Source organism: Armatimonadota bacterium (assembly GCA_016223145.1).
Lineage (GTDB): Bacteria > Armatimonadota > Fimbriimonadia > Fimbriimonadales > Fimbriimonadaceae > Nitrosymbiomonas.
The window spans coordinates 115343-172649 of the sequence record JACRPN010000001.1; the positions used below are offsets into that span (position 1 = coordinate 115343).

At 61.6% G+C, this 57307-nt stretch carries 52 protein-coding genes and 3 tRNA genes (2 of these 55 cut by a window edge); 21 read left to right on the plus strand and 34 right to left on the minus strand.

Features of this window, described 5'->3' with window-relative positions; all coding sequences use genetic code 11:
• Window positions 1-1465: the 5' portion of a urocanate hydratase gene (gene hutU / locus HZC36_00465; GenBank protein ID MBI5705445.1), read on the minus strand. It extends 257 nt beyond the left edge of the window; 1465 of the gene's 1722 nt are visible here — the first part of the coding sequence; its start codon is at window positions 1463-1465; its stop codon lies off the left edge, out of view.
• Window positions 1466-1480: 15 nt separating this feature from the next.
• Window positions 1481-1876 (minus strand): cytochrome P460 family protein, encoded by a 396-nt coding sequence (locus HZC36_00470; GenBank protein MBI5705446.1) that lies wholly within the window; start codon window positions 1874-1876, stop codon window positions 1481-1483.
• A 277-nt stretch (window positions 1877-2153) separates the two neighbouring features.
• On the opposite strand from HZC36_00470, the gene HZC36_00475 reads away from it, so the two are divergent.
• The 3 genes from HZC36_00475 to HZC36_00485 are packed head-to-tail and all read left to right on the plus strand — an operon-like array spanning window position 2154 to window position 4529.
• The gene (locus tag HZC36_00475; protein MBI5705447.1) at window positions 2154-3143 is read left to right on the plus strand and encodes a bifunctional oligoribonuclease/PAP phosphatase NrnA; all 990 of its coding nucleotides are present in this window, start codon (window positions 2154-2156) and stop codon (window positions 3141-3143) included.
• A complete protein-coding gene (truB, locus tag HZC36_00480; protein MBI5705448.1) occupies window positions 3125-3994 on the plus strand; it encodes a tRNA pseudouridine(55) synthase TruB in 870 nt (289 codons plus the stop codon). The genes HZC36_00475 and truB overlap by 19 nt, the downstream gene beginning before the upstream one ends.
• On the plus strand, window positions 3981-4529 hold the full coding sequence (locus tag HZC36_00485) for a DUF2752 domain-containing protein (GenBank protein MBI5705449.1): 549 nt from the start codon (window positions 3981-3983) through the stop codon (window positions 4527-4529). Before truB ends, HZC36_00485 begins: the two co-directional genes overlap by 14 nt.
• A gap of 297 nt (window positions 4530-4826) precedes the next feature.
• On the opposite strand, the gene HZC36_00490 is transcribed toward HZC36_00485, so the two are convergent.
• The 10 genes from HZC36_00490 to HZC36_00535 form a co-directional block, all read right to left on the minus strand.
• Window positions 4827-5936, minus strand: a complete 1110-nt coding sequence (locus HZC36_00490) for a hypothetical protein (GenBank protein ID MBI5705450.1) — start codon at window positions 5934-5936, stop codon at window positions 4827-4829.
• 123 nt (window positions 5937-6059) lie between these two features.
• Entirely contained in the window at window positions 6060-7070 is a 1011-nt protein-coding gene (locus tag HZC36_00495) for a pyridoxal-phosphate dependent enzyme (GenBank protein MBI5705451.1), read from the minus strand.
• A gap of 193 nt (window positions 7071-7263) precedes the next feature.
• Window positions 7264-8379 carry an alcohol dehydrogenase catalytic domain-containing protein gene (locus tag HZC36_00500; GenBank protein MBI5705452.1) on the minus strand — a complete coding sequence of 372 codons (1116 nt, stop codon included), beginning with the start codon at window positions 8377-8379 and terminating at the stop codon, window positions 7264-7266.
• A 610-nt stretch (window positions 8380-8989) separates the two neighbouring features.
• Window positions 8990-9571 carry a transposase gene (locus tag HZC36_00505; GenBank protein MBI5705453.1) on the minus strand — a complete coding sequence of 194 codons (582 nt, stop codon included), beginning with the start codon at window positions 9569-9571 and terminating at the stop codon, window positions 8990-8992.
• A 268-nt stretch (window positions 9572-9839) separates the two neighbouring features.
• Window positions 9840-10388: a DUF1287 domain-containing protein gene (locus HZC36_00510; protein MBI5705454.1), complete on the minus strand. Its 549-nt coding sequence runs from the start codon at window positions 10386-10388 to the stop codon at window positions 9840-9842.
• A 251-nt stretch (window positions 10389-10639) separates the two neighbouring features.
• On the minus strand, window positions 10640-11608 hold the full coding sequence (gene yjfF / locus HZC36_00515; protein MBI5705455.1) for a sugar ABC transporter permease YjfF: 969 nt from the start codon (window positions 11606-11608) through the stop codon (window positions 10640-10642).
• A complete protein-coding gene (locus HZC36_00520) occupies window positions 11608-12582 on the minus strand; it encodes an ABC transporter permease (GenBank protein MBI5705456.1) in 975 nt (324 codons plus the stop codon). The genes yjfF and HZC36_00520 overlap by 1 nt, the downstream gene beginning before the upstream one ends.
• A gap of 23 nt (window positions 12583-12605) precedes the next feature.
• The gene (locus tag HZC36_00525; GenBank protein MBI5705457.1) at window positions 12606-14108 is read right to left on the minus strand and encodes a sugar ABC transporter ATP-binding protein; all 1503 of its coding nucleotides are present in this window, start codon (window positions 14106-14108) and stop codon (window positions 12606-12608) included.
• Window positions 14109-14114: 6 nt separating this feature from the next.
• Entirely contained in the window at window positions 14115-16466 is a 2352-nt protein-coding gene (locus tag HZC36_00530; GenBank protein ID MBI5705458.1) for a glycoside hydrolase family 127 protein, read from the minus strand.
• 195 nt (window positions 16467-16661) lie between these two features.
• Window positions 16662-17663 (minus strand): ABC transporter substrate-binding protein, encoded by a 1002-nt coding sequence (locus tag HZC36_00535; GenBank protein ID MBI5705459.1) that lies wholly within the window; start codon window positions 17661-17663, stop codon window positions 16662-16664.
• A 59-nt stretch (window positions 17664-17722) separates the two neighbouring features.
• Here HZC36_00535 and HZC36_00540 point away from each other — a divergent pair, with 59 nt between their 5' ends.
• Entirely contained in the window at window positions 17723-18751 is a 1029-nt protein-coding gene (locus HZC36_00540; GenBank protein ID MBI5705460.1) for a hypothetical protein, read from the plus strand.
• Window positions 18752-18997: 246 nt separating this feature from the next.
• On the plus strand, window positions 18998-20896 hold the full coding sequence (locus HZC36_00545) for a Xaa-Pro dipeptidyl-peptidase (GenBank protein ID MBI5705461.1): 1899 nt from the start codon (window positions 18998-19000) through the stop codon (window positions 20894-20896).
• 322 nt (window positions 20897-21218) lie between these two features.
• On the opposite strand, the gene HZC36_00550 is transcribed toward HZC36_00545, so the two are convergent.
• Window positions 21219-21294 (minus strand) — tRNA-Arg (locus tag HZC36_00550).
• 55 nt (window positions 21295-21349) lie between these two features.
• Window positions 21350-21907 carry a hydrolase gene (locus tag HZC36_00555; GenBank protein ID MBI5705462.1) on the minus strand — a complete coding sequence of 186 codons (558 nt, stop codon included), beginning with the start codon at window positions 21905-21907 and terminating at the stop codon, window positions 21350-21352.
• 126 nt (window positions 21908-22033) lie between these two features.
• Between HZC36_00555 and HZC36_00560 the strand changes: the two genes are divergently transcribed.
• Both HZC36_00560 and HZC36_00565 read left to right on the plus strand, forming a co-directional pair.
• Window positions 22034-22558 (plus strand): hypothetical protein, encoded by a 525-nt coding sequence (locus HZC36_00560; GenBank protein ID MBI5705463.1) that lies wholly within the window; start codon window positions 22034-22036, stop codon window positions 22556-22558.
• Window positions 22559-22648: 90 nt separating this feature from the next.
• On the plus strand, window positions 22649-23158 hold the full coding sequence (locus HZC36_00565) for a hypothetical protein (protein ID MBI5705464.1): 510 nt from the start codon (window positions 22649-22651) through the stop codon (window positions 23156-23158).
• Between the two features lie 81 nt (window positions 23159-23239).
• On the opposite strand, the gene HZC36_00570 is transcribed toward HZC36_00565, so the two are convergent.
• The 3 genes from HZC36_00570 to HZC36_00580 all read right to left on the minus strand — a co-directional run bounded on the left by HZC36_00570 (window position 23240) and on the right by HZC36_00580 (window position 24959).
• Window positions 23240-23332: transfer RNA gene (locus HZC36_00570), tRNA-Ser, on the minus strand.
• Window positions 23333-23343: 11 nt separating this feature from the next.
• Window positions 23344-24225: a hypothetical protein gene (locus HZC36_00575; GenBank protein ID MBI5705465.1), complete on the minus strand. Its 882-nt coding sequence runs from the start codon at window positions 24223-24225 to the stop codon at window positions 23344-23346.
• Window positions 24222-24959 carry an MTAP family purine nucleoside phosphorylase gene (locus HZC36_00580; protein MBI5705466.1) on the minus strand — a complete coding sequence of 246 codons (738 nt, stop codon included), beginning with the start codon at window positions 24957-24959 and terminating at the stop codon, window positions 24222-24224. Before HZC36_00580 ends, HZC36_00575 begins: the two co-directional genes overlap by 4 nt.
• Before the next feature lie 70 nt (window positions 24960-25029).
• On the opposite strand from HZC36_00580, the gene HZC36_00585 reads away from it, so the two are divergent.
• From HZC36_00585 to HZC36_00605, 5 genes are all read left to right on the plus strand, one after another.
• On the plus strand, window positions 25030-25422 hold the full coding sequence (locus tag HZC36_00585; GenBank protein MBI5705467.1) for a CBS domain-containing protein: 393 nt from the start codon (window positions 25030-25032) through the stop codon (window positions 25420-25422).
• 295 nt (window positions 25423-25717) lie between these two features.
• Complete coding sequence (panB, locus tag HZC36_00590) at window positions 25718-26503, plus strand: 3-methyl-2-oxobutanoate hydroxymethyltransferase (protein ID MBI5705468.1); 786 nt, start codon at window positions 25718-25720, stop codon at window positions 26501-26503.
• Window positions 26504-26568: 65 nt separating this feature from the next.
• The gene (locus HZC36_00595) at window positions 26569-27327 is read left to right on the plus strand and encodes a pantoate--beta-alanine ligase (GenBank protein MBI5705469.1); all 759 of its coding nucleotides are present in this window, start codon (window positions 26569-26571) and stop codon (window positions 27325-27327) included.
• Between the two features lie 86 nt (window positions 27328-27413).
• Window positions 27414-27818, plus strand: a complete 405-nt coding sequence (locus tag HZC36_00600; protein MBI5705470.1) for a hypothetical protein — start codon at window positions 27414-27416, stop codon at window positions 27816-27818.
• A gap of 371 nt (window positions 27819-28189) precedes the next feature.
• A tRNA-Thr gene (locus tag HZC36_00605) sits at window positions 28190-28264 on the plus strand.
• Between the two features lie 310 nt (window positions 28265-28574).
• Here HZC36_00605 and HZC36_00610 read toward each other — a convergent pair.
• The 5 genes from HZC36_00610 to HZC36_00630 form a co-directional block, all read right to left on the minus strand.
• Window positions 28575-29576 carry a hypothetical protein gene (locus HZC36_00610; protein ID MBI5705471.1) on the minus strand — a complete coding sequence of 334 codons (1002 nt, stop codon included), beginning with the start codon at window positions 29574-29576 and terminating at the stop codon, window positions 28575-28577.
• Window positions 29577-29742: 166 nt separating this feature from the next.
• On the minus strand, window positions 29743-31164 hold the full coding sequence (locus HZC36_00615; GenBank protein ID MBI5705472.1) for a hypothetical protein: 1422 nt from the start codon (window positions 31162-31164) through the stop codon (window positions 29743-29745).
• 225 nt (window positions 31165-31389) lie between these two features.
• The gene (locus HZC36_00620; GenBank protein ID MBI5705473.1) at window positions 31390-33321 is read right to left on the minus strand and encodes an SBBP repeat-containing protein; all 1932 of its coding nucleotides are present in this window, start codon (window positions 33319-33321) and stop codon (window positions 31390-31392) included.
• Between the two features lie 191 nt (window positions 33322-33512).
• Window positions 33513-37631, minus strand: a complete 4119-nt coding sequence (locus HZC36_00625) for a tetratricopeptide repeat protein (GenBank protein MBI5705474.1) — start codon at window positions 37629-37631, stop codon at window positions 33513-33515.
• Complete coding sequence (locus HZC36_00630; protein ID MBI5705475.1) at window positions 37628-38218, minus strand: sigma-70 family RNA polymerase sigma factor; 591 nt, start codon at window positions 38216-38218, stop codon at window positions 37628-37630. Before HZC36_00630 ends, HZC36_00625 begins: the two co-directional genes overlap by 4 nt.
• Window positions 38219-38861: 643 nt before the next feature.
• Here HZC36_00630 and HZC36_00635 point away from each other — a divergent pair.
• Both HZC36_00635 and HZC36_00640 read left to right on the plus strand, forming a co-directional pair.
• Window positions 38862-40442: a GAF domain-containing protein gene (locus tag HZC36_00635; protein MBI5705476.1), complete on the plus strand. Its 1581-nt coding sequence runs from the start codon at window positions 38862-38864 to the stop codon at window positions 40440-40442.
• Entirely contained in the window at window positions 40439-41626 is a 1188-nt protein-coding gene (locus HZC36_00640) for a sigma-54-dependent Fis family transcriptional regulator (GenBank protein MBI5705477.1), read from the plus strand. Before HZC36_00635 ends, HZC36_00640 begins: the two co-directional genes overlap by 4 nt.
• 91 nt (window positions 41627-41717) lie before the next feature.
• Here the strand turns inward: HZC36_00640 and HZC36_00645 are convergent, their stop codons facing one another.
• The gene (locus HZC36_00645) at window positions 41718-42383 is read right to left on the minus strand and encodes a ThuA domain-containing protein (GenBank protein MBI5705478.1); all 666 of its coding nucleotides are present in this window, start codon (window positions 42381-42383) and stop codon (window positions 41718-41720) included.
• A 63-nt stretch (window positions 42384-42446) separates the two neighbouring features.
• Window positions 42447-42932: a hypothetical protein gene (locus HZC36_00650; protein ID MBI5705479.1), complete on the minus strand. Its 486-nt coding sequence runs from the start codon at window positions 42930-42932 to the stop codon at window positions 42447-42449.
• Window positions 42933-42988: 56 nt separating this feature from the next.
• Here HZC36_00650 and scpB point away from each other — a divergent pair, with 56 nt between their 5' ends.
• From scpB to HZC36_00670, 4 genes are read left to right on the plus strand one after another with little or no spacing between them, the layout of a single operon-like run.
• Window positions 42989-43582 carry an SMC-Scp complex subunit ScpB gene (scpB, locus tag HZC36_00655; protein MBI5705480.1) on the plus strand — a complete coding sequence of 198 codons (594 nt, stop codon included), beginning with the start codon at window positions 42989-42991 and terminating at the stop codon, window positions 43580-43582.
• Between the two features lie 48 nt (window positions 43583-43630).
• Window positions 43631-44836 carry a D-alanyl-D-alanine carboxypeptidase gene (locus tag HZC36_00660; protein ID MBI5705481.1) on the plus strand — a complete coding sequence of 402 codons (1206 nt, stop codon included), beginning with the start codon at window positions 43631-43633 and terminating at the stop codon, window positions 44834-44836.
• Window positions 44820-45632 carry an rRNA pseudouridine synthase gene (locus HZC36_00665; protein ID MBI5705482.1) on the plus strand — a complete coding sequence of 271 codons (813 nt, stop codon included), beginning with the start codon at window positions 44820-44822 and terminating at the stop codon, window positions 45630-45632. Before HZC36_00660 ends, HZC36_00665 begins: the two co-directional genes overlap by 17 nt.
• Window positions 45633-45638: 6 nt before the next feature.
• A complete protein-coding gene (locus HZC36_00670; GenBank protein ID MBI5705483.1) occupies window positions 45639-46430 on the plus strand; it encodes a triose-phosphate isomerase in 792 nt (263 codons plus the stop codon).
• Window positions 46431-46523: 93 nt separating this feature from the next.
• On the opposite strand, the gene HZC36_00675 is transcribed toward HZC36_00670, so the two are convergent.
• Window positions 46524-48881, minus strand: a complete 2358-nt coding sequence (locus tag HZC36_00675; GenBank protein MBI5705484.1) for a glycoside hydrolase family 95 protein — start codon at window positions 48879-48881, stop codon at window positions 46524-46526.
• 77 nt (window positions 48882-48958) lie between these two features.
• Here HZC36_00675 and HZC36_00680 point away from each other — a divergent pair, with 77 nt between their 5' ends.
• Genes HZC36_00680 through HZC36_00690 form a run of 3 tightly spaced genes read left to right on the plus strand, consistent with a single transcriptional unit; the run spans window position 48959 to window position 51100 of the window.
• The gene (locus HZC36_00680; protein ID MBI5705485.1) at window positions 48959-49534 is read left to right on the plus strand and encodes an acyl-CoA thioesterase; all 576 of its coding nucleotides are present in this window, start codon (window positions 48959-48961) and stop codon (window positions 49532-49534) included.
• 15 nt (window positions 49535-49549) lie between these two features.
• Complete coding sequence (locus HZC36_00685; protein ID MBI5705486.1) at window positions 49550-50287, plus strand: hypothetical protein; 738 nt, start codon at window positions 49550-49552, stop codon at window positions 50285-50287.
• A 6-nt stretch (window positions 50288-50293) separates the two neighbouring features.
• Window positions 50294-51100: a class I SAM-dependent methyltransferase gene (locus HZC36_00690; protein MBI5705487.1), complete on the plus strand. Its 807-nt coding sequence runs from the start codon at window positions 50294-50296 to the stop codon at window positions 51098-51100.
• A 31-nt stretch (window positions 51101-51131) separates the two neighbouring features.
• Here the strand turns inward: HZC36_00690 and atpG are convergent, their stop codons facing one another.
• From atpG to HZC36_00735, 9 genes are all read right to left on the minus strand, one after another.
• Entirely contained in the window at window positions 51132-52055 is a 924-nt protein-coding gene (atpG, locus tag HZC36_00695; GenBank protein MBI5705488.1) for an ATP synthase F1 subunit gamma, read from the minus strand.
• 46 nt (window positions 52056-52101) lie between these two features.
• Window positions 52102-53670, minus strand: coding sequence for a F0F1 ATP synthase subunit alpha (locus HZC36_00700; GenBank protein MBI5705489.1), 1569 nt, complete (start codon window positions 53668-53670; stop codon window positions 52102-52104).
• Between the two features lie 11 nt (window positions 53671-53681).
• On the minus strand, window positions 53682-54182 hold the full coding sequence (locus tag HZC36_00705) for a four helix bundle protein (GenBank protein ID MBI5705490.1): 501 nt from the start codon (window positions 54180-54182) through the stop codon (window positions 53682-53684).
• 55 nt (window positions 54183-54237) lie between these two features.
• A complete protein-coding gene (gene atpH, locus HZC36_00710) occupies window positions 54238-54792 on the minus strand; it encodes an ATP synthase F1 subunit delta (protein MBI5705491.1) in 555 nt (184 codons plus the stop codon).
• 1 nt (window position 54793) lies between these two features.
• Complete coding sequence (atpF, locus tag HZC36_00715; GenBank protein MBI5705492.1) at window positions 54794-55387, minus strand: F0F1 ATP synthase subunit B; 594 nt, start codon at window positions 55385-55387, stop codon at window positions 54794-54796.
• 68 nt (window positions 55388-55455) lie between these two features.
• Entirely contained in the window at window positions 55456-55656 is a 201-nt protein-coding gene (atpE, locus tag HZC36_00720) for an ATP synthase F0 subunit C (GenBank protein ID MBI5705493.1), read from the minus strand.
• A gap of 45 nt (window positions 55657-55701) precedes the next feature.
• Window positions 55702-56484 (minus strand): F0F1 ATP synthase subunit A, encoded by a 783-nt coding sequence (locus tag HZC36_00725; GenBank protein MBI5705494.1) that lies wholly within the window; start codon window positions 56482-56484, stop codon window positions 55702-55704.
• Window positions 56485-56586: 102 nt separating this feature from the next.
• Entirely contained in the window at window positions 56587-56964 is a 378-nt protein-coding gene (locus HZC36_00730) for a hypothetical protein (GenBank protein MBI5705495.1), read from the minus strand.
• Window positions 56965-57059: 95 nt separating this feature from the next.
• Window positions 57060-57307, minus strand: the 3' portion of a protein-coding gene (locus tag HZC36_00735) for a hypothetical protein (protein ID MBI5705496.1). Its footprint extends 199 nt past the window's final position; the window shows 248 of its 447 coding nt (coding positions 200-447); its start codon lies beyond the right edge, outside the window — the gene reads right to left on this strand; it ends in the stop codon at window positions 57060-57062.

Here is a 57307-nt window from a genome sequence, read left to right on the forward strand (position 1 = left end):
AATCGGCCACGGCATCGCTGCCATCCTTCATGCTTTCGGTCTCGCGATAGGGCGATGCTACAGAGCCGCAATCCAGATGGTCGCGCCCAATGACGATCGGCGCGGAGAGCTCGCCCTTGCGCACCATTTCGTTCATCGCCAGCCCGAACTCGGCGCGTTCACCATAGCCCAGCCAGCAGATTCGCGCGGGCAGCCCCTGGAACTGGATCTTGTGCGCAGCCAGGGTGATCCAGCGCTTGAGCACCTCGTCGTGGGGGAAGAGCTCAAGCACCAGACGGTCGGTTTTGCGAATGTCCTCGGGATCGCCGGAGAGGGCCACCCAGCGGAATGGGCCGCGGCCTTCACAGAACATCGGCCGGATGTACTCAGGGACGAACCCGGGGAAATCATAGGCGTTTTCGACGCCGGCTTGGTGGGCGAAGGTGCGGATGTTATTGCCGTAGTCGAAGGTAACGGCGCCCATCTTCTGGAGTTCGAGCATCGCTCGAACGTGGGCCGCCATAGTCTGCAGGCTCTTCTCTACGTAGGCATCGGGGTCACTCTTTCGCAGGGCGACGGCTTCCTCGAGGGCCATGCCGCTCGGCACGTAGCCGTTCAGAGGGTCGTGGGCGCTGGTCTGGTCGGTCAAGAGGTCGGGCACGATACCGCGTCTGGCGAGTTCTGGTAGGACGTCGGCGCAGTTGCCGACAAGGCCTACGGAGATGGCGTCGCCCGAGCGCTTTGCATCTTCGAGAAGTGAAAGACCTTCATCGAGCGACCAGGCGATCTTGTCGCAGTAGCCGTTTTTCAATCGCTTCTCGATTCGAGAAGGATCCACGTCGATACCCAAAAACCTGGCACCGTTCAAGGTTGCGGCGAGGGGTTGGGCGCCGCCCATGCCGCCCATACCGCCGCTCACGATCAGCCGGCCGGCCAACTCGCCAGCTGCGACCTGCGACCCATGACCTGCGACCTCGCCCCTGTCCTCCCGGCCCCGGACCTCGGACCTCGGACCTTCTCCAAAGTGCTTTCGGCCAGCCGCCGCAAACGTCTCAAAGGTCCCCTGCACGATCCCCTGGCTGCCGATATAGATCCATGAGCCGGCGGTCATCTGGCCGTACATCATCAGTCCGTTGCTTTCAAGGTCGCGAAAGTGCTCCCAATTCGACCAGTGGCCCACGAGGTTGGAGTTCGCAATGAGGACACGCGGCGCATAGGGATGCGTTTGGAAGACCCCTACCGGCTTGCCGGATTGAACCAACAGCGTTTCGTCGTTTTCAAGGTTCTCAAGTGCCCGCACGATCGCCGCGAAGCAATCCCAGTTGCGCGCGGCTTTGCCCGTCCCGCCGTAGACGATCAGGTCATCGGGCCGTTCGGCCACCTCGGGGTCTAGGTTGTTCATGAGCATGCGCAGGGCGGCCTCCTGCTGCCAGCCCTTGCAGCGGAGTTGCGTGCCGCGCGGGGCACGAATCGGCGTGGAAGTCATGCTGGGATTGTATCTCTATCCCTTTCGTTTGGAGGAGCCGCCGACAGAGGGGCGAAAGGTGAAGTCTTCTTTGGCGCGGGCTTTGTGGCAGTTCATACAGGGCAAGAGCTTTCCGCGCTGGGTGATCTTGGCCCCGGGAAGGCTCAGCGTCGCGAACTCCCAATCGCCGCAATCGGGGCTATAGCCTCGCTCCCGCTTGATCATGGCGGTGGCGAAGTTGCTGTGCGAGCCATAGACATCCGTTTTCTCCTTAACGATGGCGCTGCCCACCGGGAAGGCCGATCCTTTGAGCATCGCCTCCTTGCCCTCGTCGTTCACCCAAACTGTCACCCACTTGTCCACGTGAGGGCCCGTCTTGGGTTTGGCTATGGCAGCGAACCTGCCCGCGCGAAGCTCACGAGGCGTCGGCATTCGACAGAGGGTCCATGCCTCAGATGTCATGGGATAGGGTTTGTCATTGACCTTTCGCCAGGATTTGAAGGCGGCCAAGTTCGGGGTCTTGTTTGGTTCCTGTCTCCCCTGGGGCCAGATCATTGCGAGTGCAGTCGATGATGCAAGAACGACGGCGATTCCGGCTGTGACGCGCATAGGACAACCCCTTGCATCTCGAAACGTCGGGGCGACGCGCTTCGGTTCCAACGGGGCTTCGAGCTCAATTCGTGTACACTGAGAGGCCCTTTGGCGCATTGTGATTGATCGTTCGAACCTAAATAGTGACCTCGCGGACCAGTTCGCGAAGATGGTTTCCTCTGCAAACGGGGTGCTCATTGGATCGCATCTGAATCCGGATGGCGACACCCTAGGGTCTGCCCTTGCGTTATCTCTCTATCTGGACCGTTTGGGCGTTCGAAACGAGTTGCTCTGCCACCACGCACCGCCTGACAATCTCAGGTTTCTGCCCGGCATCGAAAGGGTCCGCCAGGCCCCAGAGGGCGGCAATTTCGGCTTGGCGGTTCTGGTGGACATGGACTCACCAGAGCGCTTGGGCTCGCTGGAAGAGACGTTTGCTGCCTGTCCCAAGACGGTGGTCATCGACCATCATGTGCCCCACCACAAGCCCGGCGACCTTCGCATCGTCGATGAACGTGTGCCCGCCACCGCCGTCATTCTCTACCGGCTTCTGCACGACCTGAAGGCTGAGATCACGCCCGACATGGCCAAGTGCCTCCTCACGGGCATCGTTACCGATACGGGCAGCTTCCGCTTTCCGAACACCACCCCCGAGTCGCTCGACATAGCCGGCCACCTTGTGGAGCTTGGCGGCGACATCAACCAAATCGCCGAGGAAGTATTCCATCGCAAGCCCCTGTCAACGCTTAGATTGCTAGGCATCCTACTGGCAAAGATGCAGGTGGACTCGCATGGGAAGCTCGCGTGGGCAGCACTGCATCGCGAGGACTTCGAGGCCACGGAGGCCAAAGACGAAGAAACCGAAGGCTTTGTCAATGAATTGCTAGGCATCCGAACTGTCAAGCTTGCCGCGCTGTTTCGCGAGCCGCGCGAGGGCAAGGTTCGCGTGAGCCTTAGGTCGATGGGCGTGGTGGACGTCGCCGAGATCGCCCGCGAATTTGGCGGGGGTGGCCACAAGAACGCAGCTGGAATCAGTTTTGACGCCGATATCGAGGACGTCGTCCAATCCGTCGTTCCTCGGCTAAAACAATGCTTGGCATACTCCTGATCGACAAACCCAAGGGCGTGAGCTCCCACGACGTGGTGAACATGGTGCGCCGCCGCTTCTCTACCAAGCGGGTTGGCCATGCCGGAACGCTAGACCCACTAGGCACGGGCTTGCTGGTGATCGCAGTCGGCCCGGCAACGAGGTTTCTCCAATATCTGAGCCTTGAGCCCAAGGTCTATGAGGCAGAGGCGACCTTCGGGCGGGAATCGAGCACTCAGGACGCGGAGGGCGAATTCGGCGAAGAGAAGCCCGTCCCGGACGATTTGGAGAAGGCGCTCTGCGAGGTGTTGCCCGATTTCACCGGTCTGGTTGAGCAGGTCCCACCGATGTACAGCGCCGTGAAGGTGAAGGGCAAGGCGCTTTATCACTACGCGCGCAAGGGCGAAGAGATCGAGCGCGAGAAGCGTTCGGTACACATCGATGAGATCATTCTCCATGAAGCGGCGTCCCCAAACGCCAAGCTGAAAGTCAGTTGTTCTGGAGGCACCTATGTACGCACTCTGGTTCACGACGTCGGGCAGCGGCTGGGCTGTGGGGGATACCTTTCTGCACTGGTGCGCACGGAGTGTGGGGTATTCCGGCTCGCTGACGCCGTTCCGCCAGACCAGGCTGAGACGTCACGCCTGATTCCCCTGGAACTGGCGCTGCACCCCATGCCCGTGGTGAATCTGAACGAGCATCAAGCGCTGGCCATCCGGCAGGGACAGCGCATCGGGGTGCCCCGCCCGCCGAACTCAAGGTTGTGCGCCCTGAAGCATGGGGACGCCGTGATCGGCGTGGCCTGCGTCGCGGGCAACCAGTTGCAGCCGGAATGCGTTCTACCCTCAGAAGTGGATCATGGCGCTGGCTGAACCGCCCCCAATCCTGCTTGATGAACGGCCAAGGGTGGGCCGCTGGTCCCTGGTGTCGATCAGCCACGGCATCACGCGGCGGCGCATCGCGGGGCAATTGTCCTGGTTTGTCATTTGGCTGGTCCTGAGCCTCGTCTCGCTGGCGCTGCATCCGGACCCCAGCGGGCACGGGACCCACACCCAACTCGGGCTGCCGCCCTGCCCGTCGGTGCTGCTTTGGAACAAGCCATGTCTTGCGTGCGGCCTGACCACGAGTTTCTCGGCGACGGTCCACCTAAACCTGGCGGGGGCGTTCGTCGCGCATCCCTTCGGCCCCGTGCTGTATGGTCTCTTCACGGCGTCGGCGCTGCTGGCCTTCTGGGGCTGGATACGGGTCCGTCGAATCGAGATCACGGCACTTGGGAACTGGGCGCTCGTGGCGTTGGTGTCCCTTTACGTTGCCTATGGGATCGCCCGGTTTGCACTTTCTGGACCGATTTCGGCGGGGTTACCGGCGACGCAGGGCACCGAACGAGCAGGGGCGATACGGCGATAGATACTAGCCAACAGTTGTCTTCGGCTCTTGTAGCGCCCGGGTTTGCCAGAAACCTAAGTTTAATGCTGGATCACATTTGACGCCGAGGTTGGAGCGTGCACTAGATTCTGGATAGGGCTATCGGTGCCAATCACCTAGTGCATGCTGCCAATCCGGAGCCGCTGGCTCTTTGCCCGGAAACTTCGAGGGTAACTGATGACAAGTGCAAGCAACTATTCGTCCTTGGCGGTGCAGTTCCTAAGCACCCACAGGCTCCATGTCAGTTCAGCCATGAAGAGCAGGTATTGAAGAAGCTTATTAATTGCCTTTCCTGCGACTGTGGATTCTTCGACTCTTGAGTAGCCATATCCCACATGTCAATACTGCTGCCACCGAAGGCTCCGGTACAGGAGTCAGCATTACAGCACCAGACAGCCCTAAACTCGCGTTGTTTCCAGAACCTACAATTGTGCCGTTGTTATTGATCGCCAACGCCTCCGAAATATGCCAGCCAGATGATGGGGCGTCAAGTAACTCGTCGATGTTTGCCATTGCCCCATTCTCGAACAGAAAGGCGCCGCCGACGCTCCATCCATCCCAAGACCATCCAACGATCTGTCCCGAGTCGTTAATGTCTTCAGCATACGTAGGCACACCAGGATATTGCAGCCCAATATCGGTCATTAGTCCGTTCTTGTAAATGAAGGGGTGACGCGTGTCGGAGCCGGCAACGCTTGCAGTCCCAACCACATGCCCAAGGTCATTGATGGCAGTCGCCTCAGAACCGGAGCCACCCAGAGTCCCTATGTCAACCATGACTCCCGCCTTCCATATAAATGCGTGTTCACCACCTGAACTCGTAATTGAACTCCCTACCACTTGGCCAACGTTGTTGATGTCATTTGCCCAGCTACTATCGTTGGTCACAAAGCTTCCAAGATCGGTCATCACCCCATTGGCATAGAGGAAAGCGTGGGACGAGGTCCACGGCCAAGTCTGAGCGTAACCAACAATGTGACCTGCCTCATTGATGGCTTCAGCCCAGCTATCCTCTCCACCAAGCGTCCCTAAATCGATGACTGTCCCGTTTTGGTAGACGTAGGCATGACGGATATTTGCGTTCACGTCAGAAACGCCAACGACCTGTCCCGAGGAGTTTACGGCGCGAGCAACTGTGCTCCTGGTGCCAAGTCCACCAATATCGGTTGTTGTTCCGCCAAAGTAGTGGTAGGCATGCCACCTTATCCCCCCCTGCGTGGTCATGCCGGTAATTGCGACATGCCCGTTATCTGAGATGCCCGTTGCCGAGGAAGCGCGAAGTCCAAAATATGTTACACTGTAGCGACTAGAAGCTATTGATATGCCTACAACTGTCGTCAGTGCGAGAGCTACTGAAACGATGCGTTTGAAGCTGGCGTTGAAAAACACTGTCCTCCTCCAACGATTGGCAGGTGTCACCATTGGGACACCATTCGCAGTTCCTATTATGCAGGGCAGTGTCGTACACTGTCCCGGCAAATGTACGTGATTGCTACATGGTGCTCTGTGGCCTTACCGGCCTCCAAACATGGCCATCGCAAAGAGGGTTGGCATGCCGCCCGTGTGCCAGAAGAGCACGCGGCCCTTGAGCTCGCCCTTTCGAGCAAGCGCGACGAGCCCTGCAAACGCTTTGCCGGAATAGACCGGATCCAGAAACACACCTTCTAGCCGCGCCATTTGGCCGATGGCGAAGTTGCCCTCAGGGCTAGGAATGGAATAGCCCGCGCCGGCGAACTCCATGCGCATGTCGATGTCGGAGGGTTGCATGGCCTTGCTCTGGCCGAGGAGCAGGTCCAAGCCTCGGCAGAGATCCCAAACGTCCTCGGCGAGCTCCATATCGGGATCGGTGTCGGCGCAGATGCCGATGACCTTCGTTGGGGTTCCATGGTGGAAATAGGCCAGCCCGGCGTGGGTACTTCCGCTGCTGCTGGGAGTGATGATCACATCGAAGCTGCCGGCTTGTTGTTCGGCCTCGATGGCCGCGAGATAGAAGGCGTAAGCCGAGAGCGGGGAAGACCCGCCGGGGGCGAGCTTCCAGACCTCGAGGCCCCTCTTGCGGTATTCCTCGGCGATCGCTTCGGCGTGGGCATCAAGTTGCTCCCAATCGCCATCGGCATAGATGCGAAGGTCGACTCCCAGCAGCTCGTCGATCAGCATGTTGCCGCCGGAATGGGTCAGGGCCTGCTGCATGGGCCGTCCTGCCGCCCCGAAATAAGGCAGATGCATCGCCGCCGCCGCGCAGCGGATGCCGTGGATCGCGCAGGCCGCGCCAAGCTGCCGAATGAAGTTGGACTGCGCCGCGCCCTGCGCGACGATGACCTCGACCCCCTTGGCGAGCGCATCGCCGATCAAAAACTCCAGCTTCCGGCCCTTGTTGCCCCCAAGAGCAAAGCCGGTCAGGTCGTCGCGCTTGATCCAGAGGTCCAGCCCAAAGTCTTCGGAGAGCTTGGGGAGCCGGTGAAGCGGGGTCGGCTTCTGGATCAGGTCGACTCTGGGGAGGTCAGTTCGAAGCGGATGGGGCATTGGGGGGAGTTTACTGGGAGAAGCGAGAAGCGAGAGGCGAGAGGCGAGAAGCGCGAAGCGCGATGAGCGATGCGCGATGGGAAATGCTTAATAGTGCTTGGCGCGGTTTGCCTTGTCTTGTTGGTGCCAAGTGCTGCGGCACAGGTCGGTCGGCTGCCTGCCTTCCATCGCGTATCGCGAATCGCTTCCTCCCTCACTCCATCACAATCACCGACCGAATCACGTCCCCCGTTTCCATCAGGTGGAAGGCGTCCTCCACGTCGTTCAGCGTGATCCTCTGCGTGACCATGCGGTCCAGTTCGAGCTGCTTCTTCAGGTAGAGGTCCGCCAGAAGCGGGAAATCGAACGAGGGCAGGGTGTCGCCTGCGTGGCAGACCCTCAGGCCCGCCTTGTTCCAATACACGCCGGTCGCCATGTCGCCCAGGTTCAGGTTCACCGCGTCCGCCGCGGCCGGGAAGCCGATGGTGGTCGCCGTGCCGCCGTAGGAGAGCATCTTGATCGCCTGCTCGGTGCAAAGCGGAACGCCCGTGGCCTCGAAGGCGAACTCCACGCCGCCGTCCCAACCGTCGTCGGTAAGCGCTCGGACCTGCGCGACCGCGTCACCCTCTTTGGCGTTCACCAGGTGCGTCGCCCCAAAGTCCCTGGCCCAGCCGAGCTTGACCGGGTTCACGTCCACGCCGATGATCTGCCTCGCGCCGGCCAGCTTCGCGCCCTGGATCACCGAGAGTCCCACACCGCCGCAGCCGATGACGGCCACCCGCGAGCCGCGAAAAACGGGCGTGGTGTTCAGGGTCGCGCCGACCCCGGTGACCACGCCGCAGGCGATCAGGCAGGCGCGGTCGAGGGGCATGTCCTTGGGCATCTTGATGGCGGCCTTGGCGTGCACCACCGTGTGCGTGGCGAAGGTGCCGCAGCGCAGGACCTGGCTGCACTGCGCGCCGTCATTGGCGCGCTTGATGCGGGGTCCCGGGCGCAACGCCATATAGCAGCGCCGGGGGTCGCCGCGCAGGCAGGCGGGGCACTTTTCGCAGGGGGCGCGGTAGGCGATGACCACGGGGTCGCCCTTCTCCAGCGTCGTCACGCCCTCGCCGACCTCTTCGACCCAGCCCGCGCCCTCGTGGCCCAGCACGATGGGGAACTGCATCCCGTTGCCGTTCAGCATCTTCACGGTGAGGTCCGTGTGGCAGACGCCGCTGGCGGCCAAGCGGATCAGGACCTCGTTCGGCCCTGGGGAATCAATGGTGATGTCGCGCACGACGGCGGGAGCGCCGGGAGTCTCGAGCAGAACGGCCTTGCCCTGTGTTGCCATGGGCGTATTATGGGCACAGGCAACGTCCCCAGGCACGCCTTGTTCTTGAAAGCGAGATTCACCTTTCAGGCGCTGTGCGAAGCACGCCCCATAGCGACTCTACTGAGCTGAGCTCATCGGCCCATCCCCTGATCAGCGCCCGATCGCGCCCTGAAAGTTCCATCGAAGGCAACCCGAGAAACTGAATTTTGAGCTCGGCAGGATCATACATTGCAGTGTCGATGAACTCGCCGCGGAGCGCTCTCTCAGAAAGGCCCACCAACCCAGCCTGAAACTCCAGTATCCGACAGCACAAGTACTCAAACGCCTCTGATTCAGGCATCTCCGGGGAAGGCCCCGAGGCCTCGGCAATGGCTGCACGAAGGTCCGCTTCTTGGCTCAAATACTTGTACCCAAATGTAATGATCTTTCCTTGCTGAGTGTAAATGCCGAATCCCTTACCCTTAACAGAGATCTATGGGCCCTGGGTGCCATCCGGCAAGCCACCCTCCGGGTGGGGATACCTTCAACTCCTGGAACGGGGTGCCTTCCCGATAATCGGGATGCTCTTGGAGTAATCTCCCAAACTGCACACAACCCAATCATACTGAATGCTCCTAGCGAAACGGCCTCAAATGGTTTCAACCGGGCACCTGTCCACCTCGAACGGCCACGGAGGGAGGCACTCGTAGAATCGGTAGGAAGACCAGGGCCATTCGTCCGGCCTCTCACAGAGCCCTCTGGCAACTGGGTTGCCATGGATGTAGGCGATGCAGGCATAGGTGGAGTTCGAGCTCCACAGATTCCGGTCGTAGCCCTTGCCCTCCTGCCAGAACCGGGCCCCAACCCTGGCTTTCTCCACGATTCGAAGCTCGTGCAGCATGGAAGTGTCGTTCTGCCGAAGCCAGGAAAGGGCCCGGAAAGCAGACTTCTGCCTGAAGCTCGAACGTATTCTCTCGATCGAATAGGACTCCTGATTCGGCTTGAGCAGTAGATGCAGGTGCTCCGGCATCAACACGTAGGCCCAGACTTGAAGGTCAAACTCACTCCTGACCTCATCCAGCACATCGAGCATAGTCCTTCGGACCTCGTCGTGCTGGATCAATGGAAGTCTCTTGAAGCAGGAAAGAGTGAGCTCGTGGGCATGCCGAGGTTCGTTCCAGTCCACCCTCTGGCCAAGCTCTCTCACCACGGCTGGATGTTGCTTTCTCATCAAGGAGCAACTCCAATAGCACCACCCATGAAGGGTGGAGGCACCCACCTACTTCCCATCAAAGGGTATTCCCACTCGTCACTACTCCAGTTGACAAACGCCACTCCCAAGCGCCTCGTCTAGATGAGCTCCCCATAGCAACCCACCCTTCCTCAATATCGCCATGCCTAAAGTACTGGATTTCCCGAAGTGGAGAAGTATTTGGAGGATTTCGAGGACGCGTGGTCCATCCTTGCCTGCCGAAAACGCGGTGGCAAGCTCAGCCCCATCACTTCGGATACCGAAAGTGCCCGGTGATCTTCCAGGTGGTCAGGCAGTCCTCTTCCTTCGGGGTCCAGAGGTTGTGGATGACGAACGGGATGCCGCTGGGGTTCTTCTTGTCCGTGACGATCCCGCAGTGATCCAGTCCGCTTTCGAGCTTCCAGGTGACCACATCGCCGGGCTTCCACCAGCCGATGCTTGGCGGGGAGGTGTCCTTCGTGAGCGTGAGGCCGTGTCGCTTGAAGAAGACCATCTGGTTCGGCACGCGGCGGTGGTCAATGCTCGCGTCCGCGCCCTGCTGGCCCGGGTACTTCGGATAGGCGCCCGGCGCTTTCAGCTTGTCCGCGTGGATCAGCTTCTGAAGGTCGTAGCCCGCTTTCCTGAGGGCCCGAATCACGACGTCTGTGCACACGCCCTTGTCCTTCGGCACGTCGCCACCGGGGTAGCGGATCTTGACGTAGCCGGGGCTGTAGGTGGTCCCCCAAGTGAGCTGCTCCCTGGCGCCAATGACGATCTGCTGTGCGGCCGTTGGGCGGTTGCTTTGGGCACCGCTCATTGCCACGAAACAGACCGCCGCATAGATCACGGGAGCATTCTATCCGGCGGTCTTGTTCGCCCACGTCGCGACTGGACCAAATCGCGTTCTCAATGCTATTCCAGGCGCCAGCCCGGAGCTTTCTCGCAAAGGCGCAAAGAATCGCAAAGGAACGCAGAGGAACGACTGTGAGGACTCGGAGGAACGTTATTCCGAATGAGCAAATCCTTATTCGCTATTCGTCAATCGTCAATCGCAAATCGTAAATCCCTCTACCCCTCCGCCAGCTTGCCCTTCGACTCCAGTGTGCGCTGGATCAGGATGAACGCCAGCAGCAGTGCGCCGATGAAGATCTTGGTCCACCAAGAGTTGAGCGTGCCCTGAAAGGTGATGGCGGTCTGGATGATCCCGAGGATCAAGACTCCCAGGAACGTGCCGAACACCGAGCCATAACCACCGCTCAGAAGGGTGCCGCCGATGACCACCGCCGCGATGACGTCGAGCTCCATCCCGACGCCCGAAATCGGGTTTCCGCTGCCGAGGGCGATCGAATACAGCAGCCCTCCCAGCGCCGCACAGAGGCCCGATAGGGCATAGACCTTCACAGTGGTGGAGCGCACCGGCAGCCCCATCAAATGCGCCGAGGCCGCGCTGCCGCCCAGGGCATACACAGTCCGCCCAAACCGCGATTGCCGCGCCACCAGGATGCCGGTAACGAGCACGGCGAGAAACACCAAACTCACCAGTGGGAGCTTGCCGTCGCCTGGCATTCGGATCGCGAAATCGGTCCAAGACTTGAACATAGGGTCGCGGATGCTGATGGCGTCGTTGCTCACGATCAGCGCTAGGCCCCGGCAGAGGAACAATCCGGAAAGCGTGACCAGAAACGGCGCCAGCTTGAACTTGGCGACCAGCAACCCCTGCAACACTCCGAGCGCGAGACCGAGCGCCAGTACCACCAGGCAAGCAAAGACCGCCGACTGGTGGGCGCGCTCCATCAGGTGGGCCGCCAGGATGCCCGCGAAGCCCGCCATCGCTCCTACGCTCAGGTCGATCCCGCCGGTCAGGATCACAAACGTCATTCCGACCGCGATCACGCCGAGGTAGGCATTTTCCGAGATCAGGTCCAGCGCGACCCGAACCGAAGCGAACCCAGGGAACTGCCACGCGCAGACCCCATAAAGAAGGAGGCACACGGCGAACGTGGCCAACACCGGGTTGCGCCGAAAGTCGAACCGCATCAGGCCCTCGCCCCCTTGAGCTTGCCCCGCAGTTCTGGAGATTGAAGCAGGCAAACCGCGACCACGACAAGCGCCTTGACGACGTAGGTCAGGTCGGCGGAGACGCCGCGCGTGTTGATGGTGGTCGTCAGGGCCTGCATCAGAAGCGCGCCCAGGATCGATCCGGCAAGGTTGAATCGCCCCCCAGCCAGCGACGTGCCCCCGATAGCCACTGAGAGGATGGCGTCGAGCTCGAGATAGAGGCCGCTTGCGTTGGCGTCGGCGGCCTTGATGTCTGCGGCTGCCACGACCCCCGCGATGCCCGCTCCAAGGGCGCAGGCCACATAAGCAAAGCCGATGATCTGCCGGGTCGAAACGCCTGCGATCCGTGCGGCGGTCTCATTGCTTCCGGTAGCTTCCACCATCAGTCCGAGGGCGGTCCGGCGCACCAAGAGAATGACGAGGCCCACGAATCCAAGCGCGATCCAAACTGGATTGGGAACCAGAAGGCTGGCGCCCGATCCCAGGGCGATCAGGCTGGGATTGTCGAAGTTGATGATCTGTCCGCTGGTCAGGAGTTGTGCTGCGCCTCGCCCCGCTACCATGAGCAGCAGCGTCGCCACAATCGGCTGAATCTTGAATCGGCCCACGAGCAAGGCGTTCCATAGCCCGCACAGCACCGCCGCGGCCAGTCCCGCCAAGACAGCGGCAGGCATGGTCTGGGGCAGATGGAGCGAGGTGATCAGGCTCCCCTCGGGCCGGGCGATGACGCACGCGGCCACCGCGCCTCCGATTGCCATGACCGCCCCAACCGAGAGGTCCACGCCGCCCGTGGCGATGACCAGCGTCATTCCAGCCGCCAAAAGGAGCACCGGCACGGCGCGGTTCAAGATGTCGATCAGGCTGCCGAAGAGCCGCCCATCTTGGATGCCGATCGAGAAGAAATCGGGCGTCAGGAGCAAATTGAATCCGAGCACCAACAGGATGCCGAGCACGGGCCAAATCAGGGGGGAGCGCCTCAGTCCGGGCCCCCCGACGCCAGCGCCTGCATGACCGACGCCTCGTTCACTTCAGCGCCCTCCAATTGGGCGCAGAGCCTGCGCTCACGAAAAACATACACGGGGTTCGAAACGCGCACGACTTCCGGGATCTCCGAGGAAACGAACACGAACGCCATCCCCTGGCCCCTGAGCCGCTCGATTTCCGACATGATCTCAAACTTGGCGCCCACGTCGATGCCGCGGGTGGGCTCATCGAGAAGGAGAAGCTTGGGGTCGGCAATCAGCCAGCGGGCAAGCAGCGCCTTCTGTTGGTTGCCGCCGCTGAGCTCCTGGATGGGCTTCGCCGAATCCGGCGTGGCGATGCGAAGTTGGGCGATCATGCCGTCGACCAGGGCCTGGCGCTGCTTGCGCCCGATGGGCCGGAACCAGCCGCGCTTGGCCTGAACTGCAAGCAAGATGTTCTCTGCGACGCTGAGTTCCGGCAGGATGCCCTGCGCCTTGCGATCCTCGGGGCAGAGCCCAAGGCCCTGCCGGATCGCCGATCGGATCGAGGATCGACGGCCGAGGGAGATATGGCCGGTAGTGGGCCGGTCGATTCCGTAGAGCAGACGAACGGTCTCGGTTCTGCCGGAGCCCAGAAGACCCGCGAAGCCGACGGTCTGTCCGGCCCTCACCTCAAGCGTCACGCCCTGTACGCTCTTATCGCGCCCCAAACCCGACGCTGAAAGGAGGACCTCACCCGAGGTGGAAGTCCGCTTCTCGGAGGCCGAGGTCTCGAATTCGGCGGGGTCGCGACCGGTCATCGCGCCAACAAGCCGCAAGCGGCCGAGCGCCAGCGGGGTCTCCTCGACCACCTTCTTGCCGTTACGAAGCACCGTAATCCGGTCGCAGACCTCATAGACCTGGTCGAGGAAGTGGGTCACAAACACGATCCCCATGCCTTCGTCGCGGAGCGAGCGCATCACCTCGAACAGGCGCTCGACCTCATGCCGATCGAGGCTCGAAGTGGGCTCATCGAGGATCAGAACCTTGGCGTTGACGTCGAGAGCCCTTGCGATCGCGGCTAACTGCTGAATAGCGGTGGAGCAAGAGCCTATCGGTTCCTTCACATCGATTTCAGTCCCCACACGCTTCAGCGCAAATGCTGCGCGCTCGCGGACTTCGCCCCAACGAATCCCTAACGGCCCACGCGGTTCGCGCCCCAGGCAGATGTTCTCCGCGACCGAAAGGTTCGGCGCGAGATTGAGCTCCTGGTACACCGTGCTGATGCCGAGCCGGACCGCGTGAGAGGGCGAGGCCGGGTGGACCTCGTTCCCTTCGAGCAGGATCGCTCCGGAATCGAAGCTCTGCGCGCCGGTGATCCCCTTGATGAGCGTGGATTTGCCGGCTCCGTTCTCACCGAGTAGGGCGTGAATCTCGCCTGCTCGGACCGTGAAGTCCACGCCGTCCAGCGCCAGCAGGCCCGGGAAGCGTTTCGTTACTTCCCGCGCCTGCAAGACGGGCTGGGTCTGGTCCGCCATAGGTTGTTAATCGTCCTGGGTCAGGACCCGCCACTCGTGGACGCCCACCGACCAGCGTGGCTGCAGCTTCATGACTAGGCGGATGGCTTTGGTCTTCACGACAGGGAACGACACCTTGATCCAGCGATCCAGGTCCTTGGAGTAGCCATCCGACGCGATCGGCTTCCAGCTTGCGCCGTCTTGGACCTCGATGTGCCACTCGGCCGGTGGACGGCACTCGCCAAAGCCTGTGTCATCGAACCAGTAAAGCTCCACGCCGTTCACGTTTTCAGCCTCCGAAAACGTGTACTGCACCCACTCGCTCGTGCCCTTATGGGGCCAAAAGTGGCAAAGCTGGCCGGGATGCTTGTTCGACCCTGCAATCTCCTTGCCGTCGTTGATCGCTGACGGATCGGCATTTCCGCTGGTGAAGGAGAGCGTGACCCTGGCATTCCGCTCCGGCCCACCAGGCACTTCGACGGGAGGCGCGCCCCGCAGCCAGACCGCCATCGCGCCGGCCTTGCGGTTGTCCCAGGCGTAGTAGGGGATCGCCTTGATCGGCACCTGCTTGGGCGCCTGGAGGTTCTGATAGAGCTTGCCGCGCCATGACGATTCCGGGGCCATGCGAGCGTTGCCCTGAAGCACGGTCACACCGCCGAGGATCGGCTCTGACTTCGGCGCCAGGGCCGCATCGAGCGGCATGTAGATCTTGTCGAAGTCCACGGGGTTGTCCACGCCTTCTAGGCAGTAAAGGAGTGGCCCGCGCTGAAGGGCGAACATTCCGGAGACGTCCTTGGCATTGGGGTTGGCCGATACCCGCTGAACGCTCATCGGGAAGGTGATGGTGAACTTATCGCCGTTCTTCCACGCCCGCCCCAGTTCGATGTAGCCGTTTCGGACCTTGGGCTGAAGCCGCTTGCCGTTCATTTGCGCCTGCCATCCCGTCGCCCAGGAGGGGACCCGCACGTTCAGACCGGGGGTCCTACCTTTGGCGGTAGGAACCAGGAGGATCGTGCCGCCCCAAGGATAGGTCGTCACCACTTTCGCCGAGATTCGGTTGCCCGGCGAGAGGTCGGTGCTCACCGAACCGTTGGCAAACAGATTCACATAAAGCGCGTCGCTGGACTTGGCATACATATAGCTGCCGATGCTCGCGATGGTGCGCGTGACGTTCGGCGGGCAGCAGGCGCATCCGAACCACTCAGAGCGGTGGTGGCCGCCTCGGCTGGCGAGGGGGTTGGTGTAATAGAAGTGCGTACCCTCCAGCGAGACACCAGCGAGAAACCCATTGTAGAGCGAGCGTTCGACGTAGTCCCAATAGGTGGCGTCGGCTTCGAGCAGACCCATCCGGTGGTTCCACATCGCCATCGCAACCGACGCGCAGGTTTCTTGGTAGGCTGAATGGGTGGGCAGGTCGTAGTCCACGGTAAAGCCTTCATTGCTTCCCGAGGGCCCGATTCCGCCGGTCACAAACATCCTCTTGAAGGCGGTGTTGCGCCAGACCTTGCCGAGCATGGGCTTCAGGGTTTGGTCTCCCGAATAGCGCGCGTAGTCTGCCGCGCCGCTGAGCAGATAGGCCGCACGGACCGCGTGGCCCTTGATCTCTTTGTGGTCGCGCAGGGGCACGTCGTCCTGCCAGTAGGTGCCGTCGAACCGATCCTTCGGGATGTGCTTCTCATCGGCAAAGAACCGGATGCCCCGGTTGTTCAGGAAGAAGGCCGAGAGATCGAAATAACGCTGTTGCCCGGTGACCCTCCAGAGCTTGAAGAGGGCTTGCTCGATCTCAGGGTGGCCCGGATAGCCCATTCGCTTGCCTGGCCCATCGCCAAAGGTCGCGCAGAGGAGATCGGCGAACTTCGTAGCGACGTTCAGGAGGTTCTTCTTGCCGGTGGCGCGGTAATGGGCAGCGGCCGCTTCGAAGAGGTGGCCCGCGCAGTAGAGTTCGTGGTTGTCGGCGAGGTTGGTGAAGCGCTTGTCGAGGCCATTGATGATGTAGTAGGTGTTCAGATAGCCGTCGGGCTGCTGGGCGGCGGCGATGCGAGCAATGATGCTGTCCACCCGCCTGTCGAGCGCAGGATCGTTTTGTTCATCGAGCGCATAGGCAGCCGCTTCAAGGCACTTGTACACGTCGGAATCGTTGAAGACGTAGCCTTCGTATCCGGACTTTGCCCCTTTGGCGGCCAGGTCGAAGTTCCTCATCCGCCCCGTCTTTTCGCATTGCTCGAACGTGTGCGGGATCGAGATCAGGCGGTTTGTCTTCTGCCTGGGAGCCCAAAAGGCGTCCTCGATCTTGACGTCGGTGAAGGGAACTTCGGAGAGTCCGTGGATGGGCGTTTGCACCAGATTCAATGCCAAGCCGAGCGAAAGAAGTGTCACCATACGCAACCTCACGGGTCTGCCCTAAGACCCAGGCTCATTATAACGAAGGGTCGGGCTAGCGGGCGCGGCGGAGAGTGTAGGGGTTGAGGAGATTAGGAGACGAGGAGATTAAGGGATGAAGAGATGAGGGGATGATGAGGTGATCGGGCTCCTATCTCCTTATCTCTTCATCTCCTCATCCCCTCAAGCCCCCCCTCAGTACTTCCGCGTAGGCAGCACCTTGGCAGCGTTCGTCGCGTCGAAAAGGTCGTCCTTGATGATCGTTCGCTTCTCCAGCGGCTTCTTGGCCATAAGGGCGTCGATCGCGTCGAAGAGGAACGGGCCAAGGAGCGGGTTGCACTCCACGCTGCAGTTCAGCTTGCCGTCCACGATGGCTTGAAGCGCATCGCGGATGCCGTCGATCGAGACGACCATGATGTCCTTGCCCGGCTTCTTGCCAGCCTCTTCGATGGCCTGGATCGCGCCGATCGCCATGTCGTCGTTATGGGCGAAGAGCACGTTGATCTTGGCCCCGTCGGGACTTTTGAGCAAGGCCTCCATCACCTGCTTTCCGTTCGCGCGCTTGAAGTCGCCGGTCTGCGAGAACACGATCTTCATGCCCGGGTTCTTGGCGAGCACCTCTTCAAAGCCCTTCTTGCGGTCGTTCGCGGGGGCGCTGCCAGGGGTACCGGTGAGTTCGGCGATGACCGCCTTGCCACCCGTGGCCTTGGCGAGCCATTCAGCCGCGCGTCGGCCCTCTTCGATGAAGTCGCTGCCGAGGAAAGTTACATAAAGGTCGTCAGGCACATCTGGACGGCGATCCGAGACGACGACAGGAATCCCGGCTTCCTTGGCTTCCTTCAGGACAGGCTCCCAACCGGCTTCGACGACCGGCGAGAAGGCGATGACGTCCACTTTCTGAGCGATGAAGCTCTTGATCGCCTTGATCTGATTCTCTTGCTTCTGCTGGGCGTCCACGAACTTAAGGTCGATCCCACGGGCCTTGGCTTCCGACTGGATCGACTCCGTATTGGCGGTGCGCCAAGCGCTCTCCGCTCCGATCTGCGAAAAGCCCACGACCAGCTTCTTCTTCTCGCCTCCGCCTGCATCGGCCCCGCCGCCTGCGGCGCCCGAATCCGTTCCTCCACCCGAGCCACAGCCCACCAGGGCGAGTGCCAAAACCGTCGCGCCGAAAGCGCCTTTCCAAGAGATCTTCATCATGGTTACTCCGTGCCCCGAGTGTAGCACCGGCACCTTGCAGGCGTCACAATGCTCCTGTGGATGCGCTGGAACTGCTAAGGGACCTTGTTTTGCTGCCCGGACCCCCAGGGCAGGAGGAGGCCGTGCGGGCCTATCTTCAGGCACGGCTGTCCGAATTGGGTCTGGCCGGAAATGTGGACGCGAAGGGCAACCTGGAGGTCCGCTTCGGCAAGGGTCGGCCGCGGGTCGTGGTCACAGCCCACATGGACGAGATCGCGATGATCGTGAGGGGCCTAGAGTGGGACGGCAGCCTGCGCGTCGGCCCTTTGGGCGGCATGGACCCGTGGAAGGTGGGCGAAGGACCCGTATCCATCCTGACTTCGTCGGGGCCGGTCAACGGAGTTTTGGCTTTTGGCGGTATCCACACTGCCGACCCTGCCAGCACCGTCGAGCAGGCCGAAGCCGGGCCATTGAAGTGGGAGATGGCGCGCGTGTTGACGGGACTCGGCTCCGCGGACGATGTCGCGGCGATGGGTATTCGTCCGGGGACCCGCGTCGTGCTCGCCGAAGATCGGAGGAAGCTCTGGTCCGTGGGAGACCTCGTCTCTGGGCCGTTCCTAGACGACCGTGCCGATCTAGTCTCCTGGCTTCTGGCTCTCGAAGGGTTGAAAGGGTTCGAAGGAGAGGTTGCGTTTTTGGCGTCCGCAAGCGAGGAGGTTGGGGGCGAGGGTGCGCTTTACTACCTGCATGGGCACCGGCCGGAAGTCTGCATCGCGCTGGAACTCGGCCCGAACGTCTCTGATGCGCCTGTGGAGATCAGCGACCAGCCGACGGTGTGGGCGACCGACTCTTTCGCGACGATGACGGCGTCCGATGGCGACTTGCTGGCCAATCTCGGGCTTGACCTGGAGATGGACCTTCAGTTTCAGGCGCTCTCTCGGGGCGGCAGCGACGCCAGTTGCGCGGCGAGCCACGGCCTTTGCGCGCGCCCTATCACGCTGGGACTCCCGATGGAGAATAGCCACGGGTTCGAGATGATCCACCCGGGAAGCATGGACAACCTTGCCGGGCTGACGGCGGCATTGGTAAAGCGGCTCCTGAACTAGTGTCCTCACGCGACAATTGGCGCCGTATGTCGGACGCCGGCGGAACGCAGACATCCTTGTCTGCACCCCGGTCCGCGAGCATCCTTGCTCGCGACACAGGAGAACTGAATTGACGCCCTAGGTTCATCACCATGGTCGGACTTAAGTTCTGGATGCCTTCCAAGTGCGCCCCTTGCCATGCCACTGAGCTTCAACTCTCTGCACGTTTCCCGTAGTCCCGGTTGCGGCTTCCTCTATAATCCCTTCATGTCGAAGTCGACCCTTTTGTTCGGCCGCATCCACTTTGCCCTCGCAGCGGCCACCGGCGTCCTGCTCGCCACAGCCTTCACTTGGCCGCAGGACCAAGCCGCCAAGCCGGTGTTCGCCGATGGGCAGGCGCAGGTGGTTCCGGCGTTCGCCAAGTCGGAGGATTGGGTTCGTGAGCGCCTCTGGGTTGAGACCGAGTTCGATTCCGACAAAGACGGCAAGAAGGACCGCGTCCATGTGGACGTCACGCGCCAGAAGCAGACCGACACCGAAGGGCTGAAGGTGCCCGTGATCTATGAGTCCTCGCCCTACTTCGCCGGGACAGCCGGAGGCGGTTCGATCCTATGGGACGTCCACCAGGAGCTCGGCGAGGACCCGCCACCAAGGACGGCGCACCCCGACGTTCCGTTCAACCCCAACCGCACTTCCGTCTCCAATGGGCTCACCTCGACATGGGTTCCTCGAGGGTTTGCGGTCGTCCACTCCGAAGCGCCGGGAACCGGTCTCTCAACCGGCAGCCCGACGGTCGGTGGCCCTGCTGAGAGGCTGGCGCCGAAGGCGGTCATCGACTGGCTGAACGGGCGAGCCAAGGGCTTCACGACGGTGGACGGAACGGTGCAGGTGGTTGCCAAGTGGTGCACCGGCAAGGTGGGTATGACGGGCACCTCGTATAACGGCACGATTCCGGTCGCCGCGGCGACCACGGGCGTGCAAGGGCTCGAGTGCATCATCCCCGTCGCGCCGAACACCTCTTACTATCACTATTACCGCTCCAACGGGCTCATCCGGCATCCGGGCGGCTGGCTTGGCGAGGACATCGATTCGCTGTACGACTTCATCAACAGCGGCAACCCGGCAGGGCGCGCGAATAGCAACGCCCTCTACCGGGACGGTGAGTTTGCCAGGGGCCGCGACCGGAAGTTCGGCGACTACAACGCGTTTTGGGCTGAGCGCGACCTCTTGCCCTATGCGAAAAACATCAAGTGCGCGGTGCTGATGGCCCACGCGTTCAACGACTGGAACGTGGTGCCAGAGCACAGCGTTCGCATCAGCCAGGCCATCAAAGGGAAGGTGCCGCTGGTTCAGTACTTCCATCAAGGCGGCCATGGCGGCAACCCCCCATTCGAGCTGATGAACAAGTGGTTTTCAAAGTTCCTTTATGGCGTGCAGAACGGCATCGAGAACGGCCCCAAGGCGTTCATCGTCCGCGAGCGGGCGCCCGGTGCGCCGCGCGGCGGCGCCCAGGAGCCGACGGCCTATGCCGACTATCCCAATCCGCGGGCGGTTTCCGTTGCCTTCTCGCTTTCGAAGGGAGGCAACGCAGTAGGTGGGCTATCTCTTTCGGCTTCGACGAAACAGGGCACAGAGACGCTCACCGATGACGTTTCCTTCGATGCCCCTTCGCTGGCGAAGGCACCTTCCTCTCCCAACCGCCTCCTCTACGCCACTCCGGAGCTTTCCCAGTCCCTGCATCTTTCGGGGACCGTTCAGGCCACCATTCGGCTGGCGTCCAACGTGCCTGCGGCGAACCTCTCGGTGTATCTGGTTCAACTTCCTTGGACGGATGGGCCAATCGGGACGTCCAACCTCATCACACGCGGGTGGGCCGACCCTCAGAACGCCAAAGCGCTCACGAAGGGCGGGGACTTCCACTCGATGGAGCGCGGGCAACCCTTGAAGCCGGGCGAATTCGTGACGCTGACCTTCGACCTTCAGCCTGACGACCAGATCATTCCCGCAGGCAAGAGGATCGGACTGATGATCCTCTCCAGCGACCGCGACTTCACGCTTTGGCCCAAGCCTGGCGCAAAGCTGACGGTCGACCTCGATAGGACGTCGGTCAAGATCCCCATTGTTGGCGGAGCAGGGGCCTACGCCAAAGCGACAGGGAATGACTGAGAAAGAGGATTGGCGTCCGGAGGCGCTTCGTTAAGGCCATTCGGTCCCCTCACCCGGTTCGCTGACGCTCCCCGATGGAACCGGGGCAGGCACGGACCTCTCCCCAGCGGGGAGAGGTGGCCTCTAGATGGAACGGTATGACGGCGTTCCTCCCCAGCCCAGCCGATGACAGCGATGATTCGGGGCGCCACCCGTTTGTTTGGTGCGCCAAGAGGTCAGGAGCGTCCAGCCACTGAACAACCCATTGGGCGCCGGCATGGCGTCGCCGATGTGTCCGGAGCGATCTGTCACCCAAGTGTCCGGTAGGGGCAGAAGAGCGAAATGGCGACCCCGGAGGGATTCGAACCCCCGACGCCCTCCTTAGGACGGAGGCGCTCTATCCTCTGAGCTACGGGGCCGCGCTGCATAAAGGTACCCGCAACGCATCGGTAACTCAACGCGCGCGCAAAGGGCTCACGAGGTTTCCTTAACGAGCGACAAGACCTGTCGGAACCGCAAGTGCTGGGCCGAACCGAGCCATTCATAGACCGCCGACTCGCTATGAACCAGGACCGCCCCGGCCCGCTCCATCCGACGGAGCCCTAGTTCATGCCGATCTTGGGACCGCGCCCCAGTTGCGTCCGAAACGACGAACACACGATGGCCCATCCTGAGCAGGTCGAGGACGGTCTGCAGAACGCAAATGTGGGTCTCTATGCCGGCAATCACGAGTTGCTTCGGCGCCAACGCGACGAGCTCGGCCTGAAGTGCGGCGCACCCACAGCAAGAGAAGGTCATCTTGGGAAGTGGCCCGCGTTCCAGGTGGATCCGCAGCTCGGGGACCGTCTCCCCCAAGCGCGAGGGGTTCTGCTCTGTCGCCATAACAGGAATACCGAGTTCTTTTGCCGCGCGGCACAGGAACTGCGCCTTTCGAACCATCTCAACCCCTCCGTGGATCTCGGGGACAAGGCTGGGCTGGACGTCGATCAGGAGGATTGCAGTACCTTCAGCGGAGCAGAGCTCGGGTTCCACAGTGAGGATTATGGAGCTTTGAACCCCTCGTTGAATTGACGTATCGCGCACAAGTGAGTAGAATAGGAAAGCTCAAGGGACTGAGCGCCTCGCGTTTCCGTCCCAGTTACGGAGGTTCGAATTAGGATGAAGCGACTGCAAGGGCTCATTTCGGTTGGTGCGCTGGCTCTGATGACGGGTTCGGCCATGGCTCAGATCGAAAACTTCGATCCCACACCCTACAACTTCTCATTCCGCTTTGGCATCGTGATGCCCGGCACTGACCCCCTTCGCGAAATCGAGAACAATTGGCTCTCGATCGGCATCGACTACACCTTCTCCAAACAATACGTCAAGGGTTCTGAGACCTACCTATCGATCGATTGGATCGGCAAGTCAGGGTCGGGCGAGAAGGGAAGCTACTGGCCGATTCTCGTGAACCAGAAGTTCTTCACCGCCGGCCAAGAAGACGCCCGAACGTATATCACAGTTGGCGTTGGCGTGGTGAACTTCAACGTGTCTTCGTCGGATACGGTGTTCGGTGGCAGGCTCGGCTTTGGCGTCGAACTCAGCCGACAGATCTTCGCGGAAGCGAGTTACTTCGCCAGCGATGCGGCGAAGGGCGGCCTTCGGGCGCAGAGCTTTGGCGCCTATATCGGCTACCGATTCTAGTTTGTTCGGCCTATCGAAGCCAGCTTCGATTGGCCGAATCGCATTGGATTCCACTATCGTCTGTACTTGTTGCTATTACGGAGAAAAAACATGAAAAAGCTATCCTTGCTGGTCGCGGCTGCTGCAGGGCTTGCCGGCCTTTCGAGCGCGCAAAATATGCCGATCTCGTTCGCCCTTAGGGGTGGCGGGGCCCTGGCGCAGGATTCGGAGCTTCAGGCTGCCGAAAACACCTGGGCCTCCGCCGGGCTCGATATTGGCCTTGGGGCTTCCGGTCTCTTCCCGGACGCCACGTCCTACATATCGTTCGACTGGCTTCGACGTAGCGGAAAATCCGACAACGTCTACATTCTGTGCTTCAACCAGCGGTTCTATGGCGGGATGACCTCGAACGCGGACCAGCGCATCTACCTGATCGGCGGCTTGGGAATGGCCAAGTTCGACATCGGAAGCGTGGACGACAACGTTGTCGCCGGCCGCGCGGGCGTGGGCATGGAGTTCACGAAGTTCTTCTATGGCGAGGCGATCCTGAACCTGAGCGCCAAGGGAGACGGCGGATTCAGGACCAACAGCTTCTGCTTCTACTTCGGCTTTAAGCTGTAGTTCGTTCGATCTTAGGATCGAATGGAACCGGGCGGCAAGGTATACCTTGCCCCCCGGTTTTTCCTTGTGAACTTTAAATCCTGGCGGAGCGGGTGGGATTCGAACCCACGGCCCGGCTCAACACCGAGTACGCGATTTCCAGTCGCGCTCCTTCGACCACTCGGACACCACTCCGCAGAAGCTCATTATGACCCATCGGGCAGGGCCTCGGCACCCTGGTCCAATAGGGCAGAGGCGGCTTCGTCTTGGGCGCGTACGCGAACCGGTACGCCCGCCTTTAGCGCCAGGCCAGCGATCGTTTGCATCGTGCCAGAGGGCCGAATGAACGCGAAGTCGATCCGGTCGCTGAGCGACGCGATCAGCCGGTCCCTCATCCAGTTGTAGGGTCTCCCATACCCCGATTCCGGGCTCGCAGGCGTCGCCACCAGGTCCGTCGTGGGGTCGAACTTGTAGCGCCACAGGCGCGCCGCCGCAAAGGGCTCCTCCGACAAGGTCTCTCCCAGGGCTGGGATGAGCCCCCGATCGAGGCAAAGGATGCGCGGAGAGCCCCACCGGAGGGGAACGACCGCCGCACGCATGTACTCGGCACGGTTGTGGCCAGTCACCAGGATTTCGGAGTTCAGCACCCCGCTTTCGGCCAGTCGTTCGATGCGGTTGAGCGCCTCCGAGTCTCCGTGGTTGGAGCTTAAGACGGAGAACGTTCTGCCCTCAAGGAGCCGCATGTTGCCATAGAAGAATAGCGCCGCAGGCGCATCAGGATCGAAGCGCTCGACGCGCGCCGGATAGTGGGGGTCTACGGCCGTTACCACCTGGACCTTGTACGTTTCCAGCCGTTGAAGGAGGCCAAGTGCGTGGTCCCGAACGCCCGGGGCAGGGTTAGCGATCTTGCGTGCCACCGCTTCGCTTAAACCGAGCTCCTCGCGCAGCGCTGCTACAGAGAGAGTCGTTGCAGAATCCGGCGAAATCCCAAGCAGGTCCATGCGTAGTAGCGCCTTTCGAACCGACCTAGCGCCGACCCCGGGCAGCAGCGACAGATAAAGCGCGTAGCGTCTGCGCGTCCAGGTCATGGCCAACCCGCCGCTGACCTCGCCGCGCCCAACAGGATCGAAACCGCCTTTTCGCCGGAGCGCTGCATCTCGTCCACCACCTCTTCGTGCGAGAGCGCGGCGCCGATTAGGCCGCAGGCGAAATTCGTCGAGACGGCAAGGCACGCGTAAGGAACGCCGGCTTCTTGCATGGCGATGGCCTCGGATGCAGCCGTCATTCCGACCACGTCGCCGCCAAGCTCTCTGTAGAGTGAGACTTCCTTCGGCGTCTCGTAGCGGGGTCCATTGCCGTTCACATATACCCCTCCATCAATTACGTCGATGGAGAGGTCCATTGCGCTCTGCAGCATCGCGCTGCGGGCCCTGGGGTCGAAGGGATGTGAGAAATCGGTATGCCTCACCTCCCGGTCGAAAAGAGTCAAGTTTCGGCCGGTGAGGTCCAAAAAATCGGAACAGACCGAAAAGCTGCCGACAGGCCAATCCGCGCGCAGAGAACCCACTGCAGCGCTGCCAAAACAGGCCCTTGCGCCAAGCGCCTTGATGCCGAGCGCCAACGCTCGGTAGTTCACCAAGTGGGGCGGCGTCGCGTGGCCCGTGGAATGCCGCTGCACCACGGCGATGGTGGCTTTCTCGACCTCGATGAGCTTTCCACGCATGAGCCCAAACGGGGTTGGCACATGAATGGGCGCGCCTGGCCGTTGGGCCAGGCGCGAACCGATTCCTGTTCCACCAATGATCGCAGCGTCGACCCTCATCTTGGCGGATTATAGCTTTGAAACCCGCTCGCCGACGCGCGCCGCTGAATTCGCCGGTAGACTCCTGGCCATGACGCTCAGGGAGGTGCTGCACGCACACATCCCCGTGCTGACTGAGATCAGCACGGTGCGCGACGCCGTCGACAAGATGGACATCTACCAGTTCTCGGCCCTGGCGGTTGTGGATGAGCGCGGCAAGCCCATTGGGGTCGTAACCGAAGGAGACCTATGCCGCAGCGCCTCCAAGCGCGACAGCCTGGCCGACATGATGCAGGAACCTGCATACGTCCATGGGACGGCCGAGCCCGAGGTCGCCTCCGCAGAAATGGAGATCGGCGATGCCTTTCACCGCATGCTGATGAGCGGCCTGACGCTGCTACCCGTCGTGGAGGGAGAGAGGCTTCTGGGCGTGGTGCTGCGCGTGGACCTGATGCAGGCGCTGATGGCCGACAGATCTGGATAGGGGAGGTTGAGAACGGTTTGGCCCAGGCGTCCCGTCTGGGCAGCTTAGGCTCAGGGACTGTAGGAGCCATCTCATAGACCTGCAAGACGCTATCGGAGGAACTGAGGTACAAAGGAACGAAGGGACGCGTAACCGCAGCCCCAGGTCTTTAGCCTGGGACCAGCATTTGTGAGAGAGCTTGTTGTTTCACAAAGCCTATACGGCAGTACTCAACGGTCCTTTCAGGAGTGCCGCGCTTGGCGGCCATCGGGCGCTTCGAAGCAGTCGTCCAGCCTGGGCGGTAGAATTCATACCGATGTCCGAGCGCGTCACAGCCCCGTTGTTCCGTTCGATGAAGGCCTCTGGGCGCAAGATCGTTGTGGTCACGGCCTATGACGCGTGCACCGCCGGCCTCGCCGAGGCCGCCGGAGTCGACGCGATCTTGGTGGGGGACTCCGTCGGAAACGTGGCGTTGGGGATGCCCACGACGCTTCAAATGAGCCTCGAGGCGATGGTCCACCACACGGCTGCTGCGGCGCGAGGTACAAGCCGTTGCCTTTTGATAGCCGACATGCCCTTTGGCTCCTATCAGGCGTCGGATGCGCATGCCGTCGAATCCGCCGTTGCGCTTGTGAAGGCCGGCGCAGAAGCGGTCAAAGTGGAGGGCGCCTACGACGATAGGGTGCGCGCGATTCTGCGCGCGGGAATTCCCGTCATGGGGCACCTCGGGCTCACTCCCCAGAGCATTCACGCGTTTGGCGGCCACAAAGTTCAGGGCAAAGGGGACGATGCGGCGGCCATTTTGAAGGCCGCGCGATCGCTGGAGCAGGCAGGGGTGTTCGGCCTGGTGCTTGAACTCGTGCCTGGACAGTTGGCCGAGGAGGTCACGCGAGCCGTCAGCTGCCCCACCATCGGAATTGGCGCTGGTAAGGAGTGCGACGGCCAGGTTCAGGTTTTCCACGACGTAGTTGGATTGACGCGGCGTACGTACAAGCACGCCCACGCCTTCTGTAAGGGCTGGGACGTCTTCGAATCTGCGCTTCAAGACTACGCGTCTTCAGTTCGCGACGGCCGGTTTCCCGGCCCTGAGAACACATTTTGAAGATCATTCGCCGCCTTGCGGACTATCCAGGTAATTCGGATGGCATTGTGGGGTTTGTGCCCACGATGGGTGCTCTTCACGAAGGGCATTTATCGCTGATGCGAACCGCGCGGTCAGAGTGCGATGTATTGGCCTCGTCCATCTTCGTAAATCCGCTGCAGTTCGGGCCTAGTGAGGACTTCTCCAGATACCCCCGACGAGAGGAGCAAGATTTTGAGCTTGCGCGAAGCGCCGGCGTGGACTTGATGCTTTGCCCCGAGCCTGACGAACTGACGCGCAGCCAGCAGACTACCGTGCATGTGTATGGTGTTTCTGAGCTATTCGAGGGCGCCTTCAGGCCGGGACATTTCGATGGCGTGGCTACGATTGTTGCGAAGCTCTTCAACATCGTTCGCCCCAACGCTGCGTTTTTCGGCGCTAAAGACCTTCAGCAATGTGCTGTCCTTCGAACGATGGTCCAGGATCTGAACTTTGGGATCAAGCTGAGGTTCCTGCCTACGGTCCGGGAATCTGACGGATTGGCGCTTTCCAGCAGGAACGCATACCTCAGCCCGCAGGAAAGGGAGCTTGCGCCACGGCTTTTTGCGACGCTTTGCGGAGTGGCCGAGAGCGCAAAGTCGAACGTCGGGAGCCTTGCTGAAGAGCTTCTTGTCCAAGCCAAGAACAGGCTCGATTCCTACGGCTTTGACGTGGACTACCTTGATGTGGTGGACTGGAATACCATGCGACCCACCAGGGTAGTCGACGAGTCGACGTGGCTCGTCGCAGCGGCGAGGCTCGGGACGACCAGGCTGATCGACTCAAAGTGGGTTTTGGAGCCATAGGGCGTTCCATTTAGCCGTGAAGACACACTTGCAATTACGTTACAGCAAAAAGTAAAGTGTGACTATTGGAGTTTGGAGGTCAGGTTATGTCCAAAACGGTAAAAAGTGTAAAGAATTCGCTCAAGTTCAAAGCAAACGTCAAGAGCGGTTTGCTTTCGGTCAAGGTCGGCATCAAGCGGTATGTGTTGCCGGTGCAAGTTCGCATGTTGAGCAACAGCTCTCACATCTTCCTTTCTTTTGCTGCTTCGTCTGAACTCTACAAGCTAAAGGACAAGCAGTTGGTCGCGATGAAGCCGGACGAAGACGCAACTGATGCGTTTGCCTCCCTGAATCCCGGACGAAAGCGAACGGGTCGCAGACGATCTGCGGGCGTGGAGCTTCCCGCAGCGCTGGCTGAGGCCGCGAAGAAGGTCCCAGCGGGCTATAAGCTCGGTTACGGCCCGGACGGCGAGCTTCGCCTCGTGAAGAAGCGCGTGCGCCGCAAGAAATAACGCCTGCTCACGCCGCCGAGCCAGTGCGGCCGGCTTCGCAGTAGTTTCCTTGGGGCTTCCCGGTGGTTGCACCAATAGGTCCAACTTCAGGAAGCCCCAAAACCTGTTCGCCAGGCGTCTACCTGTCGCCTTAAGTCCGATTGCGTGACACATCGCGGCAGTGATGGCGAAGCCGCGAATGGCGCATAGCATACGATTGAGCGCCCCTTCAGGGCCTATCATCGCACACGCAACGGGTTCCAGGGCTGCGCCATACGCTACCTTCTTTTGGGCCGTTGTGCCCCCAAGAGAGATTCCTGCGATTCACAAGTGGCCTCACAGCGGCCGGCGAGGTGCGCGCAGCTTGCCGGGGCAAGTAGAATCTCCCTTGCGCCGCCGTAGCTCAGAGGTAGAGCACCCGCCTTGTAAGCGGACGGTCGAGAGTTCGATTCTCTCCGGCGGCTCCAGGATTTGGATTTGGCAATGACCGAATCTGTTGTCAAGAACTCTCTGGCTAGTCCTCTCGACCTTTAGCCACAGGATGATCGGCGGTGGCACATTCACCGTATCTATAGCATAGGGTTCAGAGTAACACGCTTCGTAGCCATAGGCTGAAGGTTCGAGTCCTGAGTGGGGCGCCAAAGAGCAGCAAGTTCTGTCAGGCGCTCCAGTGGAGGGGTGAGCTGAGCGGCTACCGTGATTTCTCAGCCGGGCACGCGGTTGCGGGAGCCGTGGGTGAGACTTGCCCTCGGCTCCCGCAACAACGCAGCTCGACGGCTACTGCGCGGTGAGGAACGTTTTCGTCCCTCCCGCAGATACCAGGCTGTAGATGTTGAGCCCAACTTGGAACAACATGCGCTGGTCGTCGAGCGTGAAGCACGGAAGGAACGCACCGTCCGATCCTGGGATCAACTGTGCCGTCGCCGCTCCCCCTGGGTAGGAGACTCGATAGAGCCTCGAAGTGCGGTCAGCCTCTTGAAACGCGGTCACCAGGAAGGTGTCCTCGTTGCTGTTCGCCCATGCGGGCGGACCGTTGATGAAGTGGTCGTTCAAGATGCCGAAGGTGGCCGTTAGGTCGATCGAACCGGTTACTGCAATGCCTCCAGCCCCGTCCTGGCCCACGTCAAAGACCCAAAGGTGGTGGCGGTAGTCCCCGCCCGTGCCGATCGGGAAGGCGACGTTGGCGACGATCTTCGTGGCGGAGGCGGACCAGTCCCCGCCCCAGACGTGGTCTTGAGAGGTAAGGCGCTGCTTTTCTGTGCCGTCCGGGTTGATGACGAAGAGATCGTCCGCTGCGCCCCCCGTGCCCCCGTTCACCTGGTCCGCGAAGAGGATCTTGTATTGGCCGTCAGGCGCGGGTTTTGGCGACCACTTCGGGTTGATCGGCAGGGTTCCGACCGTGGCGATTTTGGTGAGGTTTTTGCCGTTGCTGTCGATCACCCAAAGGCCGGGCGCCCCATCGAGGTAGCTGCCAAACGCGATCTTCGTTCGGTCGGGCGAGAGGCTCGGCCGTGCGGAGTCCGTCACGTTGCGAAGGAGGCGAACCTTGTTGGACACCGTGTTGCCGCTGAGGTTCATGGTCCAAAGATTGCCTTGGCCGTTGTTGGTCCGCTCGATGTAGGCGACGTCGGGCAAGGGTGGTGTGGTCCCTCCGCCCTTTTGAGCTGACGTCGGGCTGGACGCGACCCCGAAGACCGTGCCAATCACGACGGCGTAGGCGAATACTTTGGCCGCTCTTTGATAGGTGCGGCCGCCGCTTGATGAAGAACCTGTGGTCATCTCATTTCTCCTTGCGCACCTCTCCTTTGGAAGACTCCGGAGAGCGGCGCTTGAAGGTAGAAGCGCAAAGCCGCCAGGTTCCCCCTCCCCCAAAATCAGTTCTCGCAATAAGACAAGGGGCGGGCCTGATGGCCCGCCCCCCTTACCCTAACTTCCGACAAGCCCTCTAGGGCAGTCCCAGTAGGTAGATCATCAGCTGCACCTCGGCGTACAGAGCGGACTTCTCGGCCCCGTCCACCATCCAGTCCTTGGGCGATGGGTCCCCGTCCAGCTTGTCGAGAAGAGCCGTCAACTCCGCAATCGCCTCCTGGCGGTTCCCCGACGCGACGAAGTTGGCCGCTTGCGTCAGCTTGTTGCTCAGCGCCGTGCGCTTGCCTGCTGCCGCGTTGGCGTTAGGCGCGTCGATCAGAGTCAGGCCGTAATTGAGCACCAGGGCCGCTTGCTCGCGAAGCTTGTTCTCGATCCAAGAACCTGGAACACCCGGCGTCAGCGGGGTGGGATCCAGCAGATCGCCAACGCCGTCGCCATCGGTATCCGGGTTGCAAGGCGAGGTTCCGAGAGCCACTTCCGCGCCGTCTGAAAGCCCATCGTCATCGGAGTCGGAATCCAACGGGCTCGGGCATCCCGATCCCTGCGCCATGTCCACCTCGGTGCCGTCGAGCAGGCCGTCGGCGTCGGTGTCTCCCATCAGCGGGTTGGTGTGATGGGCGTTCACCTCCGCTCCGTCGGTGAGGCCGTCGGCGTCGGTGTCTGACGCAAGAGGGTTGGTGTGGGTGGTGTTGACCTCAACGCCGTCCTGCAGCATGTCGCCATCGGTGTCGGCGCTGTTGGGGTTGGTGCCGAGCACGGCCTCCTGCGCGTTCGTGAGCCCATCGCCGTCTGCATCCGCGGGTATCGCCCTAACCGCCACACCATGGAAGGTGCCGGCTGCCACGGCGAGGAAACCGCTACCAGATGGAGGTGGGCCCTGCACATAGCCCCAAGCAACAATGGTTCCATCCTCGCGTACCGCAAAGCACTGGTATCCGCCTGCCGAAACGGCTTTGAAGCCCGTGCCGCTTGGGGTGCCAGACACTTTGCCGTAAGTGTCCTGGCCCCAGGCGACGAGGCTGCCGTCTGCCCTGATGGCGATGCTCATGTCTGCACCTGCAGCTACGCTGATGAAACCTGTCCCTGTCGGCGTGTTCGTGACAACCGGTCCGGAGGTCCCCCAAGAAGCCAAGCTGCCGTCCGACCTGAGAGCGACGCCGTGCCGAGTACCCGCTGCAACGGCTACGTAGTCGTTTCCGGGAGGAGGCAAAGGCCAGGTCAAATTGCCAAAGGCCACAAGGCTTCCGTCGGTTCTGATGGCATAGGCATTGTAATAGCCGGAAGCGACTGCGACATATCCCATGCCATCAGAGGTCTCAGGCGCGGGGTAGTAGGGCAGGTATCCCCACGAAACTAGGTGCCCGTCTGAGCGTATGGCCAAGCTGTGATCATGCCCGGCCGATACGGCAACGTACTCTCCGACCTGAGGCGTGCCTGAAACTTGGCCGACGCTGTTATTCCCCCATGAAGCGAGTGTGCCGTCTGACCTTAGTGCCACATTATGCTGCGAGCCAGCCGAAACAGCAACAAAGTTGGACCCTAATGGAGTTCCTGAGACTGTTCCGCGCGCATCGCTCCCCCAAGATACGAGGGAACCAGGGGCTTGAGCCAGAGCCTGCTGCGGAACGGAAAAGTAGAGCGCACTGCAGGCGAAAGCCGCCAGGCAGCGCACTGTTCGTGTGGACAAAGACATGTCAATCCTCCTCGCGCTCTTCTCGTGCAGTTATCCACAAAGAGAGGCGCTTGAGGGTTGAAGCGCAAAGCCGCCCGGTTCCCCCTCCCCCCTCAAAAAGCCTCCCGTAGACTTTTCGGGGCCGTCAACCATCCAATCAGGCGGCGACGGGTCGCCGTCCAGACGGCCCAGAAGCGCCGACAATTCCGAGATCGCCGCCTGCCTGTTGCCCTGGGCAACCAGGTTTGCCGCAGTGGTGAACGCGGTGCTGAGCGCGTTTCTGCGGCCCGCTGCCGCGTTGGCATTGGGGGCGTCGATCAGCGTCAGGCTGAAGCCCAACACGGCGGCCGCATCGTTTCGTATGGCGTTTTCGATCCATCCGCCCGGCACGCCTGGCGTCAGGGGGGTCGGATCCTGGGCGTCGTTCACCCCGTCGACATCCGTGTCGGGGTTGCACGGCGAAGTCCCCAAGGCAACCTCGGCTCCATCGCTCAGTCCGTCGCCGTCCGAGTCGGGATTCAGAGGGCTCGGGCAGCCTGTGCCGTGGGCCATGTCCACCTCGGTGCCGTCAAGCAGGCCGTCTCCGTCGGTGTCCCCAACAAGCGGATTGGTGTGATGCGTGTTGACTTCAGCTCCGTCGATCAGAAGGTCGCCGTCGGTGTCTGCCACGTTCGGGTCGGTGTGGTAGACGTTGACCTCGTCCAGGTTGGATAGGCCATCGGCGTCAATGTCGCCATTGGCTTCGTACTTGATGGTCAGCCAATCGAACTGCCCCTGGCCCTGCCCACTTCCGGTGACATAAACATTGCCAAATGGGTCCATCGCGATGGAGACCGGAACTGCTGCCCCAAGCCCTAATCCAAGGTATCTGTCGACCCAAACAATCTGGCCGGTCTCTCCATCGAATTGCACGGTCGTGAAGTGATCTCCCTCATATAATCCACGAGAGTTGCCGGTAACGACCGCATCTCCTGAAGGCTTCAGGACGAGCCCCGACGCTACGTCCACCCAGCTATCCTGGTTGTCGTAATACGATGTCCATAGTTCGGCACCCTGCGGTCCAAACTTGGTGACAGCATAGTCACCGTTACCGTGCCATACTGCGGTGCCGCTAACGAACACATCTCCGTCCGCGTCCACAGCGATATCATCGTTCGAAACCGGCCCGGGACGAATGGCGAACCACTGCTCATTGCCTTCTGTGTCGTACTTTGTCGTTCGAGAACCGCACGTCACGTAAGGATTACCGTTGGCATCGAGCGCAATCGCAGCTCGCCCCCATCCGGTCCCATCGCTGAATTGTGCTTCCGCAGTCCACAGCACGATTCCATTCGGGTCAACCTTGCAGGTTCTGGCGTACCCTGCAGTACCCTGTGTAACGTATGCGTTCCCGCCGGAATCGACGGCGAAGTCGTAGGTTCCCACTGACCCGAGCGCCCACAGTTCATTGCCGTTGCCGTCCAACTTCATCAGGGCACGCCCCAAGCCGGCCCCCAGTACGTACACATTGCCCAAGTGGTCGGTTTCGAGCCCAGTTGGATCACCTTGGGTGTCGAAGCGCGATTCCCACAACTGAGTTCCATTGGAGTCGTACTTGAGGACCACGCATTGGCGCGGGCCATAGCTGGCAGTGAATCCGGCAACCAGAACGTTCCCGTCTCCGTCTAGGGCAACCTTGTGACCCGCTGCGCCGCCACTGTTCAGCGGGTTTCCCCAATACCGAGCGACCCAACGGAGTGAGCCGCTCGGTCCGTACTTGATGGTCACGCACTGATTGTCTGCCTTGCCGGTTACATAGGCGTTGCCGGCGGAATCTGCGACAACGTCCTTGGCGGCCTCAGCGATGAAGCTGTGCTCGCTATATCTCGACGCCCAACTCATCTGGAGTTGGGCAGAGGCCCCGGCAGGCATAGCCATAGTGACGAGGGCGACGGCGGCCGATAGGCTGAGCTTCGCCGCACGGTTCTTCAAGGTCAAGTTCATTTCGCTAACTCCTCCCTCCAGAAGCCCCATGCTCAGGGGGCGTTTTGCCAAGAGGCGCCTGCGTTGTCCCACAATGGCTCTCCGGGCTCAACCGGTAGAAGCGCAAACCGACCGGTTGCCCCCTCCCCACTTTTTCACTTCTCGCAAAGAGACCAGGGCGGCCAATCGGCCGCCCTGGTGTGGAAAGGTCCCTATCCCCCTAACCGCTTGATGCCGTCAAGCGCATTCTGCTGCTTGGGGTCGAAGGAGAGCGCCTTGCGGAAGTGCTCGACGGCCTTGGCTTTGTTACAGCGAGCCTCATAGACCAGCCCGAGCTCCGCCCAGGTCTCGGCCGCATCGGTGGAGTTCTTGTAGAGGTCCAAAGCCTTCCTCAGCCAAATCTCGGCGTCCGTTAGGTCGCCCCTCATGCGCTGGATCTCGCCCACCAGCGCGGCACGGTTCGGGCGGCTCGGGTTGTCGGCGACCGCGCGCCTGGCGAGGTCCAGAGCCTCGTCCAGGTTCTTTCCCGTCAAGGCGAAGATCGAAGCCAGGTTGTTCAGCACCATGCCGTTGGCGGCATCGATCGCTAAGAAGTCGCGGTAGACCTGGACCGCTTCGTCAAACCGCTTCAGGTCCTTCAGCATCTCGGCCAGGTTGATCGAGCAGAAGGGGTTCTTTGGCGCGAGCGCCAGCGCCTTTCGAAGGATGGTCTCCGCCTCCGGATACCGGCTCACCTTTCGCAGGTGATTGCCGTATCCGAGGTGCACCTGGGCACTCGCGGGCGCGAGCTCAAGGGCCCTCTTGAACGCCTCCTCAGCCTCTTTCGGCTTGCCTGCTTGGGCTAGGCCGTTGCCCAGGTCCAGCCAGCGTCCAGGATTATTCGGCTCGATCTCGGCGGCTTTGGCCAGCGCCTTCGCCGCGTCCGCGTGCTGGCCCTGCTTCTTGTACACGTTGGCCAGGCTCGCCCAAACGTGGACCGCGGAGGCCCTAGCGCCGTAGAGCTCGATGGACCTCTTGTAGGCTAAGATCGCCTGAGGAAGCTCGTTCCGCTTGAAAAAGACCGCGCCGAGCGTGTCGAGGAAGTTGGCGTTCCTGGGCTCAAGCTTGGTTGCCTGCTTGGCCAGCGCAAGCGCCTCATCCAGGTTGATTCCCCGCTCGGAGAACTCCCACGCCAGCCAGTTCAGGGTGAAGGCATCGCCCGGAGCGATCTTAAGCAGCGCCCTTGATTCCGCGACGGCTTCCTCAAACCGGCCCGTTTTCGCGAGCAGATCGGCGAGATTGGAGCGCGCCTCGATATTGCCTGAGCGCGCCTCAATGGCCTGCCGGAACAGGTCTTCGGCCTCTTTGAGCAGCCTGTTGCGCTGTTTGAGGAGCCCGAGACCGTTCAGCGCGTTCGAGAACTTGGGGTTGATCTTCAGCGAGCGCAGGTAGGCGGCTTCGGCCTCCTCCCAGCGGTTCATCCGCTCCATGAGCATCGCCACCTCATACGGCGCTTGCGGGTCTTGCGGCGCCAAGCGCTCAAGCTCCGCCAAGTGTTTGACAGCTTCGTCGAACTTGCGGAGCGCCACCAGGCACCTGGCCAGATTGACGTGGGCGAAGGGGTCCCTTGGTTCCATCGCGACGGACTTCCTAAGGAACGGCTCTCCTTCTTCGGGCCTGCCCATGTCCGTCAGCGCGGCTCCGAGCCGCCAGTGCGTCTCCGGGTCCCGCGGCTCTAGCGCGAGGGACTTTTTAAGGATTTCAACCGCCTCCACGTGCTGGCCGAGTTGTGCGAGAACGTGGCCAAACCCCCTCATCCCCATCGCAAAGTCCGGCGCCATCTCGTACAGTCGCCTAAACCAAGTCTCGGAGAGCCCCAGGTTGCCTTCCCGATGGTAGAGGTTGGCGAGGTTCATGTAGGCCAACCGGTTGGTGGGTCCGGCTTCGATGGCCTTCTTGTAGGCGCTTTCGGCCTCCCGAATGCGGCCGAGATCCTCCAGGGTGTAGGCCATGTTGGTGAGGAAGGAGGTGTTGTTCGGGTCGTATTTGACGGCGTACTCATGGGCAACGAGGGCCTCTTCGAGCTTTCCGAGGTCGCTCAGGATGAGCCCTTTGCGCTGCCAAAGGTAGGGCTGTTGTGGCTCTCGTCGCAGGCCCTCCTCGACCTGTTCGAGGGCTTCGTTGGTCCTTCCCGTTCGATGCAGGGCTCCGGCAAGGACCTGGCGCGAGTTCCCGTCGTTGGGGTTCACCTCGATCGCCCGTCGGCCATAGATCTCCGCGTCCTTCAGCCCGTCCCTCGCTTGATAGTAGTATTGGGTGAGGAACTGCCACGGGTTGACGTGATACGGATCTATCTCGGTGGCCAAGTGCACCACCTGCAGCGCCTCTGGGATCCTTCCCATTCGCTGCAAAATCTTGGCTTCGCCATGAAGCACGAGCCCAGCGCCGGGGAGCAGCCTCTTGCCGTTGCGGGTGGCGACGAGGGCTCCTGCCAGATCGCCGGAAGCCAGCAGAATGTCGGAGAGCTCCATGTGTGCCCAAGGCCAATGGGGCGCAAAGCGAACAGCGATCCGGGCCTCTTCTGCCGCACGCGGCAGGTTACCAATCTTCTTGAGCGCGATGGCCAGGTTTTGGTGCGCCAAGGCACTTTGTGGCTCAAGTCGCACAGCTTGCTGGAAGGCGCGGATGGCCTCGCCCATGTCGTCGCCTATTTCGTGCAGGATTCCCAGGTTTATCCAGCCAGCGCACGTCGGGTTCTCCCTAAGCTCGCGCTGCAGCCCCTCTATTCCTTCCTCTCGGCTCTGCCATAGGCCCAAGTCGGTCCACGGCCTCACGGCGTCGGCAATGTCGGCGTTCCAGGACGGGATGGGCTGTCCCTCGACGATCGGCACGACGGGGATGGACCGCTGTTGGCCCTTGCGAATGAGCGACACGCCAATTCGCTTGCCCATCGAGCGCCAAGCCACGCGCCTGACGTCGAGCATGCTTCGCGTAGGCTGCCCATCCATGGCCACGATCACGTCGTCGCGCCATATCCCCGCCCGCAGTGCAGGCGAATGAGACCACATATACAACACGCGAACCCCGTCTGCGACGCTTTCGCCCTCCAGTAAAAGTGAGCCGCCCGGCATCGCCAACCGATAGAGCGCGCTCTGGGTGGTTAGGCGCGATGTCCCATCGACAAGTAAGTGAAACGTCGTGGACGATTGGCCTGGTGCCTTCACCGAGCGGTATGCCGAACCTTGGGTGAGCCGCAAAACGCTCAGCCTCTTCGGTTCCGTGGGCTTCGACCCTTCCACCACAACCGATTCGGTCATCCCCGTGGCCGTCTCGCTTCCAAAGCTGTTGAAGAAGGCCACCTTGCCTTCCCTAACCTGCAAGGTCGCTCTGAGTCTTTGCGATTCGTCCTCGGTCCTCGCGACCTCCAGGCCAAACTCCGTGCCAACGACCTGGGCCGTCGCGACCGGAGTCACGACCTCGAATGGCGACCCGGCCAAGTCATGCTGCACCGAAGCATAGAGCCGGCCCAAGCCCAGCGAGATCCGGTTCGGCCTGGAGGCCGAGACAGCGCCACGCGGCGCATCGGGCAAGGTCACGATCGTGTTGAACCCGAGCCCCACGATCGTCCCGTCGCTAAACCGCAGGGTCGCAGTACCCATGTCGCCGGTCTCGATGCGAGACCCGAAAGCCACTTTCATGCCTCGCGACGCAGGCCGCGCCTCCTTCGCGCCCGGTTCGTAGACCTGCAGATCCCCGACGACGCGGACGAGCGTGCCCGCTGTCGGCGGTTTCACGGCGACTGCACCTTTATGGTCGCCCCTGCCGCGTTTCGATGGCGGCGGGCTCTTGGCGCCGCCCTTGTTGTCGGCCACCGGGCCATTGCGATCCGGGGCCGAGCGGTCCGGCGCCAGTCGCTCTGGGAGCGGCCTCGTCTGCTTCGGCGGCGCCGGGGCGACGGCTCTCGAGCGCTGGAGCTGCCACGTCACGGCCAGGTAGCCAAGAAGGATCAGAGCCGCCAAGCCGGCGAACGCCAGGCTCCAACGAATCGGACGCGACGCCCTGGGCAACCCAAACCCCCACCGCCCCATGGCCTCTCCGTTGAAGGTGCCGTAGGAGTGCTCCTGCTCTTTGGCTTTGGCACGTGCCCTCGCTCTGTCCAGAAGAGCGTCCAGGCCCCGCTTCCGCGCCGCCTCGCTCATTAGGATCGCGCCCGCCCCATCCGCCGACCGAACCAGGGATTCGAAATGGTCGTCAAACGCCCCGCCCTTATCGCTCGAAGTGGCCCCCCGTCCCAAGCCGCGAAGCTCGTCCAACAGGCGCGTTAGGGCTGTGCTGAGATCGCGCTCGTTCATATCACCAGCAACTCCAGGCAGATCATGCGGAAAGGCTCGTCGCCCAGCCACCGCAGCATCTCGCGTCGCGGCCTTTCCCTGGCCTTCTCGAGGAGGCGCTCGACGGAGCGCTCGGTTCGGCGCATGATCCGCGCGATCTCGGGTACCGAGAACCCCTCGACGTAACGCATCGAAACGGCCTCGCGCTGGTCGGGAGTGAGCGTGTTGAGCAAGGCCTGCACCAGGCGAACCCGATCCAGGCTAGCCACCAACTCCTCCACCGAGACTGAAGGATCGTGGAGTTCCCTGAGCCGTGACCTCGTCTCGGAATCAATCCGCACCAGGCGGTCTTCCGGAATTCGCTTGGCCGCGCCCGTCCTTCGATGAAAGTCCACGATGCGGTTTCGCGCCAGCCCGCAGAGCCAGCTGAAGACCGAGCACGAGCCGTCGTAAGTCTCGCCCATGTCCATCGCGGCGAGGAACGTGTCGTTGGTGATCTCCTCGGCGTCCTCGCGGGAACCCCGAATCCGGCGAACGACGAAGCGCAGCAACGGGTCGCAGAAGGTCTCATAGACCTCCCGCGCCGCCGCCTCGTCTCCTCGTGCCATACAGCCGATCAAAGACGCTTCACTCTCGCGCGAATGCTCGCGCTCACTGACTGCCATCTGCTACGGTACGGCCTCTCGCTGTGAACTCAAAGGCTAGCCGAGTTCTTTGTAACGACCTATGTCCGTCGTCACACTATGATTCGGCAAGAGAGCGCTCCAAACCTTTCAAGCGCAATCTGAGTCCGTTCCCCCCCCTGTTCAGGATGTCGTTCTCACAAGATTGCTCACAGGAATAGGATCAAGGTCCAATGTAGGCTGTGCCCTAAATCCGAGGTCTCACCAAAGCATCGCAAAAGTGTCCGAAGAGCAGACTCGGCCTGTTGTCAATGCCCGTTGTCATCGACGGTGTTCTACAGGATGCTTGGGAACCTGGGAACCTCGAATCAGGCAGGGCTTGCAGGTTCGCAGGTTCAACGAGGGGAGTTCGATTCTCTCCGGCGGCTCCAGGAATGCCTCCACCGTTGCGCCTATCAAGGGGATGTCATGTTCCCTTCTAGGGCGTCCAGAGCGCCGCGCCAACACTGCACTGTCTTCCAGTTGAGGCCCACAATCCACCGGCGCAAGGTTCAGCACCTCGCCCTGCTCGGAAGCGGCCGACATGCCGACAATTTCCTGCAGGGCAGCGCTTCCTCAAGGACATTTCGTGGGTTTTTCATTGCATCCATCACAGCACACGATCGCGGCGCCCGGCGTCGCCCGCCGAACGCTTCACGGCTTGTCCCACCTGCTCGACCTGGCGGCGACCGCGCAGCAGAGCGGAGACGACACGCGGTATCGGGCGCTCGTAGAACGCTGCGCCGACTGGTTCTCGGCGAAGGGCGCCTCCCTGTTCATCGGAGTTGGCGACGAATACAGCCTTGTGGCGCGCGCCGGCGCCGACGAGAGAGCGCCCGCGAACGCCTCGATCCGGCGGGGTGAAGGGGTAGGGGGCGCCTGCATCGCCGACGGCAAGCCCCGCATCCTCAACGATCTCGATGCCGACCCCGAGCTCTCGGGCCGAGGCATCCGTAAGCGGTCCGACATCGGCTCTGCCATGGTCGTGCCGCTGATCGCGCCGTCCGGCGGGTGTGTGGGGGTGCTCAACCTCTCCCGAACCCCCCAAGACACGCCGTTTGGATCCGACGAACTGGCGCTTGCCAACTCGGTGGCCGCCTATCTGGGTCTCTCCATCGCCAACGCGGACCTCGTCCGCCAACTGCAGCGCTCACTGAATTCATCCAGCGCCCTCCAGGACCAGCTTGAGGGCATCCTTTTGGGAGTTGGGGTCGGGATTTTGGCGTTCGACAGTCGTGGAAAGCTGGTCCGCTTCAACCCGGAAGCCGCACACATTTTGGGCACGGACCTGCACGTTGGGAGTACCGGCAAGAGCCTGCGTTGCGGTGTGGACCCTGCACTCTCCCGAGCCATTCAGGACGCTCTGGCCGGGAAGATCTCGCGCGCTCATGGGCGCTTCGGCCCGACGACGGAATCGGGCCGAAAGAGCTGGAGCCTGACCGCGAAACAGCTTCAAGACGGTGTCGTTCTGGCACTGCACGACACCTCGGACCTCGAGGAGGCGCAGGAGGAGCTCTCCCGCGTGCGGAGGCTCGCGGAAATCGGGCAGATGGCGGCCGCCATTGCCCATGAGATCCGAAATCCGCTGACGGGCATCCGTGGCGCGGCCCAGGTCATTCGGGATGAACCCGAACTCGCTGCCGAGTTTGGAGAGATCATCGAGTCTGAAGTAGCCAAGCTCAACCGCCTCTGCGAGGACTTCCTCGACTTCTCCAGGCCGTTGCGGATGGTGAAGGAGCCAATGAGGCTGAGCGAATCCTTCGAGACTCCGATCAAGCGACTACGCTCCACATTCGACGAGCGCGACATCGAGCTTAGCTTTGTTTCAGAGCCCGAGGAACCGACAATCCTAGCGGACCCACGGCGCTTGGAGCAAGTCGCCCACAACCTGTTGCGCAACGCCATGGAGGCTTGCGTGCCGGGCGGAAAGGTCCAAGTGCGAATCAACGGTGGGACTGCCGAGGTCCAGGACGACGGATGTGGGATGGATGAAGAAGCGATGAGCAACCTGTTCGTTCCTTTTCACACCTCAAAGCCGAGCGGCACCGGTTTGGGTCTGAGCAACGTCCGACGCATTCTGGACGCCCACGACGCCGCGATCGAAGTGGTCTCGGCAAAGGGCAAGGGAACCACATTTCGACTCCGATTTCCGACAGGTGACATGGCTTGAAAGAACCGAAGCGCCTCCTAATCGTCGACGATGAGCCGCACATTCGGCGTGTGCTCCAGGCCGCATTTGAGAAGGCCGGCTATGGGGCTGGCTGTGCGGGCGATGCCGCCGAAGCGCTGGAGCACCTTAGGGAAAGCAGCTTCGACCTGGTGCTCACCGACGTGACGATGCCGGGCATGACCGGCTATGAGCTGCTTCGAGAGATCAAGGCGGCCCACCCGGAGATTCCGGTCGTCATCATGACCGCTTACGGAACGATTCCCGCGGCCGTTCAGGCGATTCGAGACGGCGCGTTCGAATATATCACGAAGCCGTTCGACCTGGAGGTCTTGAAGAAGGTCGTGGCCTCGGCTCTTGAGGAAGCAAGCAGGCCCGCCGAAACCGCCGGCCCGCGACGCAGTTCTCGAAGCAAAGCCGGATTCCAGATGATCGCCGAATCGCCGGCGATGAAAGAGGTCCTCGCCACGATCGAGCAAGTGGCCGATTCCAAGGCGACCGTGCTGGTGACGGGTGAGAGCGGCGTTGGAAAGGAAGTGGTCGCCAAGGCACTCCATACCCTTTCGGCGAGGTCAGCCAAGCCGTTCGTGGCTGTGAGTTGCGCAGCGTTGCCCGAGACCTTGCTTGAGAGCGAGCTGTTTGGCTACGAGAAGGGCGCGTTTACCGGGGCTAACGGCTCGAAGGTGGGCCGATTTGAGCTGGCCCACACGGGCACTCTGTTTCTGGATGAGATTGGCGACATCCCCGCGACAATCCAGATCAAGCTCCTGCGCGTCCTCCAGGAGCGCGAGTTCGAGCGACTGGGCGCGAGCAGGGCAACCAAAGTGGACATTCGGCTCGTGACGGCGACCAACCGGGACCTGGCCGAAGCGGTCGAAGCCGGCACGTTCCGGCTCGATCTCATGTACCGGCTTCAGGTGGTCGAGATCTCGATTCCGCCGCTTCGCGAACGCCTGGAGGACATCCAGCCGCTGGCGGAGCACTTCCTGGCCAAGTGCGCTGCCGACAATGGGCGCTCGAAGCTCAAGGTCGGGGCCGACGCGCTCAGGGTGATGCAGGGTTACCGATGGCCGGGCAATGTGCGCGAGCTTGAGAACACGATGGAGCGCGCGACGGTGCTGGCGCCTGAGAGCGCGGAGGAACTGACGCTCTTCCTGTTGCCTCCGCATATGCGAAAAGCGGCATAGAACCGTGTTGAGCATGGCCTGCGAGCGGAAGTATCCGATCGACAAGCGGTGAGGCAACCCAGGCGAGGCGCTTGGGCTACAACGGCTTGCGCTACTTTGCGGCCCAGAGGAAGCCGCGCCGGGTGATCTCTTTGGGCACTTCAGCCTCAAGAATGTCGGCGTGATGCCCCAGGGCGTTGTAGAACACCCGCCCTTTTCCGAAATGCTTCGTCCAGACCGTCGGCATTTTGCAGGGGTTCATCTCGTGCGGACCGCCGACTCCCGGGGCGGGGAAGTCGCAGGTCGCCAGCACCTGCACGCCGGGATCGACGTGAAGGTAGTACTGCTCGCTGCAGACCTCAAAGTCCTGCAGGCCCTCGATGATCGGGCTGGAGACGGACCGGCAAAGGTTGACCGCATACCGGACACCGTCGTTTCCGGGGTGAGCCACCCACTGGCCGCCGGTCATGAACTGCCAGTCGGTGTCGTTGCGAAAAGCGTCGCACATGCCGCCGTGGCACCCGGCGAGGCCCACGCCATCGTCGCGGACGGCTTTGACGACAGGCTCGCGCTGCTCATGCTTGATCTCGCCCATGGTCCAGATCGGTACGATCAAATTCAGGCGCGAAAGCTTATCATAATCTTCAAAAGCGGTTAGGGTGTCGGCGACTTCGACCTGGAAGCCTTCGCCGGTGAGAATGGAGTGAAAGAGGGCTGCGACTTTGTCCGGTTCGTGGCCGTCCCAGCCACCCCAGACGATGAGTGCCGATTTGCTCATGGCGTCTGTGAGCGTACCTATCGGAAGTCTGAACTCGCCGGAGCGGTGATCTAGGCTCAGTACCTACTTGTGCAGCGTCAGGTTGCCCTGCACGCTCGTCGTGCCGCCGGGGATCAGCGACAGCGTCTTGTCGCCCTCACCGATCTTGAAACGGACGGTGTCGCTGGCGTTCTCCAGCATCCCTTTGGGGACCGTCGCGTCCTTCTCGGTCTGCTGCCTGAGCTCCTGCCAGGTCCTCCCGGCGACTTTGTCCACCTTCAGCACGATTTCGTCCTTCGCCACGCTCCACGAACCCTCATTGGGCACGTTGTTAATTTTGAGGACGAAGGTCTTGTCCTCTTTGAGACTTAAACTGGCCTTGGTGTCGACCTTTGACAAAAGGAACTGTGCGCGCGGATCCTCCTTCAGCCGTTGAGGGATTTCGATCTCACCCTTCCATTCGCCGGCAAGGGCGGCCTCCCGGTTGCTGCAGCCGGCGAGGCACAATGCAGCGGCAAAGAGCGGGATGAGCGCGGCCTTTCGAACCATGCCCGATAAGATACACCGCATCGCCCTCTGAACTCCAGTCAACCCGGGCCCTCAAGAGCCATACTTGAGAGCGTTCCGTGAATATCGTCTCCTCGCTGGAAGCCCTCTTGTTCGTCGCCGACGCCCCCGCGCCGGCGGAAGCCTTGGCCGTCGCCCTCGGCGTTTCGGTTGGGCAGGTGGAGCAGGCGCTCGAAGTGCTTCAGGGTCGGCTGGCCGAGCAGAGCAGCCTCGAGGTTGTACAGCTCGCGGGCGGCTATCAGCTCAGCACACGAAAGGAGTATGCCGGGGCGATTAGCGAATTCCTGAAGCCGCAGCGCTCCCGCCTGAGCCGGAGCCTCATGGAAGTTCTGGCGATCGTAGCCTACCGCCAGCCCATCACCGCCGCTGAGATCGAGCGCGTGCGCGGCGTTCAGAGCGACTATGGGCTGCGTTCGCTTCTTGAACGGCGCCTTATTCGCGACGTCGGGCGCAAGCAGGCCCCCGGGAGACCTACCCTTTATGGAACCACCCAGCAGTTCCTCCACCAGTTCAACCTAAAGGACCTGGCGAGCCTGCCGCCGCTCGATCCCGCGCTTCCCGCAAAGCTGGATGCGGCGCTCGAAACCCTTCCAGGCACAACCGAGATTCCAGCGGAGGAAGAGACCGCTGCCGGCCCGAATCCTGACGCTTGACGTGGCTTGGGCGCGTCTGGTCAGAAGGTAGACTTGCCGTCCTCTCCCATGAGAAAGCTCGTGCTCCTGGTGGTCCCATGCTTGCTGTTCTGCGCGTCGATGGCGCAGGCGCAGAAAGCCAAGCCTGCGCAGAGCGCCGTCACCGCCAAGAGCTTTGTAGTCATGGAGGCGGGCTCTGGCAAAGTCTTGCGCTCCTCCAACCCTGACGCCAGCCGCTTTCCAGCCAGCACCACCAAGATCTTGACCACGCTTCTGCTCCTTGAGCACTGCAAAGCCGACGAGCGAATTCAGGCAACGCCTGAGGTCGAGACCATTGAAGGGTCCAGCCTCCACCTCAAGGCAGGGGAGACCGTCACCGCCACCGACATGGCCTACGCCTTGCTTCTGCGCAGCGCCAACGACGGGAGCTACGCGACAGCGGTTCACATCTCGGGCTCGGTCGAGGCGTTCGCCGAGCTTATGAACCAACGCGCCAAGGAGATCGGCTGCACGAACACCCACTTCGTGAACCCCAACGGCCTTCCCGATCCCAACCACACGACCTCCGCAATGGACCTTGCCAGGATCGCGCGCGAGGCCATGAAGAGTGAGCGATTTCGGGAGATCGCTGGCACCCGCAAGCACCAGATCTCGCGCGACATCAACCTGGAAGACACGTGGCTGATCAGCAAGAACAAATATCTGGCGTGGGACCCCACCAATGAGGGCATCAAGACCGGCTACACAGCCGCCGCCGGCCAGTGTTTTGTGGGGGCCTCAACGCGCAAGGGGATGCGCATTATCACGGTCGTTTTAGCAAGTAAAGATTGGAAAAACGACTACAAATCGCTCAACGATTGGGCGTTCGCGCGGCATAGCCTGGCCACGGTCGAGCCAGCCGGTGCAAAGGTGGGCGAGGCGAAGGTCTTGGGAGGGGCGAAGGACAAGGTTGGGCTGCGCTTGGTGGACGACGTCCGCTATCCTCAGTCGGGCGATGCGGCTCCGAACCTCAAGATGAAGGTCTACGGGATCAAGGGGCTCTCCGCGCCGATCAAGGAGGGCCAGCGCGCGGGCAGCGCCATCTTCTCGGACGGGACTGGCTGGACGTTCACAGCGCCATTGGTGGCCGCCGAAGAAGTCGGCCACGGTTCGTTGGTGGCCCGGGCCGCGCACATGCATTGGTCGAGCTACGCCCTGGCGGGCATGCTGGGCGTGGGGGCGATGGTCGTCCGCAAGAAGGCCCGGAGGATGGCGAGCGGTGCAGGACGACGCTAAAGAAGTCCTTCACAAGCTCATCTCGGCGACTGGCGTCTGGAGCCGCCGCAAGGCTCAGGACCTGATCGTCGAGGGCCGCGTCAAGGTCGATGGCTGGCTCATCACGAACAAAGCGGAACGCGTTCCGGTGGGCGCCCAGGTGCTGGTGGACGGCAAGCCGATTGAGAAGGCGCGCATGCGCTATCTGGCGCTCAACAAACCCGCCGGGGTCACCACGACGATGTCCGATCCCCACGCCAAGAGAACCGTGGGCGACCTGGTGCGGGAGCTCGGCGTGCCCGTCAAGCCGGTGGGCAGGCTCGACGCCGACACGGAAGGGCTTCTGCTGCTTACGAATGACGGCGACCTTGCGTTCCGTCTGACCCACCCCTCTTTTGGGATCGAAAAGGAATACGAGGTCGAGGTGGTTGGCGAGGTCACTTCCGCGACGATGGACAAGCTAGAGAAAGGCATCTACCTCGAAGGAAAGCGAACCGCCCCTACCCAGATTGCGCGCGACGCCGTGCACGTCAAAGACGGCCGCACGAAGCTCCGCATCGTGCTGCATGAGGGCCGAAAGCGCCAGATTCGCCAGATGTTCCTGTTCATGGGGCACCCGGTGAAGAAGCTCCGGCGCATGAGAATCGGGGGTGTGAGGCTGCGCGGCCTGCCCAAAGGAACCTTTCGCGATCTGGATGGCGGTGAGGTGCGGAGCCTGAGGTTAGCAGTGGGTCTGGAGGAGGCACCGGTTCGCCAAAGTTCCAAGTCGAGGACGCCCACCCGAGAAAATGCCAGAACCAAGCCCCACAACGCATAATGGGCTGTGCGCCCGAAACTAGTCGTCGCGAACTGGAAGATGAACATGGCCGTTGCGGAGGCGGAAGCAGCGGTCGAGTCGTTCCTAAGGCATATCGACACGAGGACGACTGCGGACGTAGCCATCTGCCCCCCCTACCTTGCGATCGGCGTGGTAGGCGAGGTGCTCCGGGGCTCTCGCGTCGCGCTCGGCGCACAGGACGTCTTCTGGGCGGAAAAGGGCGCCTTCACCGGACGGATCAGCGCGAAGATGCTGGTGGACGTGGGCGTGAGCACCTGCATCGTGGGCCATTCCGAAACGCGCGGGAGGTTTGGCAAGCTGGAGGTGCCCGAGTCCACGATCGGCTACTTCGCCGAGACGGACGAGACGATCAACCTCAAGATCAAGGCGCTGCTCTACGCCTCGATCGCGCCGATTCTATGTGTGGGTGAGACGCTTGCCGAGCGCGAGGCGGGAAGCACCGACGCCGTGATCGCAGAACAGATCGTGGGCGCTTTGGTGGGGCTCGATCCTTCTGAGCTTGGTCCGCTTTCGATCGCCTATGAGCCCGTCTGGGCGATTGGCACGGGGCAAACGTGCGACTCGGCCGAGGCGAACCGCGTTTGCGGCGTGGTCCGGGCGGAAGTGGCAAAGCTTTGCGGCGATGATCTGGCTCAGAGCATGCGGATTCTCTATGGCGGCTCGGTGAAGTCTTCGAACGCCTATGAGCTCTTCCACCAGTCGGATATCGACGGCGGTCTTGTGGGCGGCGCAAGCCTCGATCCGGAAGAGTTCAGCCGGATTGTGATGAGCGGGTAGGGGATGCGGGCCGAACGTCCGCGGATCGGGATGCGATTCGAACGCCTGCGCTCCGTAAGGTGGCGCGGCTCTCCGCGATTCAGTCCATGTCGCTTAAGTGCGCGTGGTGTTGGGCTGGGCCTCCACCACCCTCTCCTTCCCCATCACCGTCAGCTTCACCTTTCTCTTGGTCGGCGCCCAGACCTTTAGGTCCACCTTTTTGCCACCGTCGGACCACGAGACGTCCACGATCAGGCCGCCACGGGCGCGGAGGCCCTTGGCGGAGCCGGATTTCCAAGAGGCGGGGAGGGCGGGAAGGACTTGGATGCGGCCGCCGTGGCTCTGAAGCAGCATCTCAGCGATGCCGGCCGTCACGCCGAAGTTGCCGTCGATCTGGAACGGCGGGTGCGCGCAGAAGAGGTTTGAATACACCCCGCCGCCGTTCGACATGTCGTAGCCCATGTTCCCGACCGGCATCAGGAAGCGCTTGAGGATCTGGTTCGCGTGCTCACCGTCTAGGAGCCGCGCCCAGAACGCGACCTTCCACGCCAGCGACCAGCCGGTGCCCATGTCGCCGCGGCGCTCCAATGAGACGCGCGCGGCCTTGGCGAGCTCTGGTGTAGCCGAAGGAGTGATCTGGTCCGAAGGATACAGCCCGTAGAGCATCGACACGTGGCGGTGGTGCGGCTCGGACTCGTCGTAGTCCTCCAGCCACTCCATGATCTGGCCGTGCTTGCCGACTTGGGTCGGGGCGAGCTTCGCGCGAGTCGTCTCCAGTTCCTTCCGTAGCCCCTCATCCACGCCAAGAACAGAGGATGCGGCGATCACGTTCGCGAACAGTTCGCGTACGATCTGTTGGTCCATCGTGGGGCCCATGCAGGTGTTCAGCGTGCCGTCCTTGATATGGATGTAGGCGTTTTCGGGGGAATTCGAGGGTGCCGTGACCAGCCAGCCGTGCTTAGGTTCGGCGATCAGCATATCCTTGAAGAACAGCGCCGCCTCTCTGAGCGTCGGGTAGACCGCCTTAAGGTACGCCTTGTCTCCCGTGTAGGCGTAGTGCTCCCAAAGGTGCTCGCAGAGCCACCCCGCGCCAGAACAGGTCGAGCCCCAACTGGCGTGCTCGCCGGGCGAAGTGAACTTCCAGGGGTTCGTGATCACGTGCGCCACCCAGCCCCGTGCGCCGTAGTAGGCCTTGGCGGTCTTGCGGCCGTTCGCCACCAGCCCTCGGATGAAGCGGATCAGCGGCAGGTGGCAGTCTCCGAGGCCCGTGACTTCGGCGGGCCAGTAGTTCATCTGCACGTTGATATCGATGTGGAAGTCGCCGTTCCAGGGGGTCTGGTATTCCTCCGCCCAGATGCCCTGGAGGTTCGCGGGCAGAGGACTATCGGGGCGAGAGCTGGAGATGAGCACGTACCGGCCGAAATTGAAGAGCAAGGCGGCGAGAGAGGGGTCCTCATCGCCTTTGGCTTGAGCGACAAGGCGCTCCGGGGTGGGCCTGCCCGATGAGGGTCCGGCCGGGAGGGTCAGATCGCTGCGGCTGTAGAAGCGCCGGAAGTCCCGGATATGGCGATCTGCGAGTTCACCGATCGGGCGCTTCGCGGCCTTGTCCACGTCCGCCATGGCCTTGGCGAGGAAGTCTGGAGTGGTGAAGCTCGTGCGGGCGCTGACAAACAGGAGCGCGCTCTGCCCACCTGTGATTTTGATGCCTTCATCCGTCGCTTCGACTTTCGAATCCGGCGCCACCACGCGCAGCACGCTCACATAGCGGACGCCACGAACGCCCTGTTGCCCGCTGCTCAACTCGCCCTCGAGGATCAGGTCTCGGCCGCTGGCGCGAACCTGGCCCCGCTCTTTCCGGGAGAGCTTTGCCGCAAAGTTCAGCGGACCGCCTCGCATGTTCCAGACGCTGTAGACGATCACTTGGTCTGGCGCCGAAACGTAGCAGGTTCGGAGCTGCACATCCCCACCGGCACTCTCGCAGCTCACCTTGGCCATGGCGTTCCTCAGATCGAGCGATCGTGAATAGGTCTTGGCCTTCGGTGCATTTGGGAATTCGATTTCGAGGTCGCCGAGGGTCTGATAGCACCCGTATGGCACGTCCTTGCCGTTCCCGTGCCCAGATCCCGCTCCCGCACAGACGAACTCCTTCTGCAGGAGTTCCTGCGCCTTGCGGTTCTCGCCGGCGAGCAACAGACGGCGGATCTCCGGAAGCGCCCTGTAGGCGTCTTTGCGATCGCCATCGTAGGGCGATCCAGACCACATCGTGCTCTCATTCAGCACGACGCGCTCGCGCTGGACGCCTCCGAAAACCATCGCCCCAAGCCGCCCATTGCCAAGCGGCAGCGACTCCGTGAACCGTTCAGCGGGCTTATCGAAGGCGATCGTAAAGTTCGGATTCGCCGCCGAGGAAGCGAAATCGAGAGGAAGTGCAGGGACGCCCATCAGTCCAACACCGCTTAGCAAGGCAAGCATGGCCCGATTCTACGCGTAAAGCCCAGAAAAAGCCCATCCGGGTGCGCGGTGTGGTTCGTCCCTAACCATACGCACCCATGAGCAACGTATCCGCCAAGACGGTGGCCTCTTCGCGCACGGAGACCTCGCAGGTCATGACGCCAAACGACGCCAACTTCCTGGGCAAGGTCTTTGGCGGCGCGATCCTATCCATGATCGACCTTTGCGCCTATGCGACCGCTTCACGTTTTGCCGGAAACGTGAGTGTTACAGCAAGCTTTGACCGCGTGGACTTTCATGAATCCATCAACATGGGCGAGGTGGTGACCTGCATCGGGCACGTCTCCTATGTGGGCCGCACGAGCATGGAGGTCACCATCGAAGTCTACGCGGACAACGTGCTTAGCGAAGCGAGGCGCCATACAAACACGGCCCGCGTCACGATGGTCGCGATCAAGGACGATCACCCGGTGGAAGTACCTCGTCTCATCTGCGAGACCCGGGATCAGAAGGTGGCGTTCCTTGAGGGCATGATGCGGCGCGACCTCCGCGCGAAGCGCAAGGAACAGCAGGAGCAGATGGAGCACCGACTCCACGAAATGACGCAAGAGGAGCTTGAGGACCAGTGGACCAGCCCGCATCTTGAGACTTTGTTTGGAGAACCGGGACAATAGCGCTAAGATAAAAGGATGTCGGAGAGAGAGGCGGATGATCGGGACGGCCCGGCGAGTGGGCAGATTCAGGTGCTCGAAGACCACGGAGTCGAGTTCGAGCCGGGGGCTGAGCCGCTAGCTGGAGTTGCGGTCGTTCAGGTTCCGGCAAAACGGCCCGTTTCCAGAAGGCGCCTCTGGGCCTACGGGCTTGTCGCGATTGCGGCGCTTGCCGGAGCGATGGTGTGGATCAAAAGCGAATTCCCGTTTATGTTCATGGATGCGAGCGTCTATGACGTCTATTGGCATGCTCCGGCCGGATGGAAGCCGGTAGAGCAGCGCTCCCCCCTGACCCTCTTTCTCTATCGCCACCCCGAGAGGCACGTCACCATCAGCGGCTTTCAGTACCACGTCGAGAACGAGGTGAACACGAGCCCCGACATGGACGCCGACGGCCTCGCCAACTTCTATCTTGAGACGACGAGAGCCAACCAGCCCGATTGGACGGGGAAGCGGCTCGAGGATCAGCAGTCGGGGGATCTCAAGTTTTCGGTGATCGAACGGTCGCGGAAGGGCAAGGTGGTCTACACCGCCTATGCCGTGCGCGGGAACACGACCATCGGCGCTTCACTGGCCGGCGGCGACGAAAACGAGCGATACGCGCGCGAAACGCTCCCGTTCTTCAGAGACTTCTTGAAGGGCATGTCGCTTAAGCCCACCAAAGGCAGGGGCGAAGGGCACGAGCTGCCGGCGGTGCAAAAGTCTGCTCTGAAGTGAGACGTTGTGGAGCACTATGAAAGGCCCGCGCTACTCCCTGCGATCGTCGAGGCCCTGAGGCAGGAAGGGAAGGACCCGCTTTCGTTTCGGGCGAGCGACCTCGCACCGGTGGACCAACTCCACATCGGCGGTAAACCGGAGGCGTTGGAGCTTATAGAGCGTTCTGGGGTCGAGCCCGGGATGCGCGTGCTGGACGTCGGCTGTGGGCTCGGAGGCCCTGCGCGGCTGTTGGCAGAGCACGGTGCTTCCGTCGTTGCCATAGACTTCACAGGGTCGTATGCTATGGCTTGCGCGGAGCTTTGCGCTCGTAGCGGTTTAGGTGACCGGGTTAAGGTGTTGAGGGGCGACGGGACCCACTTGCCGTTCGACCGTCAGTCGTTTGATGGGGTCTGGATGCAACATGTTAACATGAACATAAGGGACAAAGGAGCCCTCCTGAGGGAGATCCGGAGGGTCCTTCGGCCAGGTGGGACGCTCGCCTACCATGAGGTCTTTCGGGGTCACGGGGGTCCGGTGGCCTATCCCGTGCCTTGGTCTCAAGATGGGCGCTCCAGCACGGTGTCGCCCTACCAAGATTGGGCGTCGGAGATCGAGAAGGCCGGGCTTCTCCGAACTGCTTACGAGGATCGTACGGCGTTCTCTTTGCAGTGGCTTGTCCAGCTCCTTGAGAAGCAACGGGCCTCGCCCCCGAGGCCCCTTGGCTTGTCTTTGCTTTTTGGGGATCTGGCCCCTCAGATGATGTCGAACCTGATGCGAAACCTCGCCGAGCGCCGAATCCAGGTTGTGATGGGGTCGGCGAGGCGTGTGCCCTAGCGAGTCAAAACCTGCTCGACCGTAAAGCGATCTACGACTTCAGCGCTTCGGCGCCGCCGACGACTTCGAGGATTTCCTTGGTGATCGCGGCTTGGCGCTCGCGGTTGGCCTTGAGCGTAAGACTCTGGATCATCTTTCCCGCGTTGTCGGTGGCCGAGGTCATCGCCGTCATTCGCGAGCCGAACTCGCTGGCTGTGGCTTCGAGCATGGCTTGGAGCACCAGAGCGAGGAAGTATCGGGGCAGAAGCGTCTGTACCAGGCTCTTCGCGTCGGGCTCGAACTCGTAGTTGATTGGAGATTGGTGTTCAGGTGACCGGGTGCTCTGGTTGTCAGGTCCCGGAGCATGAGTACCTGAAGACCTGGAAACTTGCGAACCCTCCGCCGGCGGCTCGATGGGGAGCAGTTGCACCACTTGCGGCACCTGGCGGATGGGTGAATAGAACTTGCTGTAGCAGATGTAGAGTTTGGCAATCTCCCCGGACTCGAACATCGCTTGCGAAATACGCGCGATCTCAACCGCATCGTCGTAGCCAGCGCCGGCGCTGGGCGGGTTGTGCGTGTGCGTGACGGTGTAGCCGCGCTTCCCGAAGAACTGCGAGCCCTTCTTTCCCACTGCGATGATCTTGCAGGCGCCCTCAGTGTCGCGAATGAAGTTGGCAGCTGTTCTGTTCAGGTTCGTATTGTAAGAACCGCACAGACCGCGCTCGGCCGTGATCAGAATCAGGCCGTAGTTGTCTCCAGTCTTCTTCTCTAGCAGAGGGTGTGAAGGCAGCTCTCCGCCAGATCCGAGCGAACCCACGACCTCACGCAGCTTCTCACTGTAGGGGCGGGCCGCCAGAGCCCTTTCGGTTGCCTTTTTGAGGCGAGCCGCGGCCACCAGCTTCATCGCGCGCGTGATCTGCTGGATGTTCTTCGCCGCTTTGATGCGGCCCCGGATTTGCTTAAGAGTTGCCATTGTTAGGTATAGGTCATATAAGTCTTATAGGACATATACGTCGTTGCTACGCGGTTACGGCCTCCCTCAGGGGCTTGCCTGAGGTCTGGGACTCCTTGAAGATCGCGGCGTACTCGGTGTAGGCCTTCTTCATGGCTTCCTCGATTTCGGGGGCCACGGCCTTGGTGGCTCGGATGGATTCGACCACGTCCGGATACTTCTCGTGGATGTAAGCGACGGCGCCCTTCTCGAACGCGGCGACCTGCTGGTTGGTCACGTCATCCAGATAGCCGCCGGTTCCGCCATAGATCGCGATGATCTCATCGGTGACATCGTAGCTGACGTGCAGGTCCTGCTTGAGCAGTTCGGTGAGTCGCTGGCCTCGGATGAGCTGCATCTGGGTGGCTTTGTCGAGGTCGCTGGCGAACTGGCTGAACGCCTGCACTTCGCGGAAGTTTGCCATCTCGAGCTTCAGCTTTCCGGCAACCTGCTTCATCGCCTTGATCTGGGCGTTGCCACCCACGCGGCTGACCGAGATGCCCACGTTGATTGCGGGCCGGACACCGGCGAAGAACAGGTCCGGCTCCAGATAGATCTGGCCGTCCGTGATCGAGATGACGTTCGTCGGGATATAGGCTGAAACGTCTCCCTGTTGGGTTTCGATGATCGGCAGCGCCGTCAAAGAACCGCCTCCAAGCTCGTCGTTGACCTTCGCCGCACGCTCCAGAAGGCGGCTGTGCAGGTAGAAGACGTCGCCAGGATAGGCTTCGCGTCCGGGGGGTCTCCGTAGGAGAAGCGAGACCGCGCGATAGGCTTGGGCGTGCTTGGAAAGGTCATCGTAGACCACAAGGGCATGTTGGCCGTTGTCCCGATAAAACTCGCCGATGGCTGCGCCGGCGAACGGCGCCAGGTACTGCATGGCGTTCGGGTCTGAAGCGCCTGACGCCACGATGGTCGTGTATTCCATGGCGCCGTACTCTTCCAGGGTCGCCACAACGCGGGCCACGGAGGACATCTTCTGGCCGATGGCGACGTAGATGCAGTACACAGGACTTCCGCCGGGCTCGTGCGTCGACTTCTGGTTGATGATCGTGTCGATCGTGATGGCGGTTTTGCCGGTTTGGCGGTCGCCGATGATGAGCTCACGCTGGCCGCGGCCGATCGGGATCATCGCATCGATAGCCTTGATGCCGGTCTGAAGCGGCTCAACAACGGGCTGGCGTTGCACGACGCCTGGGGCGATGACCTCAAGCCGGCGGGTTTCGCTCGCTTGGATCGGGCCCTTTCCATCGATAGGCTGGCCCAGCGAGTTCACGACGCGCCCGAGGAGCCCCTTGCCGACCGGAAGCTCGATGATGCGGCCGGTTTCCTTGACCGGGTCGCCTTCCTTGATCTCCGAATCCGGGCCGATAAGCACCGCGCCGATCGAATCCTCTTCGAGGTTCAGCGCGAGGCCCATGACGCCGCCGGGGAACTCGAGGAGCTCTCCCATCTGCGCATCGGGCAGGCCATAGACGCGGGCAATGCCGTCTCCAACCTGGAGGACGGTGCCAACGTATTCGGTCTCGACCTTTCGCTCGAATTTCTCAAGCTCTTGGGTCAGGATCGACGTGATTTCTTCGGGTCGTATTGCCATGGTGGTATTGATTAGTGGGGTTGATCCCCTTCGAGAAAGTCGTTCTGTGAAAATGGAAAGACTGGTGAGAATGGTGAGAGTTGCTCCGGATCCAGACCTGCGTAGCTCGCTCGAAGCTCCCTCACCACGTTTCCTTCCACGCGTTCGATCAAGTTGTAGAGTTTGCGTCCCAACAAATGGAGGGTATCCCTTGCTGCGGCCATCTGCAGTTCCGTCAGATAGCCGAAGTCCTGCGCCAGGATGAGCTGGGTATCGAGCTCGTAAAGGGAACCGCGTGCGACCTTGAGTGCTTTCACGAACATGCCGGCGCTTTCGTGTCCCCAGCCTTCAGCAATGTTGCTCGGAACGGAAATGGCAGCTCTACGTACTTGTTGCTTTAAGCCATAGTCCTCAGACTTCGGAAAGAGTGCGCTTAAGTCATAGACCAAGGAAGCCAGTTGGCGGCCGAGTTGCCAGACTTCAAGCTTCTTGAAGCCTTGCGGCTCGACGCGCAGTTGTGGCACATCGTTCACTGGCCACCTCCTGCAATTCTCACCATTCTCACAACTCTCACCATTCTCACAGTCCCTACGCTTGCTTCAACAGCTCATACCTGAGCTGATCCTTCATGCGCCTTAGCCCGCCTTTGACGGAGCCGTCTAGAACGTAGTTGCCATAGGCCACGCGAACGCCGGCGATGAGGCCGGGATCGACGCGGAACGTCGCCTCAACCTTCTTGCCGGAGGTCTTTTCGAGCTTGTCGACGATTTTCTTGCGGTCGGCGTCCTTCAGCTCGGTCGCTGAAGACACCTGCGCGAAGAGCACCTTCCCCTGTTCGCGCCGGATCTCAACGAACCGGTTGCGTACATCGGGGGTCAGGTCTTCACGCCGCTTGGTGACCAGCAGGCGCAGGGCCGACATCGTGATCTTGGAGAGCTTCGGGCCAAACACGGTCTCCATGATGCGCAGCCTGCGGTCCCTTGGGACGTTCGGGCTGATCATGAAGTCCTTGAACTTCGCGTCCTGCTCCATCAGGTCGGCAACCAGGTTGAGGTCCTCTTCCACGCGAGCCGTCTCGCCGCCGCGTTCCGCGACGTCGAAAAGGGCCTGCGCGTAGCGCCGCGCCACTCGCGTGTCGGCCATGTTAAGCCGTCGCCTCCACCTTGTCGATGAACTCTTCGACGAGCCTTCTGCTCTTCGCGTCGTCCATGCTCTCGCCGACCAATCGCTCGGTTGCCTGGAGCGTCAGGTTGACCACATGCAGCCGTAGGTCGCCCATGATCTTCTGTTTCTCCTGCTCGATTTCAGCGATGGCCGTCTTCTTCAGCTCTTCCGCCTGCTTGACGGCATCCGAGCGAAGCTGATCTCGAAGCGATTGCGCTTCCCGAATCGTGGCCTGGATACTCTCCCTGGCCTCGGCTTCGGTCTGCACGATGCGCTTCTCATAGTCGCTCTTGAGCTGAGCCATTTCCGCGCGCATTTCGGTGGCCTCGGCGAAGGTTCGCTCGAGTTCCGTGGTGCGGCCGTGGATGGCGTCTCCCAGCGGCTTGAAATAGAACATGTTCAAGACTGGGAAGAGGATCAAGAACATTCCGATCATCGAAACGGTCTTGCCAAGGTCCAGCGGGATGCCCTGCGAGGCGAGCGATTCCTGGAAGGCGAGGTGCACTTCCGTGGAAACGTACCAACCCGCAAAGGCGAGCGCAAGACCAACGATGACTATGAAGAGCGTTTTCATGGGCGCAAGAGTATCGAGTGGATCCAGTTCTTCTTGGCGGCGCCAAGCAGCCGGCCTATAGAGCCAACTTACTTGTTGAACGAGCCGGGGGCGACGAACAGGGTCAAAAGGAACGTAAGCTCGACGAACGCAAACGCGATCAGCATGACGGTCTGCAGTTTGCCGAGCGCTTCAGGCTGGCGGGCCATGCCCGACATCGCGCTGTAGCCGATAAGGCCGAAGCCAATGCCCGCGCCGAGTACGGCCAGGCCAAGTCCGATCATCATCATGGTAGTGTGGTTGTCCTCCTTGTATCGCGGTAACTAAAATCGTGGTTAATGGGCGTGCGCTGCTTCCTTTCCGTGCTCTTCCTCGTGGTGCGTGACCAAGGAGATGTAAACGCAGGTCAGAAGCGTAAACACCAGGGCTTGGACGACGACAGTCAGCAGCTTGACGAGAATCAGGAAGCCACCGACGGGAAGGTGGAGCATCGGGCCATATGCCGTGTTGAGCGCCTCGACCGCTGTGTGGCCTCCGTGGATGTTGCCGAAAAGTCGGAGTGAGAGCGAAACGTTCTTCATCAACTCCGAAATCAGTTCGACGACGAAAAGCAAAGGCGTGATAATGATCGCCATCGCAATCGGAAGCTTGGGCCCTGCGAAGTGCCGCATGTGCAGGAAGAAGCCCTTGAACCAGGCTGCAGCCTTGCCCTCGCCATGGGCGATCAGATGGTCGGCGTGGCCCTTGATGCCCTCATGCTGAACATAAGCGATCGCGATGAGCGCCATCGCCAGGTTGAAGCTCAGGTCGGCCGAAGGGGCGCTCGCAAAGAACAGCGCGACACCGTTCGAGATGAAGATGACCATCCAGAGCGTGCCGATAAGCGGGATGTACTTCCTTCCGTGCGGGCCGATGATGTTCAACACCATCGCTTCGACGAATAGATACATCTGCTCGGCGGCCTGGGTGATGGGGTTCTTGAAGACCTTTTTATTCAGCCCCGCTCGTGTGCGGCCAACCAAGAAGGCGATGATGAGGAGGACTAGCCCAACATAAAAAACGAGCCCGAAATAGCCGGGCCCTTCATGCTCGCCTCCGGCAGAGGCAAGGGGCAACATATTGATCGTCCTGACGTCCATCATCCCTGGTTGGTCGCGAGCCGCTTGCCGAGGGATATCCGTTTCCGGAGAACGCAGGTCTTTTGCCTACGCTTCGAAGGTCTACGCATAACCCCCGTCTTTGCGGGTTGATGCCCACGCGACGAGCAACGAGTATACCAAGATGACCCCCGTCAAAAAACACCCCGGGGCGGGGTCGCCGATCTTTTGGGAAACCCTCCACACGACAATGTAGAGGGGGATCTTGGCGAAGAAGGCGAGGATCGAAACGGTCGCGCCGAAGGGGGACGTGGCGCCCCTTCCCACAGCGTCGCCGAGCAGCCCGATGACCATCTTGAGGGCGAAGACGCCGAAGGCTGCCGAAGCGAGCCCGAGCGCCATGCCCTCCACGGCCTTGCTCTGGCCGTATACATAGCTGGCGATCAGAGCGGCAAGTCCAGCGGCGGCCAAGAACACCCAGAGCTTTCCTGTTCTCTTCATTGCCGGAAGCCCTTTTGATGCCTCCGCCCGTTCCGGGCTGGTGGCCTCAAAAGGGGCCTCCTCCAACCCGAAGCGGCGGCTTTCCCAAGATTGTCCTACCTCTCCTCATTTCTCTTGAGCATGAACAGGGCCATGCCCATCCCCAAAGCCGCACCCGCGATGGCGCCGATTCCTGCCCACTGCGAGGTGCCATTCGCCCGATCCACGAACAGCCCGACGACGGCGAACAAAACGGGAAATCCGATGATAGTGTACGCGATGGAGAGCCCAACGCCAAGCCCGCGATAGTCCTCTGCATCCTTCGCTGACCGGCGCTTTGGGATTGAGCCCACGTTTTCGTTGC

What these genes read in the sequence shown, in the direction of transcription:
- HZC36_00545 (MBI5705461.1), top strand. Translation starts at nt 18,998, where the DNA reads ATGTCGAAGTCGACCCTTTTGTTCGGCCGCATCCACTTTGCCCTCGCA.
- HZC36_00630 (MBI5705475.1), bottom strand. Translation starts at nt 38,218, where the DNA reads ATGGCACGAGGAGACGAGGCGGCGGCGCGGGAGGTCTATGAGACCTTC.
- HZC36_00600 (MBI5705470.1), top strand. Translation starts at nt 27,414, where the DNA reads ATGTCCAAAACGGTAAAAAGTGTAAAGAATTCGCTCAAGTTCAAAGCA.
- panB (MBI5705468.1), top strand. Translation starts at nt 25,718, where the DNA reads ATGTCCGAGCGCGTCACAGCCCCGTTGTTCCGTTCGATGAAGGCCTCT.
- HZC36_00575 (MBI5705465.1), bottom strand. Translation starts at nt 24,225, where the DNA reads ATGACCTGGACGCGCAGACGCTACGCGCTTTATCTGTCGCTGCTGCCC.
- HZC36_00505 (MBI5705453.1), bottom strand. Translation starts at nt 9,571, where the DNA reads ATGAGAAAGCAACATCCAGCCGTGGTGAGAGAGCTTGGCCAGAGGGTG.
- HZC36_00485 (MBI5705449.1), top strand. Translation starts at nt 3,981, where the DNA reads ATGGCGCTGGCTGAACCGCCCCCAATCCTGCTTGATGAACGGCCAAGG.
- HZC36_00700 (MBI5705489.1), bottom strand. Translation starts at nt 53,670, where the DNA reads ATGGCAATACGACCCGAAGAAATCACGTCGATCCTGACCCAAGAGCTT.
- HZC36_00730 (MBI5705495.1), bottom strand. Translation starts at nt 56,964, where the DNA reads ATGAAGAGAACAGGAAAGCTCTGGGTGTTCTTGGCCGCCGCTGGACTT.
- truB (MBI5705448.1), top strand. Translation starts at nt 3,125, where the DNA reads ATGCTTGGCATACTCCTGATCGACAAACCCAAGGGCGTGAGCTCCCAC.
- HZC36_00580 (MBI5705466.1), bottom strand. Translation starts at nt 24,959, where the DNA reads ATGAGGGTCGACGCTGCGATCATTGGTGGAACAGGAATCGGTTCGCGC.
- HZC36_00500 (MBI5705452.1), bottom strand. Translation starts at nt 8,379, where the DNA reads ATGGCAACACAGGGCAAGGCCGTTCTGCTCGAGACTCCCGGCGCTCCC.
- HZC36_00535 (MBI5705459.1), bottom strand. Translation starts at nt 17,663, where the DNA reads ATGAAGATCTCTTGGAAAGGCGCTTTCGGCGCGACGGTTTTGGCACTC.
- HZC36_00650 (MBI5705479.1), bottom strand. Translation starts at nt 42,932, where the DNA reads ATGCGGTGTATCTTATCGGGCATGGTTCGAAAGGCCGCGCTCATCCCG.
- HZC36_00625 (MBI5705474.1), bottom strand. Translation starts at nt 37,631, where the DNA reads ATGAACGAGCGCGATCTCAGCACAGCCCTAACGCGCCTGTTGGACGAG.
- HZC36_00525 (MBI5705457.1), bottom strand. Translation starts at nt 14,108, where the DNA reads ATGGCGGACCAGACCCAGCCCGTCTTGCAGGCGCGGGAAGTAACGAAA.
- atpF (MBI5705492.1), bottom strand. Translation starts at nt 55,387, where the DNA reads ATGAAAACGCTCTTCATAGTCATCGTTGGTCTTGCGCTCGCCTTTGCG.
- HZC36_00685 (MBI5705486.1), top strand. Translation starts at nt 49,550, where the DNA reads ATGTCGGAGAGAGAGGCGGATGATCGGGACGGCCCGGCGAGTGGGCAG.
- HZC36_00530 (MBI5705458.1), bottom strand. Translation starts at nt 16,466, where the DNA reads ATGGTGACACTTCTTTCGCTCGGCTTGGCATTGAATCTGGTGCAAACG.
- HZC36_00680 (MBI5705485.1), top strand. Translation starts at nt 48,959, where the DNA reads ATGAGCAACGTATCCGCCAAGACGGTGGCCTCTTCGCGCACGGAGACC.
- HZC36_00645 (MBI5705478.1), bottom strand. Translation starts at nt 42,383, where the DNA reads ATGAGCAAATCGGCACTCATCGTCTGGGGTGGCTGGGACGGCCACGAA.
- HZC36_00595 (MBI5705469.1), top strand. Translation starts at nt 26,569, where the DNA reads ATGGGTGCTCTTCACGAAGGGCATTTATCGCTGATGCGAACCGCGCGG.
- HZC36_00610 (MBI5705471.1), bottom strand. Translation starts at nt 29,576, where the DNA reads ATGACCACAGGTTCTTCATCAAGCGGCGGCCGCACCTATCAAAGAGCG.
- HZC36_00620 (MBI5705473.1), bottom strand. Translation starts at nt 33,321, where the DNA reads ATGAACTTGACCTTGAAGAACCGTGCGGCGAAGCTCAGCCTATCGGCC.
- yjfF (MBI5705455.1), bottom strand. Translation starts at nt 11,608, where the DNA reads ATGCGGTTCGACTTTCGGCGCAACCCGGTGTTGGCCACGTTCGCCGTG.
- HZC36_00660 (MBI5705481.1), top strand. Translation starts at nt 43,631, where the DNA reads ATGAGAAAGCTCGTGCTCCTGGTGGTCCCATGCTTGCTGTTCTGCGCG.
- HZC36_00510 (MBI5705454.1), bottom strand. Translation starts at nt 10,388, where the DNA reads ATGAGCGGTGCCCAAAGCAACCGCCCAACGGCCGCACAGCAGATCGTC.
- atpE (MBI5705493.1), bottom strand. Translation starts at nt 55,656, where the DNA reads ATGATGATGATCGGACTTGGCCTGGCCGTACTCGGCGCGGGCATTGGC.
- HZC36_00675 (MBI5705484.1), bottom strand. Translation starts at nt 48,881, where the DNA reads ATGCTTGCCTTGCTAAGCGGTGTTGGACTGATGGGCGTCCCTGCACTT.
- atpH (MBI5705491.1), bottom strand. Translation starts at nt 54,792, where the DNA reads ATGGCCGACACGCGAGTGGCGCGGCGCTACGCGCAGGCCCTTTTCGAC.
- HZC36_00470 (MBI5705446.1), bottom strand. Translation starts at nt 1,876, where the DNA reads ATGCCGACGCCTCGTGAGCTTCGCGCGGGCAGGTTCGCTGCCATAGCC.
- HZC36_00495 (MBI5705451.1), bottom strand. Translation starts at nt 7,070, where the DNA reads ATGCCCCATCCGCTTCGAACTGACCTCCCCAGAGTCGACCTGATCCAG.
- HZC36_00585 (MBI5705467.1), top strand. Translation starts at nt 25,030, where the DNA reads ATGACGCTCAGGGAGGTGCTGCACGCACACATCCCCGTGCTGACTGAG.
- atpG (MBI5705488.1), bottom strand. Translation starts at nt 52,055, where the DNA reads ATGGCAACTCTTAAGCAAATCCGGGGCCGCATCAAAGCGGCGAAGAAC.
- HZC36_00565 (MBI5705464.1), top strand. Translation starts at nt 22,649, where the DNA reads ATGAAAAAGCTATCCTTGCTGGTCGCGGCTGCTGCAGGGCTTGCCGGC.
- HZC36_00725 (MBI5705494.1), bottom strand. Translation starts at nt 56,484, where the DNA reads ATGTTGCCCCTTGCCTCTGCCGGAGGCGAGCATGAAGGGCCCGGCTAT.
- HZC36_00560 (MBI5705463.1), top strand. Translation starts at nt 22,034, where the DNA reads ATGAAGCGACTGCAAGGGCTCATTTCGGTTGGTGCGCTGGCTCTGATG.